The sequence below is a fragment of the Gillisella terrae genome (assembly GCF_004801395.1).
GTDB classification, from domain to species: domain Bacteria; phylum Pseudomonadota; class Alphaproteobacteria; order Rhizobiales; family Rhizobiaceae; genus Allorhizobium; species Allorhizobium terrae.
This window is the reverse complement of the sequence record NZ_SSOA01000005.1, coordinates 173,014-229,962: the sequence shown is the minus strand read 5'-3', so window position 1 is coordinate 229,962 and position 56,949 is coordinate 173,014. Positions and strand designations below refer to the sequence as shown.

At 54.0% G+C, this 56,949-nt stretch carries 55 protein-coding genes (1 of these 55 only partly in view); 35 read left to right on the top strand and 20 right to left on the bottom strand.

What is annotated here, in order from left to right:
* Both E6C51_RS12480 and E6C51_RS12475 read right to left on the bottom strand, forming a co-directional pair.
* Positions 1-2,337 carry the 5' portion of a glycosyltransferase gene (locus E6C51_RS12480; RefSeq protein WP_190236187.1) on the bottom strand. The gene continues 720 nt to the left of window position 1, outside the view, so only the first 2,337 of its 3,057 coding nucleotides appear in the window; the start codon lies at positions 2,335-2,337; the stop codon falls past the left edge of the window.
* Between the two features lie 265 nt (positions 2,338-2,602).
* Positions 2,603-3,541, bottom strand: coding sequence for a glycosyltransferase (locus E6C51_RS12475; protein ID WP_190236186.1), 939 nt, complete (start codon positions 3,539-3,541; stop codon positions 2,603-2,605).
* A 354-nt stretch (positions 3,542-3,895) separates the two neighbouring features.
* On the opposite strand from E6C51_RS12475, the gene E6C51_RS12470 reads away from it, so the two are divergent.
* The 5 genes from E6C51_RS12470 (at position 3,896) to E6C51_RS12450 (ending at position 9,008) form a co-directional block, all read left to right on the top strand.
* Positions 3,896-5,293 (top strand): ABC transporter substrate-binding protein, encoded by a 1,398-nt coding sequence (locus E6C51_RS12470; protein ID WP_407920804.1) that lies wholly within the window; start codon positions 3,896-3,898, stop codon positions 5,291-5,293.
* Between the two features lie 112 nt (positions 5,294-5,405).
* Positions 5,406-6,356 carry an ABC transporter permease gene (locus tag E6C51_RS12465; protein WP_190236184.1) on the top strand — a complete coding sequence of 317 codons (951 nt, stop codon included), beginning with the start codon at positions 5,406-5,408 and terminating at the stop codon, positions 6,354-6,356.
* Entirely contained in the window at positions 6,353-7,210 is an 858-nt protein-coding gene (locus tag E6C51_RS12460) for an ABC transporter permease (RefSeq protein ID WP_190236183.1), read from the top strand. Before E6C51_RS12465 ends, E6C51_RS12460 begins: the two co-directional genes overlap by 4 nt.
* A complete protein-coding gene (locus tag E6C51_RS12455; protein ID WP_190236182.1) occupies positions 7,207-8,037 on the top strand; it encodes an ATP-binding cassette domain-containing protein in 831 nt (276 codons plus the stop codon). Before E6C51_RS12460 ends, E6C51_RS12455 begins: the two co-directional genes overlap by 4 nt.
* Positions 8,037-9,008, top strand: a complete 972-nt coding sequence (locus tag E6C51_RS12450) for an ABC transporter ATP-binding protein (protein WP_190236181.1) — start codon at positions 8,037-8,039, stop codon at positions 9,006-9,008. Before E6C51_RS12455 ends, E6C51_RS12450 begins: the two co-directional genes overlap by 1 nt.
* A 73-nt stretch (positions 9,009-9,081) precedes the next feature.
* Here E6C51_RS12450 and E6C51_RS12445 read toward each other — a convergent pair whose 3' ends face one another.
* The 4 genes from E6C51_RS12445 to E6C51_RS12430 all read right to left on the bottom strand — a co-directional run bounded on the left by E6C51_RS12445 (position 9,082) and on the right by E6C51_RS12430 (position 13,059).
* A complete protein-coding gene (locus tag E6C51_RS12445; RefSeq protein WP_190236180.1) occupies positions 9,082-10,002 on the bottom strand; it encodes an FAD:protein FMN transferase in 921 nt (306 codons plus the stop codon).
* Positions 9,983-12,181, bottom strand: coding sequence for a PepSY domain-containing protein (locus E6C51_RS12440; protein ID WP_190236179.1), 2,199 nt, complete (start codon positions 12,179-12,181; stop codon positions 9,983-9,985). Before E6C51_RS12440 ends, E6C51_RS12445 begins: the two co-directional genes overlap by 20 nt.
* Before the next feature lie 18 nt (positions 12,182-12,199).
* Positions 12,200-12,685, bottom strand: coding sequence for a DUF2271 domain-containing protein (locus tag E6C51_RS12435; RefSeq protein WP_190236178.1), 486 nt, complete (start codon positions 12,683-12,685; stop codon positions 12,200-12,202).
* A gap of 92 nt (positions 12,686-12,777) precedes the next feature.
* On the bottom strand, positions 12,778-13,059 hold the full coding sequence (locus E6C51_RS12430; RefSeq protein ID WP_190236177.1) for a PepSY domain-containing protein: 282 nt from the start codon (positions 13,057-13,059) through the stop codon (positions 12,778-12,780).
* Positions 13,060-13,246: 187 nt separating this feature from the next.
* On the opposite strand from E6C51_RS12430, the gene E6C51_RS12425 reads away from it, so the two are divergent.
* The 3 genes from E6C51_RS12425 (at position 13,247) to E6C51_RS12415 (ending at position 16,801) form a co-directional block, all read left to right on the top strand.
* Positions 13,247-13,906, top strand: a complete 660-nt coding sequence (locus E6C51_RS12425) for a response regulator transcription factor (RefSeq protein ID WP_190236176.1) — start codon at positions 13,247-13,249, stop codon at positions 13,904-13,906.
* Entirely contained in the window at positions 13,903-15,267 is a 1,365-nt protein-coding gene (locus tag E6C51_RS12420; protein WP_190236175.1) for a sensor histidine kinase, read from the top strand. Before E6C51_RS12425 ends, E6C51_RS12420 begins: the two co-directional genes overlap by 4 nt.
* A gap of 214 nt (positions 15,268-15,481) precedes the next feature.
* Positions 15,482-16,801 (top strand): hemolysin family protein, encoded by a 1,320-nt coding sequence (locus E6C51_RS12415; RefSeq protein ID WP_190236174.1) that lies wholly within the window; start codon positions 15,482-15,484, stop codon positions 16,799-16,801.
* Positions 16,802-16,859: 58 nt separating this feature from the next.
* Here E6C51_RS12415 and catA read toward each other — a convergent pair whose 3' ends face one another.
* The 3 genes from catA to E6C51_RS12400 form a co-directional block, all read right to left on the bottom strand.
* A complete protein-coding gene (gene catA, locus E6C51_RS12410) occupies positions 16,860-17,798 on the bottom strand; it encodes a catechol 1,2-dioxygenase (protein WP_190236173.1) in 939 nt (312 codons plus the stop codon).
* A gap of 67 nt (positions 17,799-17,865) precedes the next feature.
* On the bottom strand, positions 17,866-18,156 hold the full coding sequence (gene catC / locus E6C51_RS12405) for a muconolactone Delta-isomerase (RefSeq protein ID WP_190236172.1): 291 nt from the start codon (positions 18,154-18,156) through the stop codon (positions 17,866-17,868).
* A gap of 137 nt (positions 18,157-18,293) precedes the next feature.
* The gene (locus tag E6C51_RS12400; protein WP_190236171.1) at positions 18,294-19,475 is read right to left on the bottom strand and encodes a muconate/chloromuconate family cycloisomerase; all 1,182 of its coding nucleotides are present in this window, start codon (positions 19,473-19,475) and stop codon (positions 18,294-18,296) included.
* A gap of 157 nt (positions 19,476-19,632) precedes the next feature.
* Here E6C51_RS12400 and E6C51_RS12395 point away from each other — a divergent pair, with 157 nt between their 5' ends.
* A complete protein-coding gene (locus E6C51_RS12395) occupies positions 19,633-20,583 on the top strand; it encodes a LysR family transcriptional regulator (protein WP_190236201.1) in 951 nt (316 codons plus the stop codon).
* Positions 20,584-20,587: 4 nt separating this feature from the next.
* On the opposite strand, the gene E6C51_RS12390 is transcribed toward E6C51_RS12395, so the two are convergent.
* Positions 20,588-21,205: a nucleotidyltransferase family protein gene (locus tag E6C51_RS12390; protein ID WP_190236170.1), complete on the bottom strand. Its 618-nt coding sequence runs from the start codon at positions 21,203-21,205 to the stop codon at positions 20,588-20,590.
* 376 nt (positions 21,206-21,581) lie between these two features.
* On the opposite strand from E6C51_RS12390, the gene E6C51_RS12385 reads away from it, so the two are divergent.
* Together E6C51_RS12385 and E6C51_RS12380 are read left to right on the top strand one after the other, a co-directional pair.
* On the top strand, positions 21,582-22,076 hold the full coding sequence (locus E6C51_RS12385) for a (2Fe-2S)-binding protein (RefSeq protein ID WP_407920803.1): 495 nt from the start codon (positions 21,582-21,584) through the stop codon (positions 22,074-22,076).
* The gene (locus E6C51_RS12380) at positions 22,073-25,624 is read left to right on the top strand and encodes a molybdopterin cofactor-binding domain-containing protein (protein ID WP_190236169.1); all 3,552 of its coding nucleotides are present in this window, start codon (positions 22,073-22,075) and stop codon (positions 25,622-25,624) included. The genes E6C51_RS12385 and E6C51_RS12380 overlap by 4 nt, the downstream gene beginning before the upstream one ends.
* On the opposite strand, the gene E6C51_RS12375 is transcribed toward E6C51_RS12380, so the two are convergent.
* Positions 25,621-27,540, bottom strand: coding sequence for an FUSC family protein (locus tag E6C51_RS12375; protein WP_210234999.1), 1,920 nt, complete (start codon positions 27,538-27,540; stop codon positions 25,621-25,623). The two genes, E6C51_RS12380 and E6C51_RS12375, sit on opposite strands and share 4 nt — an antisense overlap.
* 469 nt (positions 27,541-28,009) lie before the next feature.
* Between E6C51_RS12375 and E6C51_RS12370 the strand changes: the two genes are divergently transcribed.
* Complete coding sequence (locus tag E6C51_RS12370) at positions 28,010-29,062, top strand: histidine kinase dimerization/phosphoacceptor domain -containing protein (RefSeq protein WP_146935725.1); 1,053 nt, start codon at positions 28,010-28,012, stop codon at positions 29,060-29,062.
* An 18-nt stretch (positions 29,063-29,080) separates the two neighbouring features.
* Here the strand turns inward: E6C51_RS12370 and E6C51_RS12365 are convergent, their stop codons facing one another.
* The gene (locus E6C51_RS12365) at positions 29,081-29,590 is read right to left on the bottom strand and encodes a MarR family winged helix-turn-helix transcriptional regulator (RefSeq protein WP_190236168.1); all 510 of its coding nucleotides are present in this window, start codon (positions 29,588-29,590) and stop codon (positions 29,081-29,083) included.
* Between the two features lie 394 nt (positions 29,591-29,984).
* On the opposite strand from E6C51_RS12365, the gene E6C51_RS12360 reads away from it, so the two are divergent.
* Genes E6C51_RS12360 through E6C51_RS12350 form a run of 3 tightly spaced genes read left to right on the top strand, consistent with a single transcriptional unit; the run spans position 29,985 to position 32,819 of the window.
* On the top strand, positions 29,985-30,998 hold the full coding sequence (locus tag E6C51_RS12360) for a TRAP transporter substrate-binding protein (RefSeq protein ID WP_146935721.1): 1,014 nt from the start codon (positions 29,985-29,987) through the stop codon (positions 30,996-30,998).
* Positions 30,995-31,534 carry a TRAP transporter small permease gene (locus E6C51_RS12355; protein WP_190236167.1) on the top strand — a complete coding sequence of 180 codons (540 nt, stop codon included), beginning with the start codon at positions 30,995-30,997 and terminating at the stop codon, positions 31,532-31,534. Before E6C51_RS12360 ends, E6C51_RS12355 begins: the two co-directional genes overlap by 4 nt.
* 4 nt (positions 31,535-31,538) lie before the next feature.
* Positions 31,539-32,819, top strand: coding sequence for a TRAP transporter large permease (locus E6C51_RS12350; protein WP_190236166.1), 1,281 nt, complete (start codon positions 31,539-31,541; stop codon positions 32,817-32,819).
* Positions 32,820-32,873: 54 nt separating this feature from the next.
* Here the strand turns inward: E6C51_RS12350 and E6C51_RS12345 are convergent, their stop codons facing one another.
* Together E6C51_RS12345 and E6C51_RS12340 are read right to left on the bottom strand one after the other, a co-directional pair.
* Positions 32,874-33,311, bottom strand: a complete 438-nt coding sequence (locus E6C51_RS12345) for a response regulator (RefSeq protein WP_075639416.1) — start codon at positions 33,309-33,311, stop codon at positions 32,874-32,876.
* The gene (locus tag E6C51_RS12340) at positions 33,308-34,798 is read right to left on the bottom strand and encodes a sensor histidine kinase (protein WP_146935717.1); all 1,491 of its coding nucleotides are present in this window, start codon (positions 34,796-34,798) and stop codon (positions 33,308-33,310) included. The genes E6C51_RS12345 and E6C51_RS12340 overlap by 4 nt, the downstream gene beginning before the upstream one ends.
* Positions 34,799-35,155: 357 nt before the next feature.
* On the opposite strand from E6C51_RS12340, the gene E6C51_RS12335 reads away from it, so the two are divergent.
* From E6C51_RS12335 to E6C51_RS12305, 7 genes are all read left to right on the top strand, one after another.
* Complete coding sequence (locus E6C51_RS12335) at positions 35,156-35,512, top strand: DUF883 family protein (protein ID WP_146935715.1); 357 nt, start codon at positions 35,156-35,158, stop codon at positions 35,510-35,512.
* A gap of 14 nt (positions 35,513-35,526) precedes the next feature.
* Positions 35,527-35,961 carry a hypothetical protein gene (locus tag E6C51_RS12330; RefSeq protein ID WP_190236165.1) on the top strand — a complete coding sequence of 145 codons (435 nt, stop codon included), beginning with the start codon at positions 35,527-35,529 and terminating at the stop codon, positions 35,959-35,961.
* Between the two features lie 113 nt (positions 35,962-36,074).
* Positions 36,075-36,293, top strand: a complete 219-nt coding sequence (locus tag E6C51_RS12325) for a hypothetical protein (RefSeq protein WP_230987255.1) — start codon at positions 36,075-36,077, stop codon at positions 36,291-36,293.
* Positions 36,294-36,473: 180 nt separating this feature from the next.
* Positions 36,474-37,268 (top strand): response regulator, encoded by a 795-nt coding sequence (locus E6C51_RS12320; protein ID WP_146935711.1) that lies wholly within the window; start codon positions 36,474-36,476, stop codon positions 37,266-37,268.
* A gap of 165 nt (positions 37,269-37,433) precedes the next feature.
* Positions 37,434-38,426: a sensor histidine kinase gene (locus E6C51_RS12315; protein WP_190236164.1), complete on the top strand. Its 993-nt coding sequence runs from the start codon at positions 37,434-37,436 to the stop codon at positions 38,424-38,426.
* 93 nt (positions 38,427-38,519) lie between these two features.
* Positions 38,520-39,506, top strand: coding sequence for a zinc-binding metallopeptidase family protein (locus tag E6C51_RS12310; protein WP_190236163.1), 987 nt, complete (start codon positions 38,520-38,522; stop codon positions 39,504-39,506).
* A 236-nt stretch (positions 39,507-39,742) separates the two neighbouring features.
* The gene (locus tag E6C51_RS12305) at positions 39,743-39,985 is read left to right on the top strand and encodes a hypothetical protein (RefSeq protein WP_190236162.1); all 243 of its coding nucleotides are present in this window, start codon (positions 39,743-39,745) and stop codon (positions 39,983-39,985) included.
* A gap of 260 nt (positions 39,986-40,245) precedes the next feature.
* On the opposite strand, the gene E6C51_RS12300 is transcribed toward E6C51_RS12305, so the two are convergent.
* Positions 40,246-40,410 (bottom strand): DUF1328 domain-containing protein, encoded by a 165-nt coding sequence (locus E6C51_RS12300; RefSeq protein WP_190236161.1) that lies wholly within the window; start codon positions 40,408-40,410, stop codon positions 40,246-40,248.
* A gap of 314 nt (positions 40,411-40,724) precedes the next feature.
* On the opposite strand from E6C51_RS12300, the gene E6C51_RS12295 reads away from it, so the two are divergent.
* Together E6C51_RS12295 and E6C51_RS12290 are read left to right on the top strand one after the other, a co-directional pair.
* Positions 40,725-40,925: a NepR family anti-sigma factor gene (locus tag E6C51_RS12295; RefSeq protein ID WP_146935705.1), complete on the top strand. Its 201-nt coding sequence runs from the start codon at positions 40,725-40,727 to the stop codon at positions 40,923-40,925.
* The gene (locus E6C51_RS12290; protein ID WP_146935703.1) at positions 40,918-41,481 is read left to right on the top strand and encodes a sigma-70 family RNA polymerase sigma factor; all 564 of its coding nucleotides are present in this window, start codon (positions 40,918-40,920) and stop codon (positions 41,479-41,481) included. Before E6C51_RS12295 ends, E6C51_RS12290 begins: the two co-directional genes overlap by 8 nt.
* 359 nt (positions 41,482-41,840) lie before the next feature.
* Here E6C51_RS12290 and E6C51_RS12285 read toward each other — a convergent pair whose 3' ends face one another.
* Positions 41,841-42,209, bottom strand: coding sequence for a hypothetical protein (locus E6C51_RS12285; protein ID WP_146935701.1), 369 nt, complete (start codon positions 42,207-42,209; stop codon positions 41,841-41,843).
* 218 nt (positions 42,210-42,427) lie between these two features.
* Here E6C51_RS12285 and E6C51_RS12280 point away from each other — a divergent pair, with 218 nt between their 5' ends.
* Positions 42,428-43,177, top strand: coding sequence for a Crp/Fnr family transcriptional regulator (locus E6C51_RS12280; RefSeq protein ID WP_190236160.1), 750 nt, complete (start codon positions 42,428-42,430; stop codon positions 43,175-43,177).
* A 110-nt stretch (positions 43,178-43,287) separates the two neighbouring features.
* On the opposite strand, the gene E6C51_RS12275 is transcribed toward E6C51_RS12280, so the two are convergent.
* From E6C51_RS12275 to E6C51_RS12265, 3 genes are all read right to left on the bottom strand, one after another.
* Positions 43,288-43,608 carry a type II toxin-antitoxin system RelE/ParE family toxin gene (locus E6C51_RS12275; RefSeq protein ID WP_190236159.1) on the bottom strand — a complete coding sequence of 107 codons (321 nt, stop codon included), beginning with the start codon at positions 43,606-43,608 and terminating at the stop codon, positions 43,288-43,290.
* A complete protein-coding gene (locus tag E6C51_RS12270; protein WP_146935695.1) occupies positions 43,595-43,840 on the bottom strand; it encodes a type II toxin-antitoxin system ParD family antitoxin in 246 nt (81 codons plus the stop codon). Before E6C51_RS12270 ends, E6C51_RS12275 begins: the two co-directional genes overlap by 14 nt.
* Positions 43,841-43,924: 84 nt before the next feature.
* Positions 43,925-44,665: a hypothetical protein gene (locus E6C51_RS12265; protein ID WP_190236158.1), complete on the bottom strand. Its 741-nt coding sequence runs from the start codon at positions 44,663-44,665 to the stop codon at positions 43,925-43,927.
* Between the two features lie 443 nt (positions 44,666-45,108).
* Here E6C51_RS12265 and E6C51_RS12260 point away from each other — a divergent pair, with 443 nt between their 5' ends.
* Positions 45,109-45,453: a hypothetical protein gene (locus E6C51_RS12260; RefSeq protein WP_146935691.1), complete on the top strand. Its 345-nt coding sequence runs from the start codon at positions 45,109-45,111 to the stop codon at positions 45,451-45,453.
* Positions 45,454-45,995: 542 nt separating this feature from the next.
* On the opposite strand, the gene kdgR is transcribed toward E6C51_RS12260, so the two are convergent.
* Positions 45,996-46,784 (bottom strand): DNA-binding transcriptional regulator KdgR, encoded by a 789-nt coding sequence (gene kdgR, locus E6C51_RS12255; protein WP_190236157.1) that lies wholly within the window; start codon positions 46,782-46,784, stop codon positions 45,996-45,998.
* 135 nt (positions 46,785-46,919) lie between these two features.
* On the opposite strand from kdgR, the gene bglB reads away from it, so the two are divergent.
* The 9 genes from bglB (at position 46,920) to E6C51_RS12210 (ending at position 56,804) form a co-directional block, all read left to right on the top strand.
* On the top strand, positions 46,920-48,038 hold the full coding sequence (gene bglB / locus E6C51_RS12250) for a beta-galactosidase BglB (RefSeq protein ID WP_190236156.1): 1,119 nt from the start codon (positions 46,920-46,922) through the stop codon (positions 48,036-48,038).
* Positions 48,039-48,161: 123 nt separating this feature from the next.
* Positions 48,162-49,442: an ABC transporter substrate-binding protein gene (locus E6C51_RS12245; protein WP_190236155.1), complete on the top strand. Its 1,281-nt coding sequence runs from the start codon at positions 48,162-48,164 to the stop codon at positions 49,440-49,442.
* Positions 49,443-49,542: 100 nt separating this feature from the next.
* On the top strand, positions 49,543-50,436 hold the full coding sequence (locus E6C51_RS12240; protein WP_190236154.1) for a carbohydrate ABC transporter permease: 894 nt from the start codon (positions 49,543-49,545) through the stop codon (positions 50,434-50,436).
* 49 nt (positions 50,437-50,485) lie between these two features.
* Positions 50,486-51,334, top strand: coding sequence for a carbohydrate ABC transporter permease (locus E6C51_RS12235; RefSeq protein WP_407920807.1), 849 nt, complete (start codon positions 50,486-50,488; stop codon positions 51,332-51,334).
* Between the two features lie 11 nt (positions 51,335-51,345).
* On the top strand, positions 51,346-52,437 hold the full coding sequence (locus tag E6C51_RS12230; RefSeq protein ID WP_190236152.1) for an ABC transporter ATP-binding protein: 1,092 nt from the start codon (positions 51,346-51,348) through the stop codon (positions 52,435-52,437).
* A 12-nt stretch (positions 52,438-52,449) separates the two neighbouring features.
* The gene (locus tag E6C51_RS12225; RefSeq protein WP_190236151.1) at positions 52,450-53,739 is read left to right on the top strand and encodes a Gfo/Idh/MocA family protein; all 1,290 of its coding nucleotides are present in this window, start codon (positions 52,450-52,452) and stop codon (positions 53,737-53,739) included.
* A gap of 241 nt (positions 53,740-53,980) precedes the next feature.
* A complete protein-coding gene (locus tag E6C51_RS12220; protein ID WP_407920806.1) occupies positions 53,981-54,991 on the top strand; it encodes an ABC transporter substrate-binding protein in 1,011 nt (336 codons plus the stop codon).
* Positions 54,992-55,044: 53 nt separating this feature from the next.
* Positions 55,045-56,046, top strand: coding sequence for a FecCD family ABC transporter permease (locus E6C51_RS12215; protein ID WP_190236197.1), 1,002 nt, complete (start codon positions 55,045-55,047; stop codon positions 56,044-56,046).
* Positions 56,043-56,804 carry an ABC transporter ATP-binding protein gene (locus E6C51_RS12210; protein ID WP_190236150.1) on the top strand — a complete coding sequence of 254 codons (762 nt, stop codon included), beginning with the start codon at positions 56,043-56,045 and terminating at the stop codon, positions 56,802-56,804. Before E6C51_RS12215 ends, E6C51_RS12210 begins: the two co-directional genes overlap by 4 nt.
* Positions 56,805-56,949 lie beyond the last annotated feature (145 nt).

Here is a 56,949-nt window from a genome sequence, read left to right as displayed (position 1 = left end):
TGCACTCCAGCGGGCAATTTTTCTTTTATTGATTTGCATCGCTTCGTAAGAACCGTGAAGCGTCGCGATATAAGGCGCAGAAACATTTCCTTCTTCGAGCAGGAAAGCTTCTATGCTGGCAATATGAGAATGGATGATGGAAACACCAGCGCTTTCAATGAATTTCCTGATCCCGATTCCTCTGACAGTATTGGCTGTGTACACAGGAATGCTTGAATGCAACATGCGTCTGACGTCAGAATGGTCATCCTCTGTCTGCATTTGCAGCATGGAGACCATAACGCCTTGGCGGCGCAAAGCATTGGCCAGATTAATCGGGAAAATTTCCCCTCCACCAAACGAAAAGCCAAGAAAGCCGATCAGCACATGGATGTTTGTTTGTGGCAAGGACATCAAGTTCGTGGAAGGCAAGAGCGTGTCGAACGGATCGCCTGATACCGCTCCCGCGTTATCATAGACATTGCGACAAACGCTCAGAAATTTTCTGACGGTCTCGGCAGGTATGTCCCAGCGTGCTTTCAGCGCTGCCATTAACCGGGCATATTCCTGATAATACTCTGGTTTTGATTGTGCCGAAGCACCAGACGTATTGCTGCCGTGAATGCGGAAATAGGATTTGGCAGAAGGCTCATAGGCAATCTGTCCACCACCCGCAATGACAGAGTAGAGGAACCAGTCGCCCATGACTTTATAGCCTCCGGCGGTCTCCCATACGCTGTCATCAATATCGAAACGACGCCAGATACTGCCGCCCACGTTGGCAATCACGTTTTTCACGCCAAACCCACCAGCAAACCAGGTGGAAGCAGGACGCACAAGACGCGAATTCCAAATGCCCGGCTCACTTTCTTCCCGGTATTGCGCCATTCCTTCCATAGGTTTGCCACCAGCATCAACGAATTCAATTCGCCCAAAAGCTATCATGACGCTAGAGTCGCTGAATGTGCCAATCATGCGCTCCACGAAATCCGGTTCGCAAAAATCGTCACTTTCGCAGATCCACACCAGATCGCCAGTGGCTTTGGCATGTCCCTTTTGCCACTGACGAAACACACCGCCGGAGTTTTCCTCGTTGTAAATCGCTTGAATACGTTCGGGATGCTTTTTGACATAGGATTCGATGACAGCTCTGCTGCCATCGGTGGAACAGTCATCCAGGACAATAATATCAATGAGCGGATAGGTTTGCGCGATGATACTATCCAGGCGTTGACGCAAATACGCTTCATGATTGTAATTGGGGACAATTGCTGTCACCCTTAAGGCGCTTCTGGCATCTCGTAATGAGCGATTTGCCAAGAGCTCCTTGTTTTTGTTTATGCGCGTGTAATAATTTTCACAAAACTCAGCGACCCGACTGGAAAGCAGCATGGGATCGCGCTTTTTGGCTGAGCTGAGCAAACGCTTGCGACGGCGCTCACTGAAGAGTGTGCTTTCAGACAGTTTATAGAGAAATCTCGAATAGACTAGGCCGCGCAACAGCTTCAAAAGCGACATCCGGCTGACCCAGTTGACATTCTGAAGCGTCTTTACCTCTTGCGATATCTGATCAATATCGTCAATGACGCTATCAAACCACTTCTCTTTCTCCAGTTCAACGTGCTTGAGAACAGGCTCACACGACTGGATATCCTGTGAGAAAAATCCACCGATTGCCCTGCTGCCAGAAGCATCATCGGACGCAACGGCGATCATATACATCGGCTTTTCAATGCCAGATGCTGATGTCACGCCCCCTGCATTGGTCTCAAGGAAAACACTTGGCTGCCCCTCTGGCGCAATAACAGAACCAAAGCCAATGACTTGCCCATGCATGGAGACATAGTTGAAATGTCTGGACAAAAGCGCTTCGAATTCGCCACGACCAAGCTCTTTGACAGGCCGCGAATTTTCCAATCCTGCGGCAATTGTCCTGGCTTTCTTCTTCGGTGCAGACACAATCAAGCTGCCATTTGGGCGCAACACACGCTTGATTTCTTTAAGAAAAACCTCATGCGCTTCAATGTGTTCCATGGTGTCAAAAGACACCACAACATCCACACATCCGTCCGGTAGGGGAATTGCCTCACAAGAGCCTTGGCGGAAGGAAAGATTGACCGAGCCATACCGGGCCTGGGCCTCGCCCATGGCTTCTTCTGAAAGATCAATGCCTATGACGGACTTTGCTCCTTGCGCCAAAATGGCCGACCCAAAACCGTCGCCGCTTGCGATATCGAGCACGTCCTTACCTTGCACCAAACCTCTGGCGAGGTCATATCTGTGCATGCGCTCCAGATTGATGTTCACATCAATGCTCGGCAAATAACGCTCGCCGGTAAATTCAATGTCGTCGGCCATTTCATCTCTATATCGCTAGGCAGTCGCTCTCAAACACTCAAGGGCGTATAGCCGATGCCGCGCATCAGGTCTAGCTCGACCTCGGCAAAGCAAATCCGACCCCATGCACAAATCTTCGCGCAAAACCAAATTCTTATTGGCTTTCACAAGAGCACGAGTTTGCGTCAGAATTCGGCCCGGATTCTATATTTCTGCGCACCCTTATCAAACTGAATTTCCTGAAATAAGAAAATATTCGAAAATTCTTATTTTATTCAAAAAACAATCACATCGATACAATCTTAAACATCTTAGGGAGAAATCTCAAAATGCTTTTATATTTTCGTCCGAACAATAAAATTCTATTTTTATATAAAAATCGAATACTAATTACATTAAAAAAAATATTTTTCCTATTCTTCAAAATAGAAAACAGGTAAGAAAAATCTTCACCAGACCGATTGGGACAGAAGCGAAACTGCTTTATTCTCTCCCGCACCAAAGCAGATCTCTTTTTCTTTCTGGTCAAGCTCCCCCGAATTCGACTTCCAACTCTCTTTTTCTGTCGAAAGGCATCTGTTGTGCTTGCTTCATGTTGGCGATAGAGAACCAAAGGCTCTAACGTGAAAGCAATTCCTTTGCACGACGAGGCGACAGCAGCAAGCCACCAGTCAAACATCGGATTTTCGGGGATTGGCAAGACGTGCGGAAGGATTGAGCGGTCGAAAAGTGTCGCGTGGCCTGAAACGCAATTCCTGAACGCAAATTGAAGTGCATTGGCTCCCTCAACTGGCTCGAACTTGTCAAACATGGTCAGTTCTCGTCCCTCTATGGAGGTGCCGAACAATTTTGAATTGCAATAGACCAACGAACATTGACGCTGCTTTATAAGCGCAAGAAGTACTTCTAATTTTTGCGGTAGCCAAATGTCGTCCTGATCACATGGGGCGATGAAATCACCGGTACATTTGCGCATGACGAAGTCGAAATTTTTTTGCAGGCCCTGCCTTTCCGTATGTCTGAAAATTGTGATTCTTGAATCTTTTCGTTGATATTCCTCAAGAATTTCGAGTGTTGCGTCCGTTGACGCATCGTCGCTTACAAGAATTTCAAAATCCTGGAAAGTTTGGGCCAGCAACGAGTCCATCTGCGCGCGCAGAAAGCCCTCGCCATTGAATGTCGTAACCGCGATCGAGATAGTCGGCGCTTTGTTTTCGATTGTCATAGCTTAGATTTTATACTCTTAATCTCGATGATCGCGGGGCTTTATAACAATCACTGCATTTTCTCTATAAATTCCTCAGCAGAATACGTTAAAGGGTAAGATTATGTGGATGCAATGGCACAATTGAACAAAATATGGGTGAATGCGACACCCAGATGATAGGAAACGAGCCCGCTGCGTGGTGAAAGCCGCCGAGGGTGAGGGGGATTTGCGATGGTGAAAGTGTTGGTCTCGAAAAACTGTCGCCCCGCGAGGATCCGGCATTTCGCACAGTTGTTGTTCGCAAGTACCATTGCCGTCTCACTCCTGGGGTCGGGTCCGATCCATGCGGCCAATAGACAGGTGACGATTGGCATGGCGATTGAACCAACGGGGCTCGATCCGACAGCGGCGGCACCTGTGGCCATCGGCCAGGTGACATGGCAGAATATTTTTGAAGGACTGGTTGCCATTGATCAAAATGGCAAGATCGTACCGCAACTGGCCAAAAGCTGGACGATTTCGGCAGATGGCTTGACCTATACATTCCATTTGCAAGAGGGCGTGAAGTTTCATGACGGTGAGGCCTTTGATGCGTCCGTCGCAAAATTCAGCCTTGATCGCGCACGCGGCCCGGATTCGATCAATCCGCAAAAGCGCTTCTTTACCTCGATTGATCATATCGAAACGCCCGATAGCAAGACGCTGGTGCTGACGCTTAAACAGCCAACCGGCTCTCTGCTTTATTGGTTGGGATGGCCCGCCTCAGTGATGGTGGCGCCTAAAAGCGCGGCTGACAACAAGATCACACCCATTGGCACCGGCCCTTTCAAATTTGTCAGTTGGGCCAAGGGCGACCGTGTGCAGCTCACGGCCAATCCAGATTACTGGAACAAGGCTGTGAAGCTTGGGCTGACGGATGCGACATTTCGCTTCATTTCCGATCCCCAAGCCGAGGCCGCGGCCCTCAAATCTGGCGATGTTGATGCTTTTGCGGAGTTTTTGGCTCCCGAGTTGATGGAAAGCTTCAAAGGGGATGACAAGCTGATCACCGTGATCGGCAATACAGAATTGAAGGTGGTTGCGGGCATGAACAATGCTCGAAAACCTTTTAACGACAAGCGTGTGCGGCAAGCGTTGATGATGGCCATTGATCGAAAAACCGTCATCGATGGCGCATGGTCGGGCTATGGCACCGCCATCGGCAGCCATTATACACCGAATGATCCGGGCTATATCGATACAAACAATGTTCTGCCCTACGATCCGGCCAAAGCCAAGGCGCTTCTGGCGGAAGCCGGTTACCCCAATGGCTTCAGCTTCACGATCAAAACGCCCCAGATGGCCTATGCACCCCGCAGTGCAGAAATCATGCAGGCCATGTTTGCCGAAATTGGCGTCACCATGACCATCCAGCCCACTGAGTTTCCCGCAAAATGGGTGGCGGATGTATTCAAGGCCACCGATTACGATATGACAATCGTGGCCCATGCCGAGCCGATGGATATCGATATTTACGCGCGCGACCCCTATTATTTTAATTATAAAAATCCGGTATTCGATGACATTATGAAGAAAATTCAGGCCACCACCGATCTAGCAGCACAGAATGATCTCTATGGGCAAGCTCAGAAAATTCTGGCAGAAGATGTGCCAGCCTTACCCTTGTTTGTGATGGCCAAGCTGGGCGTTTGGAACAAAAAATTAAAAGGCCTGTGGACGAATGAGCCAATCCCCTCAAACGTGCTGACCGATGTGCATTGGCAAGATTGATCCGCCACCATTGTGTGGGCCTCAGCCGGATGCGATCTACTGCCCGGCGTCTGAAGGCGTCTCCATATGGCGAATGTGCCGTGAGATGTGATCCTGGCCGGGAAATCCAGAGATGATGGAACTGATCGTGAGACGGCTGGCAGGGCTGATCGTGACACTTTTTGCCGTGTCTGCCGTGGTGTTTGTGATCATGAATGTGCTGCCGGGTGATCCGGCGGCGGTCATGCTGGGCACTTCGGCCAGCCCCGACACGCTCATGGCCTTGCGCCGCGAACTTGGTTTGGATCAGCCCGTGGTGATGCGTTATCTTGCATGGCTGAGCGGGGTGGCAACGGGCAATCTTGGCACATCCTATACCTATGGCGTGCCGGTAGCGGATCTGATTGGCCAACGATTGGTAGTGACATTGCCGCTGGCCTTGATAGCGATTGCGCTCTCGGTCGCGATTGCCATTCCGCTGGGTGTCGTCTCGGCAGGAAAGCACAATGGCCCCTTCGATTATATCGCCGGAGTTGTGTCGCAAGTGTTCATTGCCATTCCTGGCTTCTGGGTTGGGCTGTTGCTCATCACCGCGTTTTCCATTTGGCTGGGCTGGATGCCCGCTGGCGGCTTTCCGGGATGGCAAGCCGGTTTCGGCAAAGCACTGACGGCGTTGATTTTGCCCGCCATTGCGCTGGCTTTGCCGCAAGCTGGCGTCTTGACCCGCGTGACGCGCTCTTCAGTGCTGGAGGTTATGAATGAGGATTTTGTCCGTACCGCGCGCGCCAAAGGGCTAACCCGCAGGCAGGCGCTCTGGCGTCATGCTGTGCCCAATGCCCTTGTGCCGGTGATGACAATACTTGGCCTGCAATTCACCTTTCTCATCGCAGGTGCGATTTTGATCGAAAATGTCTTCAACCTGCCGGGGCTCGGGCGGTTGGCCTATCAGGCACTGATCCAGCGCGACATTGTGGTGATGCAAGACGTGGTGCTGTTCTTTGCCGGTCTGGTGATTGTCATGAATTTCCTGATCGATCTTTCTTATCTTGTGCTTGATCCCAGATTGCGGGGGAGGGGTATATGAGCACTCGCACGACATCAGAACCAGCGGCGGCGATTCACCCTCTTCGCAGGCCCACTCTTGTCATCGGTTCCACCCTCATTGCGGTGCTGCTTGCAATTGCACTCTTGTCTCTGGTCTGGACGCCGCTCCCGCCCTTGAAAATGCAGATCATTCATAAATTGAAACCGCCTTTGGCCTTTGGCATTCTGGGCACAGATCAGCTTGGGCGTGATCTTGCATCCATGCTGATGGTTGGCGCGTGGAACTCATTGTCAACCTCGGTTCTGGCGGTTGGCCTTGGTGCCGCAGTCGGCACTCTTTTGGGCGTAACGGCCGCAGCACAGCGCGGCCTGTTTGCAGCACTGATCATGCGGATCAATGATGTGATTTTTGCGATTCCGCCGATTTTGTCGGCAATGATGTTGGGGGCCTTGCTGGGAGCGGGTCGGTTCACGGCCATTATCGCCATCGCCGTTTTCATGGTGCCTGTCTTTGCCCGCATTACCGCAAGCGCCGCCCTGCAAATCTGGACGCGCGATTACGTGCTTGCCGCACGCGGGGCAGGCAAGGGCAAGATCCTGATCACCTGGGAGCATATTCTGCCCAATATCGCCAATCAGATCATTGTTCAGGTCACCATTCAGTTGGGCCTTGCCATTTTAACCGAGGCGGGCCTGAGCTTTCTGGGTTTGGGCATGCCGCCGCCAACGCCCACCTGGGGGCGCATGTTGGCCGATGCTCAGACCTATCTGGGGATTGCGCCGTGGCTTGCTGTTTTGCCGGGCCTTGCCATTGCTCTCACGGTGCTCGGCTTCAATATGCTGGGCGATGGCTTGCGAGACCTGCTTGATCCGCGTGAAAAGAGGCTGTCATGAGCAATAGCCCATTTTTGTCCGTGCGCAGCCTCAGCCTTGGTATTGCGCTATCGCAAGGGCGCGAGATACCGGTGCTGGATGCTATGGATTTCGATCTGCATTCCGGCGAAACCCTTGGCATTGTCGGCGAGAGCGGATCAGGAAAATCGCTGCTGTGCCTCTCGATCATCGGACTTTTGCCCGATATTGCCAAAGCCAGCGGACAGATTTTGCTTGAGGGCGAAGACCTCCTGAGCGCCAGTGAAGCGAGGATGTGTGCACTTCGGGGCAAGCGGATTGGCATGGTCTTTCAAGAGCCGTTGACGGCCCTCAACCCCGCCATGACCATTGGCGATCAAATTGCCGAGGGCATGGTCTGTCATGAGGGATTATCATGGCGCAAAGCGCGGCGGCGCGCCTTGGACATGCTGGATCAGGTGCGCATGCCCGATGCCAAGCGGCGTGCAAAGGCCTATCCGCATGAACTCTCTGGCGGACAACGACAGCGGGTTGGCATTGCCATTGCCCTCGCACTCAAGCCCGCTCTTCTGATTGCCGACGAGCCGACTACGGCGCTGGATGTGACGGTGCAGGCCGAGGTGCTCGACCTGCTCAGCGATCTCGTGGCTGAACATCGTATGGCCATGATGCTTGTCAGCCATGATTTGGGTGTGATTGCCCGCATGTGTGATCGCACCATTGTCATGGTTGCCGGACAGAAAATCGAGGAGGGGGCAACCCGCGCGGTATTTGAACATCCTGCGCAACCCTACACACGCAACCTGTTAAAATCAGTGCCGAACCGCAGCCAAACCAGCCGACGCAGTGACCCGGAAGAGACATGCTGATGAAAAAAGCACCGCTTCTCGATGTTCGTCACCTGACGCGCGATTATCTCAGCCGCCCCTTGTTGGGCAAGCCGCACACGCAGCGCGCTTTGGACTCCCTATCACTCAGCGTTGATGCTCAGGAAATTTTCGGCATTGTTGGCGAAAGTGGCTGCGGAAAATCCACGCTTGCGCGGCTGGTGATGGCGCTCGATCGCCCAACCTCCGGCCAGGTGCTTTTCGATGGTGAGGATTTGTTTTCCCTAAAAGACAAGCAACTCAAGCAAAAGCGGCGGGATTTTCAAATGGTGTTTCAAGACCCTTTCGGGTCTTTGGATCCGCGCCAGAAAATTGGCAGGATCGTGGCCGAACCATTGCATGTTCTGGCCAGCAAGACGGACAAAGCCGAGATTGACGCGCGCGTCGCCACCATGCTGGAAAGTGTGGGGCTGGAAGCCCGCCACGCGGCGCGCTACCCGCATGAATTTTCCGGCGGCCAGCGCCAACGCATCGCCATTGCCAGAGCCTTGATCACCGGACCGCGTCTGGTGGTTGCCGATGAGCCGGTTTCGGCCCTTGATCTCTCCGTTCAGGCACAAGTGCTCAATCTGCTGCAAGACCTGCGTGAGAAGCGCGGCGTCACCTTTTTGTTCATCAGCCATAATCTGGCAGTGGTCAACAGCATCGCTGACCGGGTGGGCGTCATGTATCGCGGTCGGCTGGTGGAGCAAGGTCCAGCCCATGCGGTTTTCAAACAGCCACTTCACCCCTATACCAATGTGCTGATTGATGCCGAATTGAACGTGGACCGCTTTGGCAGGCAAGCCAGAAAAGGCCTGCCCAACAGACCTGCGGGCACCGGCCAGGGTTGTGCGTTTTACGCCCATTGCCCGATTGCCACTGAACGCTGCACCCTTGAACGGCCGGAGCTTCATCGCGTCACGCCGGGCCGGATGGTTGCCTGTCACCGCGTCGATGAAATGCCCCAATAGCGCCATCGAGTCCTTTCAATTTATATCGTAGGCGATATATTGTAGGATATTCAAAAAGTTTGGCTGGCGTGCTTCACAGGAGAGATCCTGCGTCATGCTGTAAGAACAGCGCAGACAGGCCCAGCTTTTCGGCAAGCGCAAGACCGCGTTCTTCACCCAGCACCATCATGGCCGTCGCCCATGCATCGGCGCTCATGCAATCGCGGGCGATGACCGTGACCGAGGCAGGCGGCTGTGTGAGGGGCATACCACGGCGCGGATCGATGGTGTGGGAGAGGCGGCGGCCTGCCACCTCAATCCAATGGCGATAATCACCCGAGGTCGCAACAGCCGCATCTTGCAGTTCGAGAATGGAGTGCGGTGCGCGCATCGTTAAATCGGGCATTTCGACGGCAATCGTCCAGCCATAGCCATCGGGCTGGGTACCGATTGCCCTCAACTCACCGTCAATGGCAAAAAGTCCCGCCGTAATGCCATGTTGCAAGGCAATCTCGGTCAATCTGTCCACACCATACCCCTTGGCAATGCCGTTGAGGTCAAAGCAGGCGTCCCTATGCTTTCGCGCACGGCTTTTCGCCCTGTCAAGCTCAAGAATATCATAGGCCGGGTACCGGCGCTCACGTCGGGCGGCTTTGATCCTTGCCTCATCGGCTTGTCTTGGTCCAAAGCCCCAGGCGGTGACAGCATCGCCCATGCCAATATCAAAAGCACCATCTGAGGCGTGACCAATCGCAAGACCAGCCTCCAACACAGTCATAAGCTGCTTCGGCAGTTCAACCCAGATGCCGACGGGTGCCGCATTCAGGCGATTGAGATCGCTGTCTTGCTTCCAACTCGACATTTGCTGATCGACCTCGGTCACGGCATTGGCCATCGCGGTGTGAACCGGAGCAGGGTCAAAACCAGACGGGCCATAAAACAGCGCCGACCAGCGGGTGCCCATGGTGGCACCGTTCAGCGCGTGGCGGGTAAGGTCAGTAAACGTCTTCTGCATAGCGGCCCTGCGCTTTCAAAGTGGAAAGATGGATGCCGTCACCGGCGAGAATATCAGAGAGAGCTGCCGCCACGCCAGCTGCCATATCTGTGCCGCCGCACACGAGAACCTGCCCGCCTGCTTTGATCAGGCTGCACAGTTTTGCCGCATCCTTGCGCAGGCTGTCTTGCACATAGGCCGGTGTTTGTGCGCGCGAATAGGCGGTGGTGACAGAGGCAAGCCGTCCATCCTGGCTCCAGTTCAAGAGTTCTTCTGCGTAAAGCGCATCGCTGCCGGGATGGCGTGCACCAAAATAAAGATGCATGGGCCGATGCGCTGCATTGGCACGGGCAAAGCCGACAAGTGGCCCGATGCCTGTTCCGGCCCCAACAAGGATAACAGGTTTGCGGGTTTTTAGCGGGCGAAAAGCCGGATTGTGACGCACAAAAGCCGGGATGGCATCGCCAGGTTCCAGTGCTGTCAATTGACCAGAGCACAGACCGCCCGCATGTTTGCGCACACAAATTTCAAGAAACCCGTCTTTGGAGCTGGAGGCAAGCGAGTAAAATCGCGGTAAATCCGAGCCTTGCGGCACAATTCCGACCAGATCACCGGCCTCAAATGGTGCAAAGCCCTGACCGGTCAACCTTTGCCACAGCGATGCTTTGGGCAGGTCAAAGCGCAAAATCGCGGTCATCGCTTGAACGCTTGCGCCATAGTCACGCCGCGAGATCAGCGTCAAAGACCATGTTTTGGCTGTGGCGGGCTGGTGGTTGAGTTCAAAATCAAGATCAAGGGCTTTTGCAAGATTGCGGCCCCAACGGCTGAAATCCTGTGGCGATTGCCGATCGATGGTGTCGAAAGGCAAAAGCTCTGCCCAGCCGTTTGTTTTGGCAATCTCGGCAATCTGCGCAGCGAAACCGCAGAAGTGTGGAAAGCTGCGATCACCAAATCCAAGCACGGCGAGTGAAAGATGGGGGCAGGGTGGGACGGCTTTAAACACCTCCAGAAAGCCGCTTGCACATGCGGGCGCCGCACCATCGCCGTAGGTGGCAGCCAGCAGAATGATCCGCTTTGCTTTTGGCCAGCGCGCAGGCTCAAAGCCGGTCATGCTGCCGACGTGGACATGAAGGCCGTTTGATGTCAGCGCAGATTGAAGTGTTGCTGCAAAGCCCCGCGTGGTGCCAGTTTCCGAGGCAACCAGCACAATCGTATCGGCAGCGCTGGCGGACACCGATGCAACCTTGCCGTGGCCGCGACGGGACAGCCAGCTTGCAATGCCGGTCCATCCCAGAAACGGCACGCCAAAAGCGCAAAGCCCAAGGAGGAGGCCCAGCCAGGCCATGCCCTGACCCGTGTGCAGCATGGTGATCAGATCAGAGGTTTGATCCACCCAACTCATCGCCCGCCACGCCAAAACCGCGCCCGTGCCTTGGTCAAGATAGCCTTGGCCCGCCGTTGTTTTCAGTGTGAATACGTCTGTCGCATCATTGGCCGAGGGAAAGTTGAGAGACCGCAGTTCATCGATTGGTGTTGTTTGCAGGGTCGAAATGGCATCAAGCGCAATGCCTGTTTTACCACTCACTGTTGCCGGAAAGGGCTGCGTACCAGAACCTTCCGGCAAGTAGCCAAAGGTAGCGGCCGCCATCCAAAGGGCGGTCAGCGAGGACAAGATCAGGCCTGGCAGCGTGACACGCGCAATCACCGAATGCAACTGCCCCTTTCCTTGATCGCGGACAGGCCGCAGCACATAGCGCCAGCCGCCCGCCCGACGCACGAGAAGAAAGAGGCCGGAGATGGACATCAGCAGCATGATTGCCGCACCCACCGCCGTGATGATCCGGCCCTGATCGCCCAAAAACAACGCGCGGTGGAAATTGATCAGCCACCGCTCGACAGCCGGGGTATCGGCAGGGCCGACGGGTTTGCCCGTTGCAGGATCAATCACGGCGGAAGCCGCTTGATCCCCATCAAAATAATAGGCGGTGATGCGGCCAGAGGGCGCGCGCCGTATCTGCTCTACGGTCGGTTCCGCGTCTCGCACCCGCGACGCCAGTTGTGCAACTGTGATCTGTTGGGCGGGTGGAATGGTGAGGGCTTCCATGGTCGGAAACACGGATAGTGCCACACCAGAGACGGCAAGAGTGACGAGAAGCACTGTGGCCAGCAGAGCAAACCAGCGGTGGAGCAAGCGGATCATGAAGGACGTCCTTATGCCTTAACGGGTGTAGCTGAAATCGGCGATGTAGCGGGTGCCCTTGGTCTTTTGCCCGGAGCCGGCCGTGGTCAGCGGCACAACAATCTCGTTGGGGCTCTCGCGCATATCTTCCGCCGCCGCATCGATGTGCAGCTTATAGCCAGCATCAAACAGGGTATCGGCGAGATCGAGACTAACTTTGAGTGTGCGCCCGGAGCCAACACTTGCCCCGGTGATGCCATCGATCTGGCGCGTGTCGCCACCTGTTGCCCGATACCATCCGGTGAGATGCTCGTAATATCGGGCCTTGCCACCGGCCATCCACACGCTGCCCGCATATTTGCCCTGGGCATCTGTGAGGTAATAGGCAAGGAAAGCGCCATTGCCACCGTAATTGCGCATTGAGGTATTCAGGGTCACCTGCCCCGCCATGGCAGCACGAGGGGCAGTAAAGAAGGGCAAGGTAAGAGCGGTGGTGACGGCAAGAAGTGTAAGAAAAGATTTCATGGGATGATCCTTCAGAGTTTTAGAAATATCTGGTGCGCCATTGCGGCTTGTTGCGGAGGTTGCAGGGGGTGTTACGTTGAAGCTTTTTGAAATCAACGACGCTTGTAATCGGGCTTGATCTGGATGATGGTCAGCGTTGCAGGATCAATCTTGGCCTCAAAGCGCCTTCCTTGCTTGTCGGTGCCATGGATTTCATAACAACCGTCATCGATCTTGATCCGTTGCAGCACCCAGCCGTTTGTTTCTGCCAAGGTGCGCACCGCATCGCGTGTGTGCCAATCATTGATCGGCACATCGCAATCGTCTCGTGCCTGCACAGGGGCGGCGGCCATGGCGGCCATGGCGGCCAGGGCGAGCAGAATGCTGCTTTTCATTGTCGTTTCCTCTCCATGTTGGCTTTATCAATGGTGGTAAAAGCTGACCGGCTCCTGACAAAAGCTGCGACATTGCTTCAGCTTCCGGTAAGCTGATGAGAGGACTAACAAGTGCTTGAGACGAGAGCTTGAGACTTGAGCTGGAGACTTGAGCTTGAAACTGGGGCGTAAGCCAGGGGAGGCGTGGATGCGCGTGCTATTGATCGAGGACGACACGGCGTTAGGCGCGGCCATTCGCGACCAGATCGCCGCCGATGGTCATTCGGTCGATTGGATGACACGGCTGGACCTTGCAACCGATGCGCTGGCCTCAACGCGCTATGGGCTTGTGTTGTTGGATCTCATGTTGCCCGATGGCCTCGGCATTCCCTTTTTGAAAGCCTTGCGCGCCAGAGGCGATGTGACACCTGTGATCATCCTGACCGCGCTTGATCAGGTGTCTGATCGGATCGCGGGCCTCAATGCCGGTGCCGATGATTATATGGTCAAACCCTTTGATCTTGAGGAGCTTTCGGCCCGAATTGGTTCTGTCGCCCGCCGCTATAGCGGCAACCCCAACCCCATCATCACGCTTGGCGCGCTGAGCATTGATCTGGCGGCCAGACACGTTATCCTCAACGGCAAGACGGTTATTTTGACCGCGCGCGAATGGGTTTTGTTTGAGGCCTTTCTTCAAAGGCCGAACCAGCTGCTCTCAAAGACGCAGCTTGAGGAGAAGCTTTATTCTTTCGATACCGACATCGAAAGCAACGCCATCGAGGTTCACGTCAGCCGTCTGCGTAAAAAGCTCGGCGCGAAGGTGATTGAGACAGAACGCGGCCTTGGTTATCGTCTGGGAAGACCATGAAAAAGAGCTTTTCTCTGCAGGCGCGCCTGGCACTCACCATCGGGCTTTCAGTCACCGTGCTGTGGCTGGCGGCTGCGGCTATCACCGCCCATCGGCTGACGGCAGAGATGGAGGACGTGTTTGACGATGGCCTGAGATCGACCGCCCAGCGCATTTTACCCATCGCTCTGCATGATCTGCGCGAAGGCCATAAGACTCGTGATCTCGTTGAACACGATGACGGATCGGGCAGTGATGAAATTGAAACCCACCAGGGCCGTGAGGCCCGCTATGGCGATGACGTGACCTTTATCATCCGCGATAACCGTGGCCAGGTCATCCTTGCCTCAAAAGACGCGGATTTGGCAATTTTTCCGCCGTTTTCCGCTGTCGGCTTTGTTCGCACCGATAGCCATCAGATATATTTCGACGCAAGCACGAAAGGACATGTGACAATTGCCGTGGCCGAGCCCTTGGCTCACCGCAAGGAACTGTCGCGAAAAATGCTGCTGGGACTGATTTTGCCGCTGGCTGTGGTGATCCCGGTCAGCCTTCTGGCCATATTCATGGCCGTCCGTGGCTCATTATATCCGTTGCGGGCGCTGCAACAGGAGCTCAGTGCTCGCGGAGCACAAAATCTCTCAGCGCTGCCAGACAATAATTTGCCCAGTGAATTGCGGCCCATATCGGCGGGCATCAACCAATTGCTCGCGCGGTTGAAGGCAGCCTTTTCCGCCGAGCGGGACTTTGCCGCCAATGCGGCTCATGAGTTGCGCACCCCGGTGGCCGGTGCCATTGCCCAGGCCCAACGTATCCGTTCAGAAACGGCAGAGGAGTTGACCAGCCAGCGGGCAGGCGAGATCACCCATACGCTCAAACGATTGATGCGCATGTCCGAGAAACTGATGCAGCTTGCCCGCGCCGAAGGTGGGCGCCTGCAAAGCGATGAGCCTTCCGATCTCAGACCTGTGCTCACCATGATTGTTCAGGACTTCACGCGGGTGGGTGAGGGCCGCATTGTCTTGAGCCTGCCAGATGCGCCGGTTATGTCCAGGCTGGACCCCGACGCCGTTGGCATTCTGTTTCGCAATCTGATTGAAAATGCCTTAAAACACGGAGCGCAAGATTGTCAGGTCGAGGCAATACTCCAGCCGAACGGTTTGCTCAGCGTTATCAATGACGGCCCGGTTCTGTCTGCGGATATGATGCAAAGGCTGATGCTGCGGTTTGAGCGCGGCAGTGCCAAAATCAGCGGCAGCGGGCTTGGCCTGTCGATCATCAAGGCGATCACCGAGCGCTCAAGCATGATGGTCAATGTCATTTCCCCCCGGCCCATGAAACCTCAGGGCGTGGAAGTGCAGGTGACATTGCCGCTTGCCTGATGATGTTTATTCGCGCTTGCTTGCATTTTCCATGGGTCACGCTAGATTGTTCCACGATTTTACCGCTGCATAATTTTCTCCTTAAATCGATTCTGATTTAAGGAATTATGCAGTAAAGGACCACAGCAAACCTTGTGCGTCCTTTATGGCCCGCGATGCTGTGGGCCAAAGTTTCTGACAACAGATCATGGCGAAACCCGCCTAAAAGGAATTTATGCCCGACTCCGGAAGTAGTTTTTTTGATAGCCTTGGCATATTTGCGGTTGTTTTTCTGGTTGCCGCCAACGGCTTTTTTGTTGCGGCCGAGTTTGCCCTTGTGTCTGTGCGCAAAAGCCGTGTTACCGAACTTGTTTCCCAGGGCCGCATGAATGCCAGCGCCCTGCAACGCGCTGTTGACAATCTGGATGCCAATCTGGCCGCCACCCAGCTTGGCATCACCATCTCATCGCTTGCGCTCGGCTGGGTTGGCGAGCCTGCACTGGCCCATTTGATTGAACCTCTGCTGGCCTTTTTGCCCGGATCATGGGCAATTGCCGGATCACATGCGTTTGCGGTGGCCATTTCGTTCATCATCATCACCGCTCTGCATATCGTTCTCGGAGAGCTTGCGCCGAAAAGTCTGGCTTTGCAGCGCAGTGAAGGAACGGCTCTCGCCGTTGTGCGACCGCTGGGGCTGTTTTTGATGATCCTGCGGCCAGCCATTCTCATTTTGAACGCGATGGGCAATTCTGTTATTCGCCTCTGCGGACTTCAGCCTGGCAATGGCGAAGGCGCGCATCATTCGCCTGCCGAAATCAAACTGCTGATTGCCGAGAGCCAGGAAGCAGGCCTGCTTGAGCAGGCGCAAAAAGATCTGGTTGAGCGGGTGTTCAACATTGGCAGCCGGGATGTGTCTGACATTATGACACCACGGCTGGACGTGGACTGGATTGATGCCGACGACAGCCCTGAAGACATCCTTCGCAGCTTGCGCGAGAGCCCGCATGAGCAGCTTCTGGTGGCCCATGGCAGCATTGATGATGCAATCGGCATGGTCTTGAAGAAGGATTTGCTGGATCAGGTGCTTGATGGCGTGCCGATTGATGTTCTTTCGGTGCTACAGCAACCCCTGGTCATCCATGAATCAACCTCGGTGTTCAAGGTTTTGGAAAATTTCAAGACAACGCCGGTACGGCTCGCCATGGTGGTGGACGAATACGGAAGCCTTGAAGGTATTTTGACCAAAACGGATCTTCTCGAAGCCATTGCCGGTGATCTTTCCGCCGCCAATGATGACCACCCGCAGATCGTAGAACGGGAGGATGGCTCCCTGTTGATTGACGGGCAAATGCCAGCCTACGATGCTTTTGAAAAGCTGGCGCTGACGGAGCGACCAGAGAACAGTGATTTTCACACCATTGCAGGCTTGGCGCTGCATCAATTGGGCCATTTGCCAGAGGTAGGTGAAATCTTTGAATTCGATGGCTGGCGCTTTGAGATCATCGATCTGGATGGCCGCAGGATTGATAAAATCCTGGCAACGCGCATGGCGTAATTAAAATCGGATTTTGGCATCAGAACGGCTGGCGGCTATATGCCGCCAGCCGTTTTTATCAGGCGGCTGCGCGTTTGCGCTGTTCATTAATCTGGTTATCAACACCATCAACCAGTGACGTCAGATGAATGTCGAACTTGATTTCGGCAAACGGGCCAGACAGGCCATTTTCCTTGATGCTGGCCTCGTCGGTGCGCTCAATCACTGGCGGAATCAAGCCATCTCGCGTTGCATAGGCGAAGTCGTCATTTATCAGCGGATCGCCTTCAATATTGATCTGCGTGGTCAGCTTGCGATGGCCATCGGCGCTGACAAAGAAATGGATGTGAGCCGGGCGCTGTCCATGGCGACCAAGCGCCGACAGCAGCCGCTCGGTTGGGCTGCCCGGCGGCACACCATAGCCGCTTGGCAGAATGCTCTGGAATTTATAACAGCCATTCTCGTCGGCAATAATCGTGCGCCGCATGTTGAAATCGGCCTGTTTGCCGGTGGGGTCAAAATGCGAGTAGAAGCCACGGGTGTCGCAATGCCACACTTCGACGGTCGCACCGGGCAATGGCTTGCCATCGGCACCCCAAACGGTGCCATGCATGATCAGCAGATGGCCGTTTTCATCTGTGCCATCATCCAGACGGGCAAATCCTTTGCATACCGGTGCTCCCGCCACATAAAGCGGGCCTTCAATGGTACGCGGTGTTGGATTTTCAATGCCGAGAGCAGCATCGGATGCATCCAGACGCTCATCAATAAAGTGGTCGAGACCAAGGCCGGGCGAGATCAGGCCTGCCTGACTGGTCGCACCAATTTCATTCAGCCATGCAATACCCGTCCAATATTCATCCGGTGTGATATTCAAGTCATCAATGGCCTTGAACAGGTCTGAGACGATGCGGTGGGTAATTTCCTTCATGCGCGGGCTGCCGCCCTCTTTATCAAACCCGCTCAAAGTCTTGAGAAAAGCCTGAATATCGGGCCTATCAAAGATCTGTACATTCATGTGTTCATCCTCCTCCAGGATCTTTCAAAAATTGGGTGCCACTCTCCGCAGAACGGTCTTGTGGCCTTCAGGCATCGCTGTCGCGGATGGAAGAGGGGTGCCGCAACAGCGGGGCTACCTCGATATCCATAAATTTAAACAGCGGCAGACCAGAGAGAATTGCGTGCAACTCTTCATTGTCACGCACATCAAAAATGCTGTAATTGGCGTATTGGCCCGCAAGGCGCCAGATGTGGCGCCACTTGCCACTGTGTTGCAGCTCTTGCGAATAGGCTTTTTCACGCGCCAAAATCTCTGCTGCCTCCGTTGGTGGCAGGTCATGGGGCAAGTGAACGTCCATTCTTACATGAAACAGCATCATGACACTCCTAATATCACGGCTCGAAGATGCGAGAGCATCCTCGCCTTGAGGACATTGCAAATATCTCAAATGCATCAGACGCTTGAGATATTTGCAAAAGGAACAACAAGAGTCATTTTCAATGACTTTTGTTGTTATTCGGCCAAACTGATGGTCTTGCGCAGACCGTCACGTACAAAAAACGCCACCCGCTCTTCATCCAGCGCAATGCCAAGGCCCGGTCCATTGGGGACCGTGAGTTCAAAATCGCTATAATCCAGCGGCGTTGTGAGAATTTCTTCGGTCAAAAGCAGCGGACCAAACAGCTCGGTTCCCCATTGCAACTGATTGAAGGTCGAAAACACATGCGCCGAGGCAATGGTGCCAAAGGCACCTTCCAGCATCGTGCCGCCATAGAGGCCAATGCCTGCGGCATCAGCAATAGCAGCCACACGCTGCGCATTGAAAAGACCGCCGCTTTGCTCGATCTTGATGGCAAACACATCGGCACCGCCAAGCTTTGCCAGCTCAAACGCGCTCTCAGGACCATGGAGCGATTCATCGGCCATCAAGGCGGTGGGAAAGCGCCGCATAAGACGGGTAAGAGCTGCGGAAGATGCCACCGGCTGCTCCACCAATTCGCAGCCCGCATCAGAGAGCGCGGCCATACCATAGGCCGCTTCGGTTTCGCTCCAGGCCATGTTGACATCAACCCGCACAGCGGCTCGATCACCCAAAGCCCGTTTGATGGCGGCCACATGCTTGATATCGTCCAGCAGGGGTTTTGCGCCGATCTTGAGTTTGAAAATCCTGTGTCGCCGCAGATCCAGCATGTTTTCGGCTTCAGCAATGTCTTTGGCGGTATCGCCAGAGGCCAGCGTCCAGGCAACGGGCAAACGGCTGCGCAGCCGCCCGCCCAGCAAGGCGCTGACAGGCAGCCCCAGTCGCTTGCCATGGGCATCCAGCAGGGCCGTTTCCACGGCGCATTTGGCAAAGCGGTTTTCCTTGACCATTTTGCCAATGCGCAGCATCAGCGCCCGCACCGCCGTGGCATCCTGCCCCAGCATCAGGGGTTGAAAATAGGTATCAATGGCAAGCTTCATCCCCTCGGGGCTTTCGCCGCCATAGGCCAACCCGCCAATGGTAGTGCCTTCACCAATACCGACAACTCCGTCGCTGCAATGGATTTTGACCAGCATTAACGTCTGGCCATTCATGGTGGCCACCGACAATTTATGGGGCCGAATGGTCGGAAGATCGACAAGCATGGTTTCAACCCGTTCAACAACGGGAAAAGCGGAAGTGTCGAGAGCAGGGGTGAGCGAGATCGTGTTCATGAGGAGACGTTACGACCGAGACACATGCTCGTCCAATATCATTCGCGTCTATAATAATACCTATTTGGTATGATAGACATGAAAATGCTCTACTATCGGCATACATAGCAAGCAATCCAATCATTTTTGATAGGAAGGCTTGAGGAGGGGACACATGATGGACTTACGCCAGCTTCGTTATTTTGTGGCCGTGGCAAGGGAGCGCAATTTCACCCGCGCCGCCCAGATGCTGCATATCGCCCAACCGCCTCTCAGCCGCCAGATCCAGTTGCTGGAAGAAAAATTGGGCGTCGCTTTGATTATTCGCAAAAGCCGCCCGGTGCGGCTGACGGAGGCGGGAAAGCTGTTTTTTGAGCAATCCTTGCAAATTCTGGGGCGCGTGGAACAGATGCAGGCGGCAACGCGGCGCGTTGGCCTCAATCAAAACAGCGTTTTTTCCATCGGCTTTGTGGCCTCCACGCTCTATGGCGGCTTGCCGTCCTTGGTGCGAAAACTGCGCCACCATGCGCCGGAGCTGGATATTCAATTGCTGGAACTGGTGTCCGTGCAGCAAATCCCGGCCCTGAAAGAAGGACGCATTGATATCGGCTTTGGTCGTGTGCCCCATCGTGATCCCAACATTGCCGATGTCCTGCTGCGCGATGAGCGCCTGATGGCTGCCATTCCGAAGGGCACCCCGCTTGCGCAAGAGACCGGACCTTTGCAGCCCACAGCGCTCAATGGCTGCAAAATTATTGTCTATCCCAAAGAGCCGCGCCCTGGTTATGCTGATCATGTCCTTGGTCTGTTGCACAGCCACGACGCACGTCCTGCCGAGGTGCAGGAGGTGCGCGAAATCCAGACAGCCTTGGGGCTGGTTGCGGCAGAGGCGGGTATCTGCATTATACCGGCAACAGCCCGCCAGATGCGTTCAGATGTGCATTACCGATTGCTGGAAGGAAAAGACATGACCTCGCCGGTGATCCTCAATCACCGCATCAGCGACAATTCGCGCTACATTGAGCTTGTCAAACAGTTGATTGGTGAAATGTATGCCGAAAACCCGCCCTGGCTGGACCTCAACCACAATTATATCCATGAGGCGTTTCAATGCGCCAAAAACCGTTGACCCCTCATGGCTCAAGCACCCCGCCTGCCACGTCAAGGTCGGCGGGTGTATCGACATCTGTGAGGGCAGGCCAACCAATCTCGACATCCACCACCGCCAAGCCGGAGGTTTCAATCACGGATTTCGCGCCTCGGTCTCCCTTGAGCGCTAAAACTGATGGATAAAGGATGCTGGGCAATAGAACCGGATTGCCGCTTTGACCATCGGCCTTTGCCCGCACAACCAACCCGCCACCTGCCTGTTGAAAGGCCGCAATCAACTGATCCATGTGGTCCGTCGTAATCCCCGGCATATCTGCAAGCAAAATGAGCACTCCATCGGCAGCGCTCACATGCGGCTGGCTTATCGCAGCCCTAATCGAGCTCGCCATGCCGCTCTCATAGGCAGCATTGAGGCACAGGTGAATTGGCAAGTCCTCCAGACAGGCCGCGATGTCGGCATGACGATAGCCGGTAACGACCGTCACTGACCCTGCCTGTGTTTCGAGGCCCGCTGAGACCACACGCCGTATCAATGGTACTCCATCAAACCGGGCCAGCAGCTTATGACTTTGGCCCATGGGATGAGAGCCCATGCGGCTCGATTTTCCGGCTGCCAACACAACAATTGCAACTGTCGTCATTCCTCACGCCTTCAATTCGATAACAAGAGTGCTCTCTTTAGTTGGCGCAATGATAAAAAAGCACCCGCTGATTTTTCACTTGTTTTTTGATCAGAATAGCCGATCCTGCTCTTTGCAATGGAAAAGCGAACGGCAATGGCACCGCGATAAACAAGAGTATACGCTTTTTATTACGATATGCGCCTGGCATGCTGTTTGCTTTCAATTGTCACTATAAGGCGAAAAACGCCAAGGGAACATTTTATCATTCGGGACATGCTGGCTTAAGGGAGGCGGCGTTGATGCGCATTGGAGTCCTGCTACATCTCGGATCGCGCTCTCGCGATCTCAAATTGCCCGGCACCGACCGCAGCAACCTTGCCCACAGGGCAGCGGCATGGTGATGGCACCGGTTGAAATTCAAGTCAACGGCGCGCTCCACACCGTCGATGCCGATCCCACAACACCGCTTCTTTATATATTGCGCAACGATCTGGCGCTGAACGGCCCCAAATACGGCTGTGGCTTGGGCGAATGTGGTGCCTGCGCCGTTTTGATGGATGGACGCGCCGTGCGCTCCTGTCGTGTGCCCCTTCAGACTGCTGCAAAACGGCCGGTGATCACTCTGGAAGGGCTGGCAAGCGGTGGCACGCTGCATTTTGTTCAAAAGGCCTTTATCGAGGAAGCTGCCGCGCAATGCGGCTATTGCCTGAATGGCATGATTATCGCGATTGCAGCGCTTGCGATGCAAAACCCCGGCGCAAGCGAGGCCGAAATACGCGAAGCCCTGCGCCACAACCTCTGTCGCTGCGGCACCCATATCGAAATTCTCGCCGCCGCCCGCCGCGCCCTTGGCTATGCCCAATCGCTGACAGAGGAGGTGAAACCATGACGGCTGACGCAGGCAAGACTGACGAGGGCCAGACTGACGCAGGCAAGGCTGGAACCCTCACCATCCATAGCCTTGATGGCCACCGCCGCCCGTTTCTCAGCATTGATGCAGGCGGACAGGTGCTGGCCTATAACGGTCATGTTGATCTTGGAACCGGCATTCGCACCGCTCTTGCACAAATTGTCGCCGAAGAGCTGGATGTTCGTTTTGATCAGGTGACCATGGTGCTGGGCAGCACCAGAACCGGCCCCGATCAGGGGGCAACCATCGCCAGTGAAACCATTCAGGTCACCGCCATTCCTCTGCGCCAGGCTTGCGCCACAGCCCGCGCCTATCTGCTGGCAAAGGCAGCAAGCAGGCTTGGGGTTGATAAAGAAAAGCTGGGCATTGAGGATGGTATTTTTCAAGCATCTGGCCCGGAAAATTGGCACATCAGTCTGGGAGAGCTGATTGCTGGCGCGGAAATTGATCTTCCGATTGATGTAACGGTACCGCTCAAGCCGCCATCCAGCTACCGGCTGGTGGGCACAGCCACGCCACGGGTGGATATTCCGGCCAAAGCCACAGGGGCATGGACCTATGTGCATGATGTGCGTGTGCCGGGCATGCTGCATGGCCGGGTGGTGCGCCCGCCCTATGCCGGATTTGACCACGGCGACATGATTGGCAACAGCCTGATCTCGGTGGATGAGGCTTCCGTTTCTCATATTCCCGGCCTCATTGGCGTGGTGGTGCAGGGCGATTTTGTCGGCGTGGTCGCAACCCGCGAGGAAAATGCCATTGCGGCGGCCAATTGCCTTGCTGTCATTTGGCGCGATCCGCCACCACAGCCTGATTTGAATAGGCCTGAGATCGCCCTTCGCAACAATCCTTCCACGCCGCGTATCTTGGCCGACAAAGGCAATATCGATCTCGCTCTTGCAGGCGGAACACAGGCGATGAACCGCACCTATGTCTGGCCCTATCAGATGCATGGCTCGATTGGCCCTTCCTGTGCGGTGGCTGATTATCGAGACGAGGGTTTGACGGTTTGGTCCGGCACCCAAAATCCCTTTCCAATGCAGCGAGATCTGGCCCAGTTGTTGGATATGCCGCAGGAGAAAATCACCATAGAGCGGCTGGAGGCGGCAGGCTGCTATGGCCGCAATTGCGCTGATGATGTCACCGCCGATGCCGCCCTGTTGTCCCGCGCGGTTGGAGCACCCGTGCGCGTGCAACTAAGCAGAGAGCAAGAGCATCTCTGGGAGCCAAAGGGGGCTGCCCAGATTATGGATGTGCGTGGCGGGCTTGATCTTGAAGGCGGCCCTTTGGGGTATGATTTCGAAACACGCTATCCCTCCAATCTTGCCCCAACACTGGCCCTGTTGCTGACGGGAACCATACCGCCGGTGGCCAATATTGCCCAAATGGGCGATCGCACAGCCATTCCGCCCTATGGCTTTGGCAATTTGCGTGTGACCGTGCATGACATGCCGCCAATGGCGCGGGCTTCATGGTTTCGTGGTGTGTCGGCCATGCCCAACACCTTTGCCCACGAATGCTATATGGATGAGTTGGCGTCAGCCGCAGGCGTGGACCCGATCGAATATCGTCTGCGTTATTTAAAAGACCCGCGCGCCATTGATCTCGTCCATGCCGTGACCGAGCGGGCAGGATGGGTTCCCCACACCACCTTTGGCACGCTGGGCGGCGAGGGTGACCTTGTTTACGGGCGCGGCTTTGCCTATGCCGTCTATGTCCATGGCCCCTTTCCGGGGACTGCGGCGGCATGGGCCGCTTGGGTTGCGGATGTAGCCGTCAACACCAAAACCGGAGAAATTACCGTCACCAAGGTGACCTGCGGTCAGGATTCTGGCCTGATGATCAATCCCGATGGGGTGCGTCATCAGATTCACGGCAATATCGTGCAATCCACCAGCCGGGTCTTGAAGGAAAAAGTTGATTTTTCATCCACCGCGGTCACCTCCAAGGAATGGGGCGGGTATCCGCTCCTGAGCTTTCCAGAGGTACCGGACATTGATGTGCTCATGGTGCCCAGGCCAGATGAGCCGCCGCTGGGGGTTGGTGAATCTGCCTCCGTGCCCAGTGCGGCCGCCATTGCCAATGCGGTCTATGATGCCACCGGCATTCGCTTTCGCGAATTGCCGCTGACGCCGGAAATGATCCTCAAAGGCCTGCAAGGCGACACATCCGCTCCCGCCGCTGTGCGCCCGAAAAAGCGAAAGGGATGGGGCTTTGCAGGTTTGGGTCTCGCCCTTACAGGCGTTGCCGCAGCCATAGCAGGCGTGATGACTTTAGCCTCCCCCTGGCGGGCGGCCATTGCACAAATTTCGCCTCCAGACGGCAATGTCTTTAGTGCCGCCACCATTGAGCGCGGCAGGCTGGCGGCGGCCGCCGGGGCCTGCAATGTCTGTCATAGTGGAGCTGATGGCCACGCTTTTGCCGGTGGGCGCAAATTTGAAACGCCGTTCGGTGCGATCTATGCCACCAACATCACGCCGGATGTGAAAACCGGCATCGGTGCCTGGTCCTACCCGGCATTTGAGCGCGCCATGCGTGAAGGTGTCAGCCGTGATGGCCATCATCTTTACCCGGTCCACCCCTACACGTCTTTTGCGGGCGCGGAAGACGCAGACCTTCAGGCCCTCTATGCCTATTTGATGAGCGAAGCACCGGCGGCGCAGGTATCACCGAAGGCAAATTTGCGCTTTCCCTTCAATCTGCGCCCGATGATGGCCGTTTGGAACGCCCTATTTTTGGACGCAAAGCCCTTTGCCTTCGATGCAAGCCATGATGCCGCATGGAACCGTGGGGCCTATCTGGTCGAAACATTGGGCCATTGTTCTGCCTGCCATACCGAACGCAACAGCTTGGGCGCGGAAAAAACCGGGACCGCCCATCTCTCCGGCGGCTATGCCGATGGTTGGCACGCGCCTGCGCTTAACGGTGCCGCAGTCAGCCCTGTACATTGGACGAAAGAGGCCTATTACGACTATCTCCGCACAGGCCATTCCAGCCAGCATGGCAGCGCCAGCGGGCCAATGGCGCAGGTCATTACGGCTATGCAACCGCTGCCTGATAGCGACATTGCCGCCATGGCCACCTATCTTGCCAGCCTGAGTGGTAATAGCGCGCCCAAAGACGCAACTGACGCCCATGACGCAGTGATTGCCGCCAGCTCGGCCGCCAAAACCGAGGCGCTTCGCGCTGCACCCCAAGGACAACGGCTTTTCGAGGGAGCCTGTGCCGCATGCCATGAGCAAAGTGCTCTTTTGCCGTCTTTGGCGCTCAACACCAACCTGCACGCATCAAGCCCCGACAATCTGTTGCAGTCGATTTTCCACGGTGTTGAGGCTCCCGCCATTCTTGCCGAAACCACCGGGCGACAAGCTCCGGAAGTGATGTCCATGCCCGGTTTTCGCGATCAATTCACCGATAGCCAGATCAAGAATCTGGCCAGCTATCTGCGCGCCCGCTACGCCCCCGACAAACCTGCATGGCATGATCTGGATGCAGCCCTTACCCGCGTGAAAGCGTCAACGCATTAAGGCTTGTCATTTTGTTGAAGACGACGATGCCACGCTCCTGCCGCTTCGCCTGCAAGCAGGCGAAGATCGCGAAGGGCTGCGCCATCCTCTTCGGACACCCGGTTAAAACGACGCAAGAGGCCGCCAAGATCGTGGATGGCGACTTCGGCAGCCGTACTGGCAAGGCCCGCAGCCCGTCGGGCCTTGATGATGGTTTGAAGATCTGCACCGCTTTCAACCGCGTCAAGATAGGCCTGATTGGCTCTCAACCCTTCCTGAATCAATGCCGACAAGGGTGAGCCAAAATCCGGCCACAGCACGAGAATGGCGACAAGGGCAGTCAAACTGCCAACCGTGTTGTCAACAATACGCGCAGAGGCAACACCGGCACCGGATTGCAGCATCTCGGTGACCATAATAAACAGCATCGTCAAAAAGAGGACGAACACGGTGTAATTGACACTGCGCAGCGCAATAGTCAGACCAGCCAGCGGCACAACAATCAGCGCCAGAATCAATGGCTGATCAACAAAATGCAAAAAGCCAAGCGTGAGAATACCGCCCAGTGAACTGCCCAAAATCCGCTCCACGCCCCGGGTCCATGTGAACCGCGCCGCCCCTTGCAATACAACCACAACCGCCATGGTGGCCCAATAGGGATAGCCGAAGCTGAAAATAAGCGCGACATAATAGACCGCCAGCACGGCTGTTGCCTGCCGAAGCGCATGGCGAAAAGCAACATTAAGCGGCATGACACCTTCATGGGCGCTATGCGTAAAGCTCAAGACAGCCTGAGGCTGCTCAAATGGCAGCATGGTGCGGCGCAAGGCCTGCTCGACAGCCAAAAGACAACCCTTCAGCGTTTCATCCTGCATGGCGACACTTGCCTGATGCAGTCGCTCCAGCGCCTTGATGAACACCGGTTCGCTTGCTGACCATTTTTTCAGCGCCGCGCGACTGGCGTTCAGCGCATCCAAGATGGCAAATGCACAGGCGATTCGATCTTCTGAGCGACCTTTTTTAACAATGAAGGCGTGATCCAGCGCAATCAAGGCACTGAAAATGGTCTCGCTGGAGTGATGCAATGTGGCAAAGGGCCGAAACTGTTTTGCAGACGCGCCCTGATAGCGGACCATCAACAGACGCAAACGCTCAATGGCCATCCGCACAGAACGTCTATGGGTCGCATGATCGGGATGCCATTGATAATCCCGATGAGGACGATCCGCCGTCACCACGAGGTCGCTGACCATATCCGTCAGCCGCATCAGTACAGCGCTTGCCGACTGGCGAACAGGCAGCCACGGATCAATGCGCATCAACCAGGTGATCAGCACAAAGGCCCAAAGGCTTCCCCCCAGAAAGGCCAGCGCTTGCACAGCGGCAGGCACCAAGGGTTTGGGAAAGCCAACAGCAACAACACTGACCACAGCCAGAAGCGTTGATACCATGCCGGAATGCGGAAGCCTTGAAGGCAAAAGCACAGAGGCAAACACCAGCAACGGACCGGCAATCAGCGGCACCGGATAGCCAAGCGAGGCAACCCACGCCCCCCCAAACGCGATCAGGGTTCCACACAGCGCAAAGAGCAACAGTTGGAAACGGCGCTGCTTGTCAGATCCCGGACTATCGCAAAGACACGTCCAGAAGGATGCAAAAATGGCCCAGCCCATATGATATTGGCCAGAGCCAACCACCAGCACAAGAGGCACCGCCACCGCCACCGCTGCGCGCCTTGCCTCGGCCAGCGTAAAATGCTCGGGCGTCAGCCCAAAGGAGCGCAATTCCAGCCACCGCGCCATGCGGCGCAGGGTGACAGGCAGGCTGGAATGTTTGCCAACACCCGAATTATGATCGCGCAGGTCTTGCATGTCTTCCCTGTTCCACCTCAAGGCACCCATATTGCCGTAGCCCGCACCAGCAACCAACAGTCTCAACCGCGTGTTGCCGCGTGCATGGCTTTGTCGCAACCCATTGGACGAACCTGTCGATTGAATCGGCTGGGTGATTCCATCGTCAAATTCGTTTCGCCAAATTCTGTTTCTTCAAATTCGGTTTCTTCAGGGGGCGGGCTAGCACATAATCGAGCAAACCAACCATATCGATTTTCGCATGGCAACTGCGCATTATCGCCGATCACCGCATCATGACTTTGGCACAAACGCGGGCTGAGAGTGTCCATTTTCGCCCAAAGTCGGGTTACAAGTGCCTAAAGTTGCAGGTTTGCATAAAATGCCACAGTTGCATAGAACGGGATTCTCAACTTTATCCATGTGGGAAAGTGTGCGTGCCTAATTTTTGCCGCTATGCTTTAAACAATAGAAATTGTAAGCATTTAGCGCAAAGACTTATTGTTCGCTGCACTGCGATGGCTTTGGGGCATGGGATTTTATCAAAGGGACGGCCATGGATCTGCGTATCCTGCATATTGATGATGACTTGGCTCTGGCCCAATTGGTGAAGAAAAAGCTTGGCCGCCGCAATTGTGTTGTCCGCCACGATAGTGATGCCCAGGCCGCCCTGTTGCTTTTGCAGCAAGAGCCTTTTGATGTTGTGATTCTTGATCACTATCTCGAAAACACCACCGGCCACGACGTTCTTGAGCAAATGCGCACATCCCAGATTGATGTGCCCGTTATCTACATCACTGGCTCAAATGAGGCGCGGGTGGCGATCGACGCAATCAAGGCTGGGGCCGCCGACTATGTCATCAAAAGCGTGGATGAGGATTTTTTCGATCTTCTGGAAGACGCCATTCGCCAGACCGTGAGCACGGCACGCCTGCGGCAGGAAAAACAGCAGGCGGATGAAGAAATTCGCCGTGGCAAAGAGCGTGCAGAAACGCTGCTAGCGGAAATGAACCATAGAGTGGCCAACAGTCTGGCGCTGGTTGCAAGTCTTTTGCGCCTCCAGGCGGGGGCCACCGATAACGAACAGTTGCGACAAGCCTTGACCGAAACACAAAGCCGTATATCGGCAATTGCCGGTATGCATCGCAGCCTCTACACATCGGAGCATGTCAATGATGTCGCAATGGATCGCTATCTTGATGCCCTGATCAAGGATATTTCCAGCACAATCGATACGGGGAAAAACCTGATTGAGATTGTGCTTGATGCTGATCCGATTGAACTGCCAGCCGATAAAGCCGTCTCTGCGGGAATGATTGTCAGCGAATTGGTGACCAACGCCCTGAAATATGCCTATCCGGAAGGAACGGCTGGCAAGATCCATGTGAGTTTCAAACAGCACGACAAGGGGCTAGCCAAACTTGCCGTGGAAGATCAAGGCGTTGGACTGGCGAGCGAACATAAAAACGCAACCTCCACCGGGCTTGGCCACAGAATCATCAAATCCATGGCGGATGCGATTGGCAGCGGCATCCATTATCCATCGCGTGAACGAGGTGCCGTCGCCGAAGTCATGGTCAGCCTTGCTGTCCCCGACGCGACGGGATAAAACGCTTTTCTGCGGCCCTTACAATGTGTTGAGCTTATCAAACACTTTGCCAAGGATTGTATTGAGAACGGCCATTTCTTCTTCGCTGACGTCTTGAAAGCTAACCTCGAACACCTCTTTTGCCTCTATGAATGCAAGCGCCCGCAGACGATCACCTTCCGCCGTCAAACATGCTTCGGTGACACGGGCATCTGAGGGCCGCACGCGGGTTACCAATTGGCCATCCGCGATCATTCTCTGCACCACCTTGGTGGTGGTATTAAGCCGCATCGTCGAAAATTCAGCAATTTCCGAGATCGACAGATAGGTGTCTTCATAGAGTGACATCAGCACACGCCACCTCGGCACATCAATGCCGATGGGTTTCAAACGCGCATCGAGAATCTGAACGTAGCGCGCATTGACCCGGCTGATCCAGTAGAAAGGCCAGTTTCTCTTGAAGTGCGTCGTACTTGTGTGTTTGGCGTTCAAGGCTGTCTCGCTGTTTGGCTTGTCGGTAATCCCGGATGAGAGGCTCAATCGCGACATACTGCATAATTCCTTAAATCGGAATCGATTTAAGGAATTATGCAACAGATTTAAAGAGCTACTTTGAGCCTTTGTGCGCCATATATGGTGAGAGGCGCTGTAGAGAACCTGACCACTTTCTGGGCCTTACGCGGTAATCATCTTCGTTAAACCGGTCAAGAGCCAACCTGGGGACACTCCCGCTGATTTTTTGCTTTGGGTTGCAAAATGATGATTGCGGAAGAAATATGAATTTATCAATTTATTTCTGTTTACGGATCAGGGGAAAGCAGTAATATTCATCTAAAATACAAATAGCAATGAACTCCGGCAGAGATCGACAGCGTGTACGATACTGCATAGAAAACCCCCATCAAGAGGGGCTTGCGCCATAACAACGCCAGAAGGGATCACAATGAAAAAGACCTTGTTTGCCATCACGGCCGCCGCCGCTCTCAGCTTTGCATCTGCCACTTTTGCACAAACAAAGCTGACAATTGCCAATTGGCTGCCGCCGTCACATCCTCTCGTTTCCGAGGTTATTGTGCCCATGGCACAGAAAATCTCCGAGGTGACTGGCGGCGAAGTCACGGCCAGCATGTTGCCAGCCCCCTTGGGGCCGCCACCTGCGCAGTTTGATCTGGCGGCCAATGGCGTGGCCGATATCACCTTTGGGGTGCAGGGCTATAATGCCGGACGCTTCAAGACCACCAATCTTGCTGAACTGCCGTTTTTGGGCAATAGCTCTGAAGCCATTTCGGTGGCCTACTGGCGCACCTATGAGAAAATGCTCTTTAAGGCTGGGGAGTATGACAAGGTCAAAGTCCTGGCTGTCTTCACCCATGGGCCTGGCGAAATCTTTTTGAAAAAAGGCGACGTCACAGCCGTGGATGTGCTGAAAGGACAAAAGCTTCGCACCGGCGGTGGCTTTGTCAACCAGATCGTTGCCCAATTGGGAGCGGTTCCTGTTGAAGGGCCATCGTCCAAGGCCTATGAGCTTTTGAGCCAGGGCGTTGCCGACGGCATTCTGTTTCCGTTTGAATCGGTCAATTCTTTCAAGCTGATCCCTGAATTGAATGAGGCTATTACCGTACCGGGCGGCCTGTACAATACCTCGTTTTTCATTGTCATGAACAAGGCAAAATGGCGCAGCCTGACGCCAAAGCAGCAGGCCGAAATTGACAGCGTCACTGGCGAGGCACTTGCACGCATGGCCGGGCAAATGTGGGATCGCGCCGATGCCAAAGGGCTGGAAGCCATGAAGGGCAAGATTAAAATCTCCCCCGCCACGGATGAACAGCTGACGGCTTGGAAAAAAGCGCTCCAGCCTGCCATTGATGCCCAGATCGAGGCCGTGTCGAAAACCGGCATTGACGGCAAGGCCGCCCACGCTCTGTTCATGTCGGAACTGGCTACGGCTTCAAAATGATATCGCAAGACAGATTGCCGGAAGACCTCGCCTCGGCAGCACCAAGGCCGGTGAAAAGCAAAGCGGTGATATGGTTGCAACGGATAATGGCGCTTTTAGGCGGCATTCTTCTTCTCGTGATGATGGCCATGACCATTGTCGACGTGATTGGTCGCTACGCTTTCAACAGCCCCTTGCGGGGGGCTGGCGAATTGACCGAGCTGTTGCTGGTCTCGCTCATCTTTATGGGCTTGCCTGCCGTGACGCTTGAAAATGGCCATGTGACCGTGGACGTGCTAAGCGACCATCTGCCGAAATGGTCTGAACGCTGGCGTCTCGCCCTCATCGGCATCATCAACACCGTTATTCTCGCCCTGATTGGCTGGCAAATCTGGCTCCATGCCAGCCAGATTGGGGCTTACGGCGATGTCACCACGACATTGCGCCTGCCAATTGCCCCGATTGGCTATTTCTGCGCGCTCTGTACTTTTGCCAGTGCAGCGGCCTCACTCATGGCTTCCTTCCTCGCGCCATCTCATTCCTCCATCAAAGGTTAAGTCGATGCAGCATTGGCCTGTTGGCATTGCAATTTTGCTCACCCTGCTGTTGACCGGTGTGCCCATTGCCTTTGCGATGACGGCTGTGGGACTGGTCGGGGTGGCCTCCATCATCGGCATGACACCGGCCCTTTCCTTGGTGGCCACGGTGTTTTTTGATTATGGCCGGGATTACTCCTTGTCGGTCTTGCCGCTGTTTTTGATCATGGGATATTTCGTGGTGCAATCCGGCATTGCCGAGGAATTGTATAACGCCGCCTATGCCTGGCTGCGCCACCGAAGAGGCGGTCTTGCCACCGCAACCGTGTTGGCCTGCGGTGCCTTTTCATCCGTCTGCGGATCGTCGATGGCGACAGCCGCGACCATGGCGCGCATATCTCTGCCCTCTATGCGCCGGTTCGGCTATCCCGATCATCTGGCCATGGCGACGATTGCGGCGGGCGGCACTCTGGGTATTTTGATACCGCCCTCAGTAATTTTGGTGTTTTACGGCATCATGACACAGCAGGATATTGGCAAGCTGTTTCTGGCCGGCATCATCCCCGGCATTGTCGGGGTGACCGGCTATATCATTGCCGTTCGTATTTCGCTATTTTTCTACAAAGGTACTTTGCCGACCGAGCCGAAACTGCCGCTGATGCAGCGTGTGCGGGCATTGAAGGGCTCAGCCGGGGCAATCTTGCTGTTCGCTTTTGTTATGGGCGGCATTTACCTCGGCGTGTTCACCCCAACCGAGAGTGCAGGCATGGGAGCGGGGGGCGCTTTCCTGCTAACGATTTTACTGGGCAAGTTCAGCCTCAAAGGCCTATTTGACGTTCTGTATGAGACGATGAAAACCTCGGCCATGATGTTTTTCATTCTGTTTGGTGCGCTCACCTTCACCAATTACGTCAATATGTCCGGCATGACACAGGATATTCAGACCTTCATCGGCACCTTCGGTGAAAGCCGCATCAGCCTGATCCTTGTTATTCTGGTGATCTATCTGCTGCTTGGCTGCGTGCTGGAAAGCCTGTCGATGATCATGCTGACCGTGCCGGTGTTTTACCCCATCGCCGAAGCGCATGGTATCAACCTTATCTGGTTTGGTATCTTTATTGTCATGGTCACAGAGGTCAGCCTGATCACGCCGCCGGTGGGCATGAATGCCTTTGTGCTCAAAGCCGTGGTTCAGGATGTCTCGCTGCGCACGATTTTCAAAGGCCTTGCACCATTTGTCTTGATGGACATCCTGCGAATCGGTTTACTGATCCTGCTTCCAGGCATGGCGCTGCTGTTGACGTGAGCGCCGGCCCGGATCGCGGGTTCGTAGCGGGCAGGTGATTGCCCGCCCGCGTGATCAAGGAACCTGCATCACGGAAATAAACATGCCCAATTGGCGGATGGCATTAGCAAAGCCATCATAATCCACCGGTTTGGTGATGTAGACATTGGCGCCCAGATCGTAGCAGCGCTGGATTTCCATCTCATCATCCGTGGTGGTGAGAATAACAATCGGCAAACGCTTGGTGTGGGGATTGGTCTTCAAAAGATCAAGGATTTCCGTGCCTTGCATATCGGGCAGGTTCAAATCCAGCAACACCAGCAGATAGCGATCAATGGACACAACGCCGCTGCGATCTTCGCCCAGGATAAAATCCAGCGCGGAGCCGCCATCTGTAAAGGGGATGATCTCATTGTTGACGCCAGCGCGCCGAACATTCTTTTCGATGAGGCGCGCATGGCCCTCATCATCTTCGATCATCACGATCGTGACTTCTTTTCCGCTCGCCTTCATACGCCAACTCTCCTTAGGACGACCGATAAATCTGCGGGCACCGTGAGTGTGAATGCCGATCCCTTGCCAAGCTCGGAGCGAACAGAAATATCGCCGCCGAGATTGCGCGCCAAAGACCTGACATGTGCCAATCCTATACCATCACCGGTCTGGTTTTGCTGGCCGGCCCGGCGGAAAAGTTCAAACACCCGCTCATGATCGGCCTCAGCTATTCCGCGCCCGTTGTCTTCAACGGTTGCTTCAATAAATCCGCCCGCCCGTTTTGTGGTCACACTTATCTTCAATGGCCGCTGAGGGGAACGGTATTTGATGGCATTATCCACCAGGTTGGTAAAGATTTGCTCAAGAGACAGGCGATCATTAACAGCATGCAGCGGGGAAGGGGAGATTTGCACCTCGCCATCGGCGGCATCAATGAGATGCTTCAAGCTGTTGACGCTGTTTTCGGCAATCGCACGGATATCAACCATTTCAGGCTTCAACTGCCTGCGACCATCGCGTGAAATTTTCAAGATCGCGTTGATCAACCCGTCCATTTTCGATGTCGAGGAACGGATAAAGCGCAGGGCCTCCGGCACGTCCTCTGCTGCCGCTTCACGGGCACGGGCAATATCATCCTGGCTCAGCGGTGCGCCATCGGCCAGCACATAGTTTTGCATCATCGTCAGGGAGTTTTCCAACTCCGTGGTAAAGCCCATGATGTTGACCAGCGGCGCGCGCAGATCATGGGTAACGATATAGGCAAAGCGCTGCACTTCCTGATTGGCGCGCACCAGATCCTGTGTGCGCTCTTCTACCCGCATTTCCAGCGCTGTATTGAACTTCTGTACTTCCTCGCGCGCCTCATTGATCGAGTGTATATATTGCCGAATCGTCAAAATCGAAATGGCCAAAATGACAATGATGGCCACCGCAGCACCAATCATGATCCATTTCATCTGATCTGATCCAGTGACCTGCTGATTGATGCTGGCATGGATATTGGCATCAGACAGGTCAATAATCGCCTGCAACTGCGCGCGCAGAGTGTTCATCAAATTCTGGCCATGCCCATCACGCACAATCGCCATGGCCTCTGCCTTTTTGCCGTCGGCGGCCAAGGTCAAGGTTGTCGCCAACTCGTTGAGTTTGGCGTTTGTCTGCGAAGGAATGGGGTCGACCAGGGCTTTATACTTGGGGCGTTTTGCTGTCAGCGCAACGAGATTATCAACTGCCGCTGCCACATCCTTCGTTGCTTCCTTGTAAGGGCTGAGGAATTTAGCGTCATTGGTGAGCAGGTATCCGCGCTGCCCACTTTCTGCATCCTGTATAAGACTAAAAAGATCGGCGGCGGCACTGCGCACCGCACGTTCATTGACCAGAACATCAAATGAATCGCGCGTATTGCTGATCAAGACGAGCGTAGATCCAACAATCGCCAAAAGAAGGGAGATGCCCGCAACCACCATCAGAAGAGATGAATGGATAAACTTTCTTTTTATCTTCATAATGTCATGCGTCCAATTCACATCAGGTTCCCGGAGAATACTCCGAACGAAAGCCCATCATCATCATTGCCTTTTTGATTTCTCCCAACATCAAACAGGGCAAGATCAAACGGGGCAAGATCAAAACACGGATTGATTTAGCGCAAGGGATTACTCTAACGAACCGTCCATATCTTGCATGACACAATCACAACAGCCCCTCAACGCGGCCAAGTACACAAAGTTCCCGCTCTTTCTACAGCATGGTTGATTCATGTCGAGACACCCAAAAGCCCTCGCAAAAGGCTAGGGAACAAAACTCTACACCCCACGTTATTGGACAATAACTCAGTTTGACATAGCGAAAAGGAAACAGTCATGGCTGCTCTCAAGCCCGAAGCATCAACTTCGCAAGCAAACGATGCCAAGAAAATCGACTACGCAAATTCGGCCGATGTTGAACAGCAGCTCGAAAAGCTGAGTGCCGAGATTGCGGCGCTGACGAAAATCGTCGCCAGTTTCAGCAATGGCAAGCTCGACGAAGCACAGCAACAGGCGCGGTCCATTGCAGAGGAAATCTCTCAGCGGTCTTCTGCTGCTGCATCCGACATCAAGGATCGTATTGTCGCCGCTGAAAGCGACCTTGAAGCACAGATTCGTCGCAATCCGCTTGCGTCCGTGGGTATAGCAGCCGGAATTGGCTTTATTGCTGCACTGCTGTCGTCACGCCGCTAAGCTGGAGAGTTATTATGGGCGATGCCGCCGGTCACATTCTATCCGCACTGATGGGACGTATCGTGCCACAAGCACGGGCAGTCCAACGCAATGCGGCAGGAGGAGCCTTGATCGTGCTCTTCATGGTAACCGCCTATGTCGCGCTGGTGGTTGCGGCATGGTTTGCTGTTGCCAATATCTACGGCCCGGTCAACGCCAGCATGGCGATTGCGGCAGGCTCACTTATACTTTGCCTGCTCGCTTGGGGCGTGACCAGCCTTCTGAACCGGCGGGCTGAACGACGCCAACTGGAGATACAGAGACTGCGCGCCAGCGTGTCACCGGAATTACAATTGGCAGAAACAGCGCTTGGCATCTTGCCCGAACTGGTGCGCAACAAGCCTGTTTTGACGCTGGCATGCGTGGCGCTCGCCGCCTTTGCCGTGACGAAAAGTGCCAAATCCAAATGAAGCTTTAAAAGAAGCAATGCGTGAAAAGACGCGCCGAAGACATGGTGCCACCCTCGAAATCGCATTTAAAGGTTGGTTTTTCTCCCAATGCGTGGAGATGAAAGGAGCAGCCAATGGAAACCGTAGACGATCTTCCAACCCGCATGCAGGATCTCCTCAACGATGAAAATCTGACAAGAGGAGAAAAGATTGAAGCCTTGAAGGGTCTTTATGAGCACGGTCGCGCAGAACAGCGAACGGCTTCCGAAAGCCCTATGATTGACGATGATGGCCTTAATGACACATTGCGCAATATTGAAAAAGCTCTCGCAGACCTTGGTGCCAAATTATAAGCCCGTAAACCCGGACGGTGGGGTGAGCTTTAAGCACCCGCTTGAGCGCAAAACATGAGGTAATTCTGCATTAAAAAAATATAGAAAAAAATGTCTCGACGGCGGAACTTTTTTGAATGCAACTCGTTATGATCGAGTGGGGCAATTGCGCCTTAAAAATAGAAAGACTGGAGAGTATTAATGTCGTTGACAGCGCGTGTTGCAGCTCATCTTCCTTATCTGCGGCGCTTTGCCCGTGCCGTTACCGGTTCACAATCTTCAGGCGATGCTTATGTGGCGGCGGCGCTAGAGGCGTTGATTGCCGATCTGTCCATTTTTCCAACCGCAGCCAATGATAAAATTGCGGTCTACAAACTTTTTGCCCAGATTTTCGATCGTCTCGATGTGGTTGTTACGCCGCAGGAATCGCCCTTCGCCTGGGAGCGGCGCGCAGCAGACAACCTTTTGAATTTGCCCAAAACCGAGCGGATTGCGTTTCTTCTTGTCTCTCTGGAAGGCTTTTCTCCCAGTGAAGCGGCAGAGATTCTCGGCGTCGGCGAGGATGATTTCTCTGCTCTGATCGATGAAGCATCCCGCCAGATTGCCGAGCAGGTGGCAACCGAGATCATGATCATTGAGGATGAGCCTCTGATTGCGATGGACATTGAGCAGATGGTGGAAAGCATGGGCCATCGTGTGACGGGCATCGCGCGGACCCATGCCGAAGCTGTGAAGCTGTTTAACGCAACCCAGCCGAAGATGATTTTGGCAGATATTCAACTTGCAGATGGAAGCTCCGGCATTGACGCGGTAAACGACATTCTGAGTGTGGATACTATTCCAGTGATCTTCATTACCGCATTTCCAGAACGGCTTTTGACAGGTCAGCGCCCTGAACCAGCGTTTCTGGTCACCAAGCCGTTTAACCCCGACATGGTCAAAGCGCTGATCAGTCAGGCTTTGTTTTTCAATGTCCGGCAAAAGGAACTTGCGTGATTGCTCATCACGAAGACTAGAAAAGGCCGCAGAAGAAACGTTTATCAGGATGAGAGTTTGACCCTACGTCCTGATAGAGCCTTGTTGTGCCAGCCATTTCGCCTACGATGTGCGCCGTTCCGACGGCGATAAAACTGGAATGACTGAAAATCGGAGAATGATCAGGTGCGGAGATTTTCATGGGTCGAGCCAGGAGAAATTGAAGCGGTTTCACGCGATTTCTTTATTCATGCGTTGATCGATCTGGGTGCCTGCTATTTGCTTTATAATGACGCGGGTCGGTGCATGTGTATCACTGGCCTTCCCGCGATATGGCGAACAGACTCCGATAATCCACCAACCGATATTGCGATTTTTGGCGAAGCGATTGCCGACCGCCTGTTGAATTTGCGAAGCAAACTTCTCAAGGCGGGCGATCATGCCACGCTTGAGATTGACCTTGCCGAAAAGGGCGTCTTTGAATTTCGCTGTCGCAAAGTGTCTATACCCGGACATGGCCTCTACTCCATCATGTCCATTGAAGACAAGACAGAAGAGCGGCGGCGCGAACGCGCCTTGCGGATGTTGTTGATGGAGGTGAGCCACCGCTCCAAAAACCTTCTCGCCGTTGTGCAGGGAATTGCCTCGCAAACAGCGCGCTTTTCTGGAACGCTTGATAATTTCCTGCAAAAATTCCGGGGACGGCTCTACGCTCTCTCCAAAGCGCAGGATATTGTCACGGAGTCAGAGTGGCGCGGCGTTGGCTTTATGGACCTGCTGAACGCGCAGCTTGAGCTCAGCAATCCAGGCAAAGTCGCCCAAATTAAAATGTCGGGGCAGAATATCCTGCTGTCTCCCAATGCCGCGATGCATATCGGATTGGCCCTGCATGAATTGATTGTCAATTCAATCAATTATGGCGGAGGGCTGGACGTTGCCGGGTCCATTCGCGTGTCCTGTCATCTGGAGCAGGTTGATGGCAAACCGTACATCAATGTGGGATGGGAAGAAGATCTGCCAGACGCATCGCAGGCTGCCGACCAACAACTGAAAGCCCGGTTTGGCAGCACGGTCCTGGAAAAGGTCGTGCCTGTTTCGGTCAACGGTCAAGCCATTTACTCAATTGATCATCGTGGCATTTTCTACGATCTGAAATTCCCTGTCGACGTGAGCGAATAGCCCAGGAAGACTTCCCGTTTATGGCATTGTGCGGCGCGAAACACCGGATCTGTCGAGATCAGCGGTGTGCTTCGCGCTGGGAAAGAGGACATCATGAAGCTATTCCATTGCACCGGCTGTGAAAATCCGGTTTTCTTCGACAGCTTTAGTTGCGTGGCCTGCGCGCGATCACTCGGTTACATACCATCCCGCGCAGAGATGGTGGCCTATCAGGATGCGCCACCTGCTGGCTTTCTGGTTTGCGCAAACGCCGAAAAAGGCGGATGTAACTGGCTGGTAAATGAAACGGATGGCTCACCCTATTGCTTCTCCTGTCGGCTGAGCAGCATGGTGCCAGACCTGTCGGATGAGGCCAATCTTGAGCGTTGGCGGCGGCTGGAGGCCGCCAAACGGTATTTTCTCTACGGAGTTTTCCATCTCGGGTTGCCGATTGTTTCACGCATTCAAGACCCGGAAAATGGGTTGGCCTTTGAATTGCTGGCGGATTGGTCAGATGACCCCAAAGATTCCATTATGACTGGGCACAGCAATGGTCTCATCACCATTGATGTCGCCGAGGCCGACGGCTCGGAACGCGAAGCGCGGCGCAACGCATTTTGCGAACCTATTCGCACGCTGCTGGGACATTACCGCCATGAATCGGGCCATTATTATTGGAAACAACTGGTTGAAAAGAAAGGTCAGGTTGATCAGGCCAGAGCAATGTTCGGCGACGAACGTGACGACTATCAACAGGCCTTGAAAACCTATTATGCCAATGGGCCTGCCCCCAACTGGCAGGAGCAGTTTATCAGTGCCTATGCGTCCAGCCACCCACACGAGGACTTTGCAGAAAGCTGGGCGCATTATCTGCATATTGCCGATAGCCTTGAGACGGCGATTTCTCATGGGTTGGCAAGGATTGACGGATCAGATGCAGATATGCCGTTTGATGAGATGATCAAGATTTGGATTCCGCTGACCGTCTCCGTTAACGCGCTCAATCGGGCTATGGGGCAGCCGGATCTCTATCCGTTTGTGCTAACTGATCCGGTCATCAACAAGCTGCGCTTCATCCATGATCTCATCCGCCAGCCATAAAAATGGCGAAAACACGGCAAAATTCAGGAACAAAACCCCTTCTATTTTGTTTCTCTCAAAGCGTTTGAACACAGTGCAAATTTAAAGGCACGGTGTTGTCAATTTCTGCTTTAGCAGCGGGGCAATCCACGAGCCGATCTTTACATTTCGGTTCGGGACCAAGGATGGGGCATATTATGGGGAATTTTGCAGCGGTTCTTGTGCTTATCGCTTGCCCGGCAAGCGGGACAACCTGCGTGAGCGAACCCGTCCGGGTTATATCCTATGACAGTGCAATGGCCTGTGCTGCGCAGCGGGAGGATGAGATACGCAAAGTCACCGTCCCCGGATTTAAAATTTATGGCGAGTGCAATTCTGTCAACGGTGATTTATTGGCGAAAAGACCTCGCATCGACATCAAGCGCGACGTTGAAACCACGAGCCCATCCCGGCTGGAAGGTGAAACTCTCACGCCTTCAAGGGGCAGGGCTTTCTTCTAAAGCATGTCGCGCTTTATTGTTCTGAATAAACGATATTTTAGACACAGAAAAAATATGAAGCCTGTTTCAGATTCAATTTATCCAAACAGACTGTCGCTTTCCTTGTTTTCATTTGTTTATCCGGGAAAACCGGATTCCACTTTTCCCTGACAAACTCGTATCTCGCAATACACATAAAGATTGTTCAATTATAGTATCGAGAAAACACCGCGACAATCAAGCCGCGGTGTTTATTCATCACACGTCTGTATCTTCAAATCTTAAGTTCGGCGGAAACCACCAAACACCAAGGAAATGATAAACAACGCGATGAAGATGAAGAATAGAATTTTTGCAATTCCGACAGATGCACCTGCGATGCCCCCGAAGCCAAGGGCTGCGGCAATCAGGGCTACAACAAGAAATACGAGTGAATAGTAAAGCATGACGTCTCTCCTCTTGTTTTCTGGGAGATAAACGCCATCGATAGATGATTGTTCCGACAGAACATGATTTATTTCGAAACGAATGCATCTATAATATTGAAAAAACCGCAGGCCGTTTCTGAAGTATTTTTTGCAGCATTTTTAAAATGTTGAAGCATCCTTTGTGTGCCATATCTGATCAGAGCTGCCACAGCACCAGACAACAAGAAGGTTGGTTGGAAAAAATCAAGGACAGAAACGCAATTTTTACAAACCACGGAACTTAAATGGCCGATCCGCGTTTTCGTGAAAAGCTATGTTAGAAAGCAGTGACGATGAACAATACAGTAGACAACAGTAATCAAGGATCGCCGCCATCGCAAGCCGGTCAGAACGACGGCATTTCGAAACAGCTTAGAAAATTTTATCAGGAGCTGGAGCAGGAAGCCGTACCTGATAATTTGTTGATGCTATTGGATAAATTGGACCAGGCCGAAAAAGCGAGTGCCGCGGCAAGGAAGAAATCCGATGACTGATACAGCTCCGAGCGATCACGATTTCAAACGACTTCTTTTGGCGAGCATTCCAAGTCTGCGTGCGTTTGCATTGTCGCTGTCAGGCGTCCCTGATCGAGCAGACGATCTGTTGCAAGAGACCATCATGAAGGCGTGGGCCAAACAAAGTAGTTTCGAGCCCGGCACCAATATTAAAGCATGGCTTTTTACCATTCTTCGCAACGAATTTTACTCGCAGATGCGCAAGCGCGGACGCGAGATTGGCGACCCAGACGATATTTACACATCGCAAATGGCCGTCCAGCCGAGCCAGCACGGCGCGATGGATATGGAAGATTTCAAAAAGGCCCTTGCTGAATTGTCCGACGACCAGCGCGAAGCGATCATTCTCGTGTCTGCATCGGGCTTCAGCTACGATGAAGCCGCAGAAATCTGCAACTGCGCCGTTGGAACAATCAAAAGCCGAATCAATCGGGCACGCGCTCGGCTGCAAGAACTGCTTGGTATTGATGGCGAGGGCGATTTTGGCCCTGATGCTCACACTGCGGCCGTCATCAGGCCGTCAGCCCTATCGTAATTGATCCCGCCTCTCTTTGCCCTCATGAACCTTCCACTGTGAAATCTTCCTGGAAGGTAACAATTGAGGGGTTTTAAAAACAAATCGGTCTGCCGAAGCAACCCGCAATGTATCTGGTTTGGTCTGAACCGAATATGACATCGTGCGACACCTTCTGATAGCAAGATGTCTACTTTATATCATCTCGATTGAACCCAAAACCGATCGCGATTTTGGGTTCAATGACTCTCTTGTTACACCAAGGCTCGAAGATGCGAGAGCATCCTCGCCTTGAAGACATTGCAAATATCTCAAATGCATCAGACGCTTGAGATATTTGCAAAAGGAATACCAAAAGTCATTTTCAATGACTCTTGGCATTACACCTCGCTTGAGTTGAAATTCAACTCTGTCATGAAATCGCGAATGGCTTGCTCATAGAACGGCTTTTCAAACACCGCCAGAACATCACCTTGCACTCGTTCGTGATCCAGCAATTGACCCGTGTGCATGAACACCAGTCCCGCACGGTGGGTACGCACAATTTCCGCCTGACTTACTTGCTCCGCCGCTGTGGGAGCTGCATCGACAAAAACCAGATCAAATGAGGCGGCGAGCGCCTGCGCGAGATCATCGCGACGGCAGATTTCAACAGCACAAGGCCGCGTTTCCGTGAGGATCCGCTGCGCTTCGAGACCAATCATATAGTTATTGTCCGCAATCAGAATGCGGGGAACAAACCCATTCAAACATATTACTCCTATGCCGCCGATCGGTGTCATCGGACAAACCGGTCCGGGCCGGTCCGGGGTGGGGGAGGCTCAATAATGCTCTCCAAGGGCGTGAAAAGATCAGTCACGGCCGCAACTGTCATTTAAAAAAGACATGTTCCAAGCGCTTTTAAGGAACGAAATGCCCACTTTTTTCATTTTTAATAAGGGATACGGCCCCGCGAAGGAGAAATTTTATGGATTCCCGCATCATCGCTTCGCCAACAAAATGCTCAAGCTGTCCCTTGAAGACAATCAATGCTTTTCGGCCCCACACGACCAATGAGGAGAACTTTATCGCCTCGTTCAAGTCTGGTGAATTAAGCTGCGAACCGGGCATGACTGTTATAGAGGAGGGTGCCCATAGCCCCCATCTCTACACGATTTTAGAGGGCTGGGGTTTTCGCTACAAAACACTGGAAGATGGGCGACGCCAAATCCTCAATTACGTGCTGCCGGGCGACATGATCGGCCTTCAGGGCGCAATGTTGGAACACATGGACCATAGCGTCGATGCGCTCACCCCCATGAGGCTTTGCGTCTTTGAGCGCAGCCGCATGTTTTCTCTTTTCGAGAAACATCCCGGTATCGCTTTTGACATCACATGGCTGGCATCACGCGAAGAGAGCATTCTGGACGAGCATCTTCTCAGTGTCGGGCGGCGCACTGCCCTTGAGCGTGCTGCCTATCTGATGGCCTTCCTGCATCATAGAGCCGTGAGAGCAGGAATTGCCTGCGAAAGCAGCGCGTTTCTACCCGTAACCCAAAATATGGTTGCCGATACGCTTGGCCTTTCCATTGTTCATACCAACAAGACGCTGAAAAAGCTGGCTACGTTGCAGTTCATCCGCTGGCGTGATCGCGGCTGTGAAGTGCTGAGGCCCAAAGCCCTGGCCGAACTGGCAAAGTGGGACCCTCTTTCACGACAGGAACGACCCTATATTTAAAGCCTCACAGGCGCTAGTCCTTTGTTTTTTCTGGAAAACCGGATTCCACAGTTTTCCTGAAAATTCGACAGCGCCGGGCACCAGATATGGCGCAAGGTGCTGTCGTATTTTCAATCGGCGACAGCACGCAAGATCGCGCGCCAATCCTGTTTGCCACCCAGAAGACGCAGCACATTGATATGATCGTCGTAAGCCGTGTAAACAATCAAATGGTTTTGATGAACGTGAATACGCACGGGAGGATCAAACTCCAGCCGCTCGCGCGCCATTGTGGGCATAGCAGCAATGATATTAAAAACGTGGGATAGAGCATCCACATAGGTGTCGGCCTGCTCTATCGACCATGTTTCAGCCGTGTACCGCCAGATATCTTCAAGATCTTCCAGCGCTTTTGGCGAGAGCTGGACGCGCAACGGATCAGCGGACGACATGACGCTCGCGCATTTTCAACTTGAAAGCACTGGCGTCAAAGGGTTCGGCGTCACCACTTTCCACGCCTTCGGTAATGGCCGCTTGCAAGGTCGAAATTGCGTTTTGCCGTTCCTGATCTTTACGGATCAAATCACGGACATAATCGCTGGTATTGCTATAACGTCCGCCGCTCGCCTGACGCTCAACCCATAATTTCATGGGATCAGGCAGTGAAACATTCATCGTCGCCATGACAATTCTCCTCGTTATTCTCCTTAGAATAACGAGGAATGGCATTATTTGTCAAATTCGTTGGCAATATTTGCCATAAAACGATCAACGATCGAGTGTGGCTCGCAATTTATAAGCCCCGTTCACGCTTGCTTCAAAGGTCGCCGGAAGCGATGCTTTTAAAAGACCGCACAGAGAACCCGTCGTGACAATATTGCCAGCCTTCAACAAGCCGATTTTATCGTCATCCGCCAAGGCATAAGCAAGAATTGGCGCCAGGACACCGCCAAAGGGATGCTTTGCCTTAGCGGCAAATATCGTCTCTCCATTGGCCGAGATCGTCAGGTCTGCTCCGTCAATATCGACACCACCAGCCCAGTTTTCGTTGCCCGCGACAAATGCACTGTTGGACATATTATCGGCCAAGTGGGCGTTTTCATCGGCCACTTGCGGATCAGAAAACCGTGTCGCACAAATCTCAAAGCCAAAGATAAAGCGCTCAATGGCGGGCAAAATGCCGTCTACTCCATGGGCTGCCATGGAGGCGGTGATGTCGCTCTTCAAGACGACGGCAAGTTCAAACTCAATGCCGGTATAGCCTGCATCGGAAATCGCAATGGCCTCACTATTCGAGACACTGCGATTGCTGAAGATCGGAGCACCCACAGCTGTACCATCTTTTCTGAGCGCTATTTTAAAGGTCGTGGCCGATTGCTTGAGCTGGCTCATCACCGCCTTTTGCACATCAAAAGCTTGGGCGACACTCAGGCCATTCAAGCGGTCCGCCTCGATCAAACCATTGGTTTGGAGGGCTTTGGCAATATCCAGGGCAATGGTTTCAGACACAGGCATTTCTCCTCAAGCAGGCCAGTCGGGTCAGGAGCAAATCTATGACAGCATTGCATTGATTGATCCACCGGAAATCCATCCGGCTGCAAAAGATCCCCTACCACGAAAAAGTCGATTGATAACAACACTCATAATAGAGCGGCAATACAAATACTCGGAGAGTCTGACGAAGTATTTTCTTGATTAAATAGAAATTAACTCATGAGATATTCGAAATATTTAAATAGATTCAGAATTAATAAAAATATTAATATTCATTCAATAATCATATGAAAAATGCTATATGATTAAATCACATATATAAATGACAATATGATTTTATCATATCTATATCTCAGTGAATAAGGCACCAAATCGTCTTAATCACATAACATCTCTATGGACATATCCAAAGTATAATGCCAATAAGCACTGCAAACTTGAATCATCGGGGGATATCTATGTTTTTCAATGGTGTGCGCACAAGTCTTGTCGCAATTTCCTTCAGCTTTATGTGCAGCGGCCTAAACTTCACCGCCGCCCATGCGGAAGAGTACTCTTTCAAGGTTACAAACTCTACCAATACGACCATCACCAAAATCCTGGTATCCGAGAACAAGCGGAAATGGGGCTATTTTGATATCGGGCGCGGCATCAAACCAGGTGCGACGACGAAGCTCGTATGGGACCAAAGCACGAATAGCGAGAATTGCACGCAATGGGTCAAGGCGGTCTTTGCCGATGACAGCGAAGCGGAGCCAACCAAGTTCGATTTCTGCGAAAGCGGACTTGAGATCGAATTCTGAGGAAATTATCCGAACCACAGTATCCGAGGCAAAGGTTTCTGAGCTTCAAAAGCCCCTCCTCAAGGGGGGCTCAGCTTATTGACAAACCTCTCGCTCGACGTTTCGTCACCCTCGGGCCTGCCCCGAGGGTCTGCCGTGGCTGGATAAGCAATTGACTTTGCTTATGAAATTAGCGTGGTTAGATGCTCGGCACAGGGCCGAGCATGACGTCGAGGATAAATTTAGGGTTTGTCAGCAGTCTGAGCCCCTCCTCAAGAGGGGCCAGCTTATTGACAAACCTCTCGCTCGACGTTTCGTCACCCTCGGGCCTGTCCCGAGGGTCTGCCGTGGCTGGATAAGCAATTGACTTTGCTTATGAAATTAGTGTGGTTAGATGCTCGGCACAGGGCCGAGCATGACGTCGAGGATAAATTTAGGGTTTGTCAGCAGTCTGGCCCCTCCTCAAGAGGGGCTTTCTTTTTCTGTGTCGAGTGTTTTCAACCAGACTCGGCGCAGTGCTCTAAGCGCTTGTTTACGAGCCAGATTATCTGAATACCGCCGCTTCAGCTGCCCTGATAGCCAAGGGCTGCCGACGCCCGCGCGCTGGCGGAGAGAAGCAGATCGATATAATCTGGCTTTCGTGCTTCATCAAAGCGAAAAAGCGGGAATGAAATCGACATGGCAGCAATGGGTTTTCCGAGATAATTGAAGATCGGCACAGCCATGCAGCGCACGCCCGCTTCACTTTCTTCGACCTCTTCAGAAAAACCACGCGCGCGCGTGAGATGCAGGGCTTCAAGCAGCACAGCGGGATCGGTAATGGTGTTCGGCGCGTGTTTTGTCAGCTCCATTTTTGCGATACGCTCCTTCAACTCATCGTCGTCGCGCCATGCCAGAAGGGCCTTTCCCAATGAGGTGCTGTGCAGCGGATTGCGCAGGCCCAGTGTCGATTTCATCGACAGGCCATAGGCCGATTCATATTTGTGGATATAAACGACCCGTTGGTCGCGATCATCGAGAATGCCGAGATTGATCGCCTCGCCGGTGGCACGCGACAGCACGCCCATAGCCTGATCGGCAACCCGCATCAGATCTGATTTTTCAGACAGCGAGCGTGCACCCAAACTGAAGAGCTTCAAGGTGAGACCATATTTTTCCGTCTCGGCATCTTGCTCGACATAGCCGAGCTCAACCATGGTCTGCACCAATCGATGGGCCGTTGTTTTGGATGTCATGGCGCGTTGGGCAAGCTCGGCCAGACCCATGCGCTTTTCTTCCGCCAGGGCCTCCATGACGGCGAACACCTTGAGGGCGGCAGCAACATTCTCTGTTTTGGGTGTGTGCTCAGACATGAGGCGTTCTTATACCAATAGCCATTTTCTGTTTCGGATAGTGCCATTAAAAAACACCGTTGAAAAGTATTTAGGAGTGTGATTTCTTGTTTTTCGAAACGGCGTTCCGAAAAAATAAACACGAGGGCCTCCACCATGCATCCGCTGCTGCAACAAAAACACCATGCTTTGGAGCTCAGTGCTGTTTGCGAGCTGATTGACCGGCTGACGGATAATCTCATTCACATCGAAGACAAGACGGGCGAGTTTTTGCTCAGGCTTGATGACGGCCGGGTGATTGATACCAAGGGCTGGGCAGGCTGGGAATGGACCCACGGTATTGGTCTTTATGGACTTTTCAAATATTGGCAAATGACGGCCAACCCAAAAGCCCTCGATATTATCGAAACATGGTTTGAAGAGCGTCTTGCTGAAGGCACACCCACCAAGAATATCAATACGGTGGCACCCTTTATCACCCTTGCCCATCTTTATGAGATCAAACAGGATGCCCGCTGGCTGCCCTATCTCGAGACGTGGGCGGAATGGGTGATGTATGACATGCCGCGCACCCGCGAAGGTGGTTTGCAGCATATCGTCTATAACAACGTCAACGACCAGCAGATGTGGGACGACACGCTGATGATGAGCGTGTTGCCGCTGGCCAAGATCGGGCTTGTTCTCAACCGGCCGGAATTTGTCGAAGAGGCGAAATATCAATTTTTGGTGCATGCCCAATATCTGATGGATACGCAGACCGGCCTGTGGTTTCATGGCTGGACATTTGATGGCAATCACAATTTTGCCAAGGCCCGCTGGGCGCGGGGCAATAGCTGGCTAACGATTGCCATTCCTGAGTTTATCGAGCTTGTCGGCTTATCCGAGACTGATCCGTTGCGCAGGCATCTGGTGTCGATTTTGGGGCGTCAGGCACAGGCACTGAAAGCCCATCAGCATGCGTCCGGGCTTTGGCACACGCTGATTGATGATCCCGACAGCTATCTCGAAGCGTCGGCGACGGCTGGCTTTGCCTATGGTTTGATGAAGGGCGTGCGCAAACGTTATTTGCCAGCGGATTATATGCCGGTGGCCGAACGCGCCATGCAGGCGGTGATCGACAACATCAGCGCGGAAGGCGAATTGCAGCAAGTGTCGTTTGGCACGGCCATGGGCAATGATCTGGATTTCTATCGCCAGATCAAGCGTACATCCATGCCCTATGGGCAGGCCATGGCGATGTTTTGCCTCACAGAGCTTTTGCGCAGTTACATCTGAAGTTTGCGAAGGAAAGTGGCTGCGGACCTAAGCGAGGAGGAAGCTTAACCGCCGTTGAAACGGGAGAACGTCACGGATCGGGATTGGCCATGCCATCCCTGTGACTTTGAGGAGGAGGAATAGATGACTGACCTGACAAGACGCAAGGTTCTCGGCACCATCGCCGCCGGTGCTGCGGCAAGCATGCTGCCAGCACTGCCAGCGTTTGCCCAAACCACCATCCGCCATTTCTGGTGGGGCAATCCCGACCGTGACAAGCGCACATTTGCCGCTATTGATGCATTTCAGAAAATGCATCCCGACATCAAAGTGTCTGGCGAAACCATCGGTTGGGGTGATTATTGGACCAAGATGGCCACCCAGACGGCGGGCCGCAACATGGCCGATCTGGTGCAGATGGATTACCGCTATCTGTTTGAATATGTGCGCCGTGGTGCGTTAAAGCCTCTGGATGAGTTTATTGGCAAAAGCCTGATGCTGGACGGGTTCGATCAAGGCCCTATTGATGGCGGCAAGGTCGATGGCAAGCTTTATGCGCTCAACATCGGCTCAAACACGCAAGTGATGATGTATAACACCCGCGTGTTCAAAGAGGCTGGCATTGATGCCGATCTCCTGAGCTGGACCTGGGATGATTTTGCCAAAGCCGCCGAGAAAATCACGAAGTCGACCAGCGGCAAGGTTAAAGGCTCCGATGACCTCGCCCTGATGATCGAAGTGTTTGAATCCTGGTCACGCCAAAATGGCCATGAATTCTACGACAAGGACGGCAAGGTCACTGCAACCGCTGACGATGTCGCGGGGTTCTGGCAGTTCTGGGAGGATCTTCGCAAGGCAGGCACGGTGCGCAACAAGGATCGCACATTGGTTCTCGATCTGCCCATTGTTGAATCGGGCGTTGCGGTGGGTGACACCGCCATGTCGCATTTCTGGTCAAACCAGATGGTGGGTATTCAAGCCGCCGCCAAGGACAAGATTGGCGCCGCAGCCGTGCCCGCCAAGGCGGGCGGCAAGCCGGGTCAATATATCAAGCCATCCATGTTCATGTCCCTGAGCCGTGATGCCAAAGATCCGACAGCGGCAATGACCTATATGAACGCCTGGGTAAATGATCCCGACATCACCGGCATTCTGGGTCTGGAACGTGGCATTCCCGCATCGCCAAAAGTGCGCGCAGCACTTCAACCGAAGTTGACCGACGTTGAGAAACTCTGCGTCGATTATTTCGACAAGATCCAGAGCAAGGTTGGACCGCTGCCTTTGCCTGCGCCCAAAGGGGCAGGCGAGGTGCGCGATTCCTTTATGCGCACCGGATCCGAGGTTGTTTTGGGCAAGATGACCGCCAAGGATGCGGCAGCCCAATTCATTGATGATGCGCAATCCATCATCGATCGCGCCCAATGACACATGCGTAAGCCTGTTGATTCCGGGCTGGCTCATGGCCCGGAATCCGCTTCTTCCTCATAAGCTTCGGGATTTTCGTCCCGCTATTAAGGTCATGCCGATGAGACGTTTCATTGCCCGCAATGGGCCGGCCTATGCTTTTTTGCTGCCGTGGCTGCTCGGCTTCTTTTTGCTCGCACTTGGGCCTATTCTGGCATCGCTCTACCTCTCATTCACGCGCTATGACATGGTGGGTGAGCCGCGCTGGGTGGGGTTTGGCAATTACGTCTATATGTTCACCCGTGACCGCCGATTCTGGCAGGCCATTGATGTGACTTTTCATTATGTTGCCCTTGCTGTTCCCGCCCGCCTGATCATGGCGCTTGCAGTCGCGATGCTGCTGGATAAGGGCTTGCGCACCATTGGTCTTTACCGCGCGATCTTCTACCTGCCATCCCTGCTCGGATCGTCCATTGCCATCGCCATTCTCTGGCGGCAATTGTTTGATACCCATGGCGTTATCAACCAGATTGCAGCCCGCTTTGGCTTGCAGTTAACCTCATGGATTACCGATCCCAATACCTCGCTTTACACGCTGGTGGTGCTGGCCATGTGGCAGTTTGGCTCGCCCATGCTGATCTTTTTGGCCGGTCTGCGCAGCATTCCGCGGGATCTCTATGAGGCGGCCGAAATTGATGGCACCCCCGCCTGGCGGCAATTTACCCGCATCACATTGCCTCTGCTGGCACCTGTGATTTTCTTCAATCTGGTTTTGCAAACCATCGAGGCCTTCAAGACCTTTTCCAGCGCCTTCATCATCTCCAATGGCACGGGCGCGCCGGCGGATAGCCTGCTGTTCTATACGGTCTATCTCTTCAATGAAGCCTTCAAATTCTTCCGCATGGGCTATGCCTCGGCCTTGGCCTGGGTGCTGCTGATTATCATCGGTGTCTTCACAGCGGTTGCTTTCCTGACCTCGAAATATTGGGTGCATTATGAAAACGAACGCGACTGATCTGGCGCTCGCGATCGAGCTGGATGAGGCAGCGCTGGTTGCCCATGAGATGCGCCTGAAACGTGAAAAGCAGGCCCGCAATGCCCGCATCCTTAAGCATCTTTTTCTCATCGGCATGTCCTGCGTGATGCTCTACCCGCTGTTTTGGCTGGTAGCGTCATCGTTCAAGCCCGAGAACGAGATTTTTGGCAATCTGGCGCTGTGGCCAAGCCGGTTTCAGCTTGAAAATTACACCAAGGGGTGGAACGCCCTGCCGCTGCCTTTTACGGTCTTCTACATCAACTCGGCCATTGTCACCGGCCTGTCGGTGATTGGCAATCTGCTGTCTTGCTCCTTTGCGGCCTATGCGTTTGCGAGGCTGCGGTTTACCGGTCGCAGCTTCTTTTTTGCCTTGATGATGATGACCCTGATGATCCCCTATCATGTGGTTCTCATTCCCCAATATGTGCTGTTCTTGCAGCTTGGCTGGGTCGATACCTATCTGCCGCTGGTGGTGCCACGGTTTCTGGCCTCTGACGCCTTCTTCATTTTCCTGATGGTGCAATTCTTCCGGCAATTGCCGCGTGAACTGGATGAAGCGGCGATGATTGATGGCTGCTCGCCCTTCAAGATCTATTGGGCGATCATTCTGCCATTGTCGCTGCCTGCCATGGGCACGGCGGCGATTTTCTCGCTGATCTGGGTGTGGGAAGATTTTCTGGCACCACTCATCTACCTCAACGACATCAAAAGCTACACCGTGCCTTTGGCCCTTCGCCTGTTTCTCGATCAGGACGGCCAGTCATCTTACGGGCAGATGTTTGCAATGTCGGTGCTCTCCCTGGTTCCGGTGGTGATTTTCTTCGTCCTGTTCCAGAAATTGATTGTGCGTGGCATCGCCACCTCCGGAATGAAGTAAGGATAGACGACATGGTTGGTTTGACACTTCGCAACGTCGCCAAGCGCTATGGCGCACTCAGCATTATCAATGGGCTGAACCTTGATATTCATGACGGCGAATTTCTGGTGCTGGTTGGCCCCTCCGGCTGTGGCAAATCCACGCTGCTGCGGATGATTGCAGGCCTTGAGGATATTTCCGATGGCACTGTCTCCATCGGCAGCAAGGTGGTCAATGACCTGCCAGCCTCCAAGCGCGAACTGTCGATGGTGTTTCAAAGCTATGCGCTTTATCCGCATATGTCGGTGCGCAAAAACCTCGCTTTTGGCCTTCAGAATTTCAAGATGAGCAAGGCGGAGATTGAGCGGCGCGTGAATGATGCGGCCCGCATCTTGCAAATTGAACCGCTGATGGATCGCAAACCCCGGCAATTGTCGGGCGGGCAAAAGCAGCGCGTTGCCATTGGCCGCGCCATTGTGCGTGAACCACAGCTGTTTTTGTTTGATGAGCCGCTGTCCAATCTCGATGCAGAACTGCGGGTGCAAATGCGCGCCGAGCTTGCCTCGCTCTACAATCGCCTTGGCACGACAATGATTTATGTCACTCATGATCAGGTGGAGGCCATGACCATGGCCAGCCGCATCGTGGTGCTGCGCGGCGGCAAGATCGAGCAGGTTGGCACGCCGCAAGAGCTGTACACCAAGCCGCAAAATCTCTTCGTGGCGGGCTTCATTGGCTCGCCCAAGATCAACATGCTCGCAGCTAAAGTATCCCGCGAAGGCTCCATTGCGCGGGTGCGGGTGGATGGTCTGCCCGATTTTACCATCCCCGATCTGCCAACCTCCGATCAGACGTTGACACTGTGTGTGCGCCCGTCATCCTTGCGTATTGGCAGCGGCAAGGTCTCTGGCGAGGCGATCATTCGGCTGGTTGAATATCTCGGCAGCGAGACATTGTTGCATGTGGTGCTTTCCAGCGGCCAGGTGCTGCTGATCAGCGATAGCGGCAAGGTAGACTATCGGGTGGGCGACGCGCTCACCATCGGCTTTGATCCTGCCGATCTTCATTATTTCGATGCCGATGGCACGCGCGTGGAGCCAAACCTGATTACCAACCCTGATTAAGAGTATAGTGCTGTGAAAATTGCGATTGTAGGCTGCGGCTCACGACACAAGATGTTTCGTGATTCCGTGATAGATGATTATCACGACCGGCATGAGATTGTTGCCCTGAGCGACAGCAATCCACACCGATTAAATGAGGCCGCAAAAGCGGTCTCGAAACCCGGCACCAATGGCGTGCCAACTTATCTGGCCGAGGATTTTGACCGGCTGATTGCCGAACAAAAGCCGGATACGGTTGTGGTGGCCACACCCGATTTTTTACATGCCGATTACATTGTGCGGGCTTTTGAGGCTGGCTGCGATGTGATCTGCGAAAAGCCGCTGACCATTGATTTGTCGCGGCTGAAAATGATTGTCGATGCGCAAGCGCGCACCGGTCGTCAAGTCAAAGTCACGTTCAACTATCGTTATTCGCCGGCCCGCACCCAGATCAGGGAGCTGATTGCCTCAGGCGCGATTGGCGAGGTGACGGCGGTGGATTTTCACTGGCATCTCGACCGCGTGCATGGGGCCGATTATTTCCGTCGCTGGCATCGCCAGAAGGAAAATTCCGGCGGATTACTGGTGCATAAATCCACCCATCATTTCGATCTTCTCAACTGGTGGCTTGGCACGGTGCCAACCGAGGTGCTGGCATCAGGACGTCGCTCCTTTTATCGGCCAGAAACCGCAAAAGCGCTGGGGCTGGAGGGCAGGGGGCCGCGGTGTCACCTCTGTCCGGTGGCGGATAAATGCGATTTTGAGCTTGATCTATCCGCCGACGAGGGCCTGAAAGCGCTCTATCTCGATGGTGAAGCCGAAGATGGTTATTTCCGTGATCTTTGCGTGTTTGACGAAGAGATCGGTATTGAAGACACCATGCAGGCCCATATTCGCTACAAATCGGGTGTGACGGCCAATTATACCCTGACGGCCTATTCCCCTTGGGAAGGGCTGGAAATCAAGTTTCAGGGCACCAAGGGCGATATCACCCATCGCCATGTGGAAGTGCATGGCGTGTTTGGCGGCGAGCGCGCCCATGCCGATGAAGAGGCCGTCACAACAGAGCTGCATCTGGCGGGCGAGCATCCGCGCATGCTGGATGTGCCAAAAGCCAAGGGCCATCACGGCGGTGCCGACCCGGTGATGTTGGGATATATTTTTGCGCCCGATACCATGGAACCGGATCGATACAACCGCGCATCAGACCATATCGCCGGTGCGTGGTCCATCCTCACCGGCATTGCCGCCAATGCTTCAATTGAAACAGGTGCCATGGTCAATATTCAATCCATGCTGCGCGCCCGTGGCATCAAATTGTAAAGCATTTCGCGCTGTAATTGTGCGCCATTCAACAATAAAGCATATGCGCAAAAATAAAGATAAGGGGCCGCTCTCCTGAGTGCAGTAAAACGTGCTGCACTTTACAGCGTCCGTTGTGCCCCATGTTTGGTGACGGGCGCTGTAAAGATGATAAAAATCATCTTGTTTATCTCCACACTGCTGATTATAGGATGCTCATCGTTATCGAGACTGGAAAAGGATGAGCCGAATGATGAAGCGGATGTTTATAGGTGCAGGTCTCTGCGCCGTCATTGGCATGATGGCGACACCGAGTTTTGCAGCCTCCACCACCTATCCGCTGACAATTGAAAACTGCGGCACGAAAATAACCTTCGACAAGGCACCGCAGCGCGCCGTTGGACTGGGCCAGAACAGCGCGGAGATCATGCTGCTGCTCGGCCTCCAAGACCGGATGGTGGGCACCGCTTTCTGGCCAAACAAGGTTCTTCCGCAACTTGCCGAAGCCAATGCGAAGGTCAAGGTTATCTCGGTCGAGTTCCCCACCTTCGAAGCCATTCTTGCCCAGAACCCGGATTTCGTCGCAGCCGCGTTGCCGAGCCTGCTTGGCCCATCGAGCAAGGTTGCCAAGCGCGAGGACTTTGAGAAGGTTGGTGTACCAAGTTATATCTCGCCGAGCACCTGTGTCGCGGACGGTGTGGCCAAGGACAAATTCGGCTACGGTGAGCGATCCAAGCTGTGGAACATGAGCACCCTTTATCAGGAGATCGATGAACTCGCCGAGATCTTTGATGTCCGCGACCGGGGGGATGCCCTGATTGCCGATCTGAAAAAGCGGGAGGCTGCCTTGCGCGCGGATGCGCCCAAGAACGGAAAGAAACTGTCCTTCGTATTCTGGTTCTCCAGTCCATCGCCCTCCGCTGACGCCTACCTTGGCGGCAAGAACAGCGCATCCGGCTTTATTGCGGATGTTCTGGGTGGAACGAATGCCATTACCTCAGAGGCCGAATCTCCTGCTCTCGGTTGGGAAAGCATCATCGCCAGCAACCCCGATGTCATCGTCGTTGCGCAGGTTGATCGCAACCGGTGGGAACTCGACAAGTCAGAGGCCAAGATCAAGTTCCTGACAACCGATCCCGCCACCAGCCAGATGCCTGCGGTGAAGAACAAGGCGATCGTGGTCATGGATGGTCAAGCCATGAATCCGACCGTGCGGACAATTTACGGTGCCGAGCAAGTTGCAGAACAACTGAAGAGGCTCGGCCTAAGGTGAGCGCCGAAGCCATCCACGCTTCGTCTGCCAAACCGCAGCGACACACCGCCGCGATGGTGGGGTTTGCCCTCGCCTCGCTCGTTGCCATCGCGCTGGTGGTTGGCGTCAGCGTGGGGATCGGTGATATGCCGATCCCGCTGTCAACCACCTATTTCGCGATCACCAACAAGCTTGGCTGGACAGAGGTTCCGCTGAACCGCATCCATGAAACCGTGATCTGGGACTATCGGCTTAGCCGTGCGCTGGTTGCGGTCTTTTGCGGTGCCGGACTGGCCTTGTGCGGCGCAATCATGCAAGCCTTGCTGCGCAACCCTCTGGCAGAACCCTACGTGCTCGGCATTTCGGCAGGTGCGTCGACCGGCGCGGTGGCCGTCGTCATTCTTGGCATTGGCGCCGGTGCAGTCTCTCTGTCGGCTGGAGCTTTCGCCGGAGCATTCGCGGCTTTTCTGCTTGTGGCGCTCTTGTCAAACGGTGCGCGCGGCGGTGCCGACAGAACCATATTGGCAGGCGTTGCCGCATCGCAATTGTTCAATGCGGCAACATCTTACATTGTCACAACCTCTGGCAATGCGCAGCAGGCGCGCGACGTCATGTTCTGGCTGCTCGGCAGCCTTGGCGGCGTCCGCTGGCCAGAGTTTGCGCTCGTGTCCATCGTCGTGGGTCTCGGATTGATCGCCTGTCTTTTCTACGCGCGGGTTCTCGATGCCTTTGCCTTTGGCGACGAAGCGGCAGCATCCTTGGGCATTGATATTGGTCGAACACGGATTGTCCTCTTTGCACTGACGGCGATCATGACGGCAACGATTGTCAGCATGGTTGGCACAATCGGCTTCGTCGGACTTGTCGTTCCACACGCCACCCGTTTTGTGGTAGGCCCACTGCATGCCAGGCTTTTGCCCGCCTGCGCCGTTACCGGAGCCATATTCATGGTTTTGGCAGACATTGCCTCGCGTACGCTTGTTCCCCAGCAGCTTTTGCCAATCGGTGTGGTCACAGCCCTGGTGGGCGTCCCCTTCTTCTCGGTCATTCTCTATAAGTTGCAGCGGGCATCATGAGTATCAGAGCCGATAATCTTGTCTGGAAAATTGGTTCGAAGACAATCGTTAACGACGTGTCTCTTATCGTCAGCCCCGGAGAAATGCTCGGACTTTTAGGGCCGAACGGATCGGGCAAAACCTCGCTGTTGCGACTGTTGGCGGGCCTGAAACGCCCGCTCTCGGGACAGGTGACGCTCGATGGGCAAAACATCGACAAGATCCGCCGTCGAACCATTGCCCAGCGCGTTGCATTGATCGAGCAGCACGCCACCACCAACGCGAATATCAAAGTCGTGGATGTCGTCAAACTTGGACGTTTCCCCCATAGATCGATGTTTTCCGGCTGGACAGGCGAAGATGATGCTGCTGTCAACGATGCCCTTGCGCGAACGGAGTTGACCGCAAAACGCAATGATAGCTGGCAGAGCCTGTCGGGAGGGGAGAAGCAGCGCGCCCATCTCGCCCGTGCGCTTGCGCAGTCACCGAAAGAGCTCATCCTTGATGAGCCGACCAACCATCTGGATGTTCATCATCAGGTCAGCCTCCTGCGGCTGGTCTCGGAACTCCCCGTTACAAGCATCATTGCGCTGCATGACCTCAATCACGCGGCCATGTTTTGCGACAGGCTGCTCGTCATGCAGGCTGGAAAAGTCGTCGCATTCGGAACCCCTGAAGATGTGTTGACCCGGGAGCTGCTGAGGGATGTGTTTTGTGTCGATGCGCATGTCACCCGCTCGCCCTATCATGGCAAGCCGCTTGTTCATTTTGAGCGGTAATTGACGGGATCACGCTCTTCTATCGCTTGTCGGGGAAAAGTGGAGACCGGTTTTCTACAGCACCGTGCGCCATATATGGCGCACAAAGGATGCTGTAACACTTTAAATCTGCTGCATAACTCTTTAAACCGGAATCGGTTTAAAG

Excerpts from the sequence above, each read along its gene's own strand:
- E6C51_RS12475 (WP_190236186.1), bottom strand. The coding sequence starts at position 3,541 with ATGACAATCGAAAACAAAGCGCCGACTATCTCGATCGCGGTTACGACA.
- E6C51_RS12470 (WP_407920804.1), top strand. The coding sequence starts at position 3,896 with ATGGCGATTGAACCAACGGGGCTCGATCCGACAGCGGCGGCACCTGTG.
- E6C51_RS12465 (WP_190236184.1), top strand. The coding sequence starts at position 5,406 with ATGATGGAACTGATCGTGAGACGGCTGGCAGGGCTGATCGTGACACTT.
- E6C51_RS12460 (WP_190236183.1), top strand. The coding sequence starts at position 6,353 with ATGAGCACTCGCACGACATCAGAACCAGCGGCGGCGATTCACCCTCTT.
- E6C51_RS12455 (WP_190236182.1), top strand. The coding sequence starts at position 7,207 with ATGAGCAATAGCCCATTTTTGTCCGTGCGCAGCCTCAGCCTTGGTATT.
- E6C51_RS12450 (WP_190236181.1), top strand. The coding sequence starts at position 8,037 with ATGAAAAAAGCACCGCTTCTCGATGTTCGTCACCTGACGCGCGATTAT.
- E6C51_RS12445 (WP_190236180.1), bottom strand. The coding sequence starts at position 10,002 with ATGCAGAAGACGTTTACTGACCTTACCCGCCACGCGCTGAACGGTGCC.
- E6C51_RS12440 (WP_190236179.1), bottom strand. The coding sequence starts at position 12,181 with ATGATCCGCTTGCTCCACCGCTGGTTTGCTCTGCTGGCCACAGTGCTT.
- E6C51_RS12435 (WP_190236178.1), bottom strand. The coding sequence starts at position 12,685 with ATGAAATCTTTTCTTACACTTCTTGCCGTCACCACCGCTCTTACCTTG.
- E6C51_RS12430 (WP_190236177.1), bottom strand. The coding sequence starts at position 13,059 with ATGAAAAGCAGCATTCTGCTCGCCCTGGCCGCCATGGCCGCCATGGCC.
- E6C51_RS12425 (WP_190236176.1), top strand. The coding sequence starts at position 13,247 with ATGCGCGTGCTATTGATCGAGGACGACACGGCGTTAGGCGCGGCCATT.
- E6C51_RS12420 (WP_190236175.1), top strand. The coding sequence starts at position 13,903 with ATGAAAAAGAGCTTTTCTCTGCAGGCGCGCCTGGCACTCACCATCGGG.
- E6C51_RS12415 (WP_190236174.1), top strand. The coding sequence starts at position 15,482 with ATGCCCGACTCCGGAAGTAGTTTTTTTGATAGCCTTGGCATATTTGCG.
- catA (WP_190236173.1), bottom strand. The coding sequence starts at position 17,798 with ATGAATGTACAGATCTTTGATAGGCCCGATATTCAGGCTTTTCTCAAG.
- catC (WP_190236172.1), bottom strand. The coding sequence starts at position 18,156 with ATGCTGTTTCATGTAAGAATGGACGTTCACTTGCCCCATGACCTGCCA.
- E6C51_RS12400 (WP_190236171.1), bottom strand. The coding sequence starts at position 19,475 with ATGAACACGATCTCGCTCACCCCTGCTCTCGACACTTCCGCTTTTCCC.
- E6C51_RS12395 (WP_190236201.1), top strand. The coding sequence starts at position 19,633 with ATGGACTTACGCCAGCTTCGTTATTTTGTGGCCGTGGCAAGGGAGCGC.
- E6C51_RS12390 (WP_190236170.1), bottom strand. The coding sequence starts at position 21,205 with ATGACGACAGTTGCAATTGTTGTGTTGGCAGCCGGAAAATCGAGCCGC.
- E6C51_RS12385 (WP_407920803.1), top strand. The coding sequence starts at position 21,582 with ATGGTGATGGCACCGGTTGAAATTCAAGTCAACGGCGCGCTCCACACC.
- E6C51_RS12380 (WP_190236169.1), top strand. The coding sequence starts at position 22,073 with ATGACGGCTGACGCAGGCAAGACTGACGAGGGCCAGACTGACGCAGGC.
- E6C51_RS12370 (WP_146935725.1), top strand. The coding sequence starts at position 28,010 with ATGGATCTGCGTATCCTGCATATTGATGATGACTTGGCTCTGGCCCAA.
- E6C51_RS12365 (WP_190236168.1), bottom strand. The coding sequence starts at position 29,590 with ATGTCGCGATTGAGCCTCTCATCCGGGATTACCGACAAGCCAAACAGC.
- E6C51_RS12360 (WP_146935721.1), top strand. The coding sequence starts at position 29,985 with ATGAAAAAGACCTTGTTTGCCATCACGGCCGCCGCCGCTCTCAGCTTT.
- E6C51_RS12355 (WP_190236167.1), top strand. The coding sequence starts at position 30,995 with ATGATATCGCAAGACAGATTGCCGGAAGACCTCGCCTCGGCAGCACCA.
- E6C51_RS12350 (WP_190236166.1), top strand. The coding sequence starts at position 31,539 with ATGCAGCATTGGCCTGTTGGCATTGCAATTTTGCTCACCCTGCTGTTG.
- E6C51_RS12345 (WP_075639416.1), bottom strand. The coding sequence starts at position 33,311 with ATGAAGGCGAGCGGAAAAGAAGTCACGATCGTGATGATCGAAGATGAT.
- E6C51_RS12340 (WP_146935717.1), bottom strand. The coding sequence starts at position 34,798 with ATGAAGATAAAAAGAAAGTTTATCCATTCATCTCTTCTGATGGTGGTT.
- E6C51_RS12335 (WP_146935715.1), top strand. The coding sequence starts at position 35,156 with ATGGCTGCTCTCAAGCCCGAAGCATCAACTTCGCAAGCAAACGATGCC.
- E6C51_RS12330 (WP_190236165.1), top strand. The coding sequence starts at position 35,527 with ATGGGCGATGCCGCCGGTCACATTCTATCCGCACTGATGGGACGTATC.
- E6C51_RS12325 (WP_230987255.1), top strand. The coding sequence starts at position 36,075 with ATGGAAACCGTAGACGATCTTCCAACCCGCATGCAGGATCTCCTCAAC.
- E6C51_RS12320 (WP_146935711.1), top strand. The coding sequence starts at position 36,474 with ATGTCGTTGACAGCGCGTGTTGCAGCTCATCTTCCTTATCTGCGGCGC.
- E6C51_RS12310 (WP_190236163.1), top strand. The coding sequence starts at position 38,520 with ATGAAGCTATTCCATTGCACCGGCTGTGAAAATCCGGTTTTCTTCGAC.
- E6C51_RS12300 (WP_190236161.1), bottom strand. The coding sequence starts at position 40,410 with ATGCTTTACTATTCACTCGTATTTCTTGTTGTAGCCCTGATTGCCGCA.
- E6C51_RS12295 (WP_146935705.1), top strand. The coding sequence starts at position 40,725 with ATGAACAATACAGTAGACAACAGTAATCAAGGATCGCCGCCATCGCAA.
- E6C51_RS12290 (WP_146935703.1), top strand. The coding sequence starts at position 40,918 with ATGACTGATACAGCTCCGAGCGATCACGATTTCAAACGACTTCTTTTG.
- E6C51_RS12280 (WP_190236160.1), top strand. The coding sequence starts at position 42,428 with ATGGATTCCCGCATCATCGCTTCGCCAACAAAATGCTCAAGCTGTCCC.
- E6C51_RS12275 (WP_190236159.1), bottom strand. The coding sequence starts at position 43,608 with ATGTCGTCCGCTGATCCGTTGCGCGTCCAGCTCTCGCCAAAAGCGCTG.
- E6C51_RS12270 (WP_146935695.1), bottom strand. The coding sequence starts at position 43,840 with ATGGCGACGATGAATGTTTCACTGCCTGATCCCATGAAATTATGGGTT.
- E6C51_RS12260 (WP_146935691.1), top strand. The coding sequence starts at position 45,109 with ATGTTTTTCAATGGTGTGCGCACAAGTCTTGTCGCAATTTCCTTCAGC.
- kdgR (WP_190236157.1), bottom strand. The coding sequence starts at position 46,784 with ATGTCTGAGCACACACCCAAAACAGAGAATGTTGCTGCCGCCCTCAAG.
- bglB (WP_190236156.1), top strand. The coding sequence starts at position 46,920 with ATGCATCCGCTGCTGCAACAAAAACACCATGCTTTGGAGCTCAGTGCT.
- E6C51_RS12245 (WP_190236155.1), top strand. The coding sequence starts at position 48,162 with ATGACTGACCTGACAAGACGCAAGGTTCTCGGCACCATCGCCGCCGGT.
- E6C51_RS12240 (WP_190236154.1), top strand. The coding sequence starts at position 49,543 with ATGAGACGTTTCATTGCCCGCAATGGGCCGGCCTATGCTTTTTTGCTG.
- E6C51_RS12235 (WP_407920807.1), top strand. The coding sequence starts at position 50,486 with ATGCGCCTGAAACGTGAAAAGCAGGCCCGCAATGCCCGCATCCTTAAG.
- E6C51_RS12230 (WP_190236152.1), top strand. The coding sequence starts at position 51,346 with ATGGTTGGTTTGACACTTCGCAACGTCGCCAAGCGCTATGGCGCACTC.
- E6C51_RS12220 (WP_407920806.1), top strand. The coding sequence starts at position 53,981 with ATGTTTATAGGTGCAGGTCTCTGCGCCGTCATTGGCATGATGGCGACA.
- E6C51_RS12215 (WP_190236197.1), top strand. The coding sequence starts at position 55,045 with ATGGTGGGGTTTGCCCTCGCCTCGCTCGTTGCCATCGCGCTGGTGGTT.
- E6C51_RS12210 (WP_190236150.1), top strand. The coding sequence starts at position 56,043 with ATGAGTATCAGAGCCGATAATCTTGTCTGGAAAATTGGTTCGAAGACA.